This window comes from Pseudobacteriovorax antillogorgiicola, assembly GCF_900177345.1.
GTDB lineage: Bacteria > Bdellovibrionota_B > Oligoflexia > Oligoflexales > Oligoflexaceae > Pseudobacteriovorax > Pseudobacteriovorax antillogorgiicola.
The window spans coordinates 173,015-230,685 of sequence record NZ_FWZT01000002.1 but is presented as its reverse complement, the minus strand read 5'-3'; the positions used below and the strand labels follow the sequence as shown (position 1 = coordinate 230,685).

Annotated in this window: 56 protein-coding genes, 1 tRNA gene and 1 pseudogene (2 of these 58 running past the window's edge); 36 read left to right on the top strand and 22 right to left on the bottom strand. The window is 42.8% G+C overall.

What is annotated here, in order from left to right; all coding sequences use genetic code 11:
• Positions 1 to 238, bottom strand: the beginning of a protein-coding gene (ychF, locus tag B9N89_RS03400) for a redox-regulated ATPase YchF (protein WP_132315354.1). The gene continues 881 nt to the left of window position 1, outside the view; 238 of the gene's 1,119 nt are visible here — the first part of the coding sequence; the start codon lies at positions 236 to 238; its stop codon lies off the left edge, out of view.
• A 3-nt stretch (positions 239 to 241) separates the two neighbouring features.
• Positions 242 to 733 carry a YajQ family cyclic di-GMP-binding protein gene (locus tag B9N89_RS03395; RefSeq protein WP_132315356.1) on the bottom strand — a complete coding sequence of 164 codons (492 nt, stop codon included), beginning with the start codon at positions 731 to 733 and terminating at the stop codon, positions 242 to 244.
• A 95-nt stretch (positions 734 to 828) separates the two neighbouring features.
• Between B9N89_RS03395 and B9N89_RS03390 the strand changes: the two genes are divergently transcribed.
• The 12 genes and pseudogenes from B9N89_RS03390 (at position 829) to B9N89_RS31220 (ending at position 11,301) form a co-directional block, all read left to right on the top strand.
• Complete coding sequence (locus tag B9N89_RS03390; protein WP_132315358.1) at positions 829 to 1,968, top strand: hypothetical protein; 1,140 nt, start codon at positions 829 to 831, stop codon at positions 1,966 to 1,968.
• A 42-nt stretch (positions 1,969 to 2,010) separates the two neighbouring features.
• Positions 2,011 to 2,208: a 30S ribosomal protein S21 gene (gene rpsU, locus B9N89_RS03385; RefSeq protein ID WP_132315360.1), complete on the top strand. Its 198-nt coding sequence runs from the start codon at positions 2,011 to 2,013 to the stop codon at positions 2,206 to 2,208.
• 58 nt (positions 2,209 to 2,266) lie between these two features.
• Positions 2,267 to 4,066 (top strand): DNA primase, encoded by a 1,800-nt coding sequence (gene dnaG / locus B9N89_RS03380; protein WP_132315362.1) that lies wholly within the window; start codon positions 2,267 to 2,269, stop codon positions 4,064 to 4,066.
• A 162-nt stretch (positions 4,067 to 4,228) separates the two neighbouring features.
• Positions 4,229 to 4,948 (top strand): annotated as a pseudogene (locus tag B9N89_RS32370) (hypothetical protein); the annotation flags it as partial.
• On the top strand, positions 4,925 to 6,310 hold the full coding sequence (gene rpoD / locus B9N89_RS32255) for an RNA polymerase sigma factor RpoD (RefSeq protein WP_412535397.1): 1,386 nt from the start codon (positions 4,925 to 4,927) through the stop codon (positions 6,308 to 6,310). The pseudogene B9N89_RS32370 and the gene rpoD, both read left to right, overlap by 24 nt.
• Positions 6,311 to 6,368: 58 nt before the next feature.
• Positions 6,369 to 6,445, top strand: a tRNA-Ile gene (locus B9N89_RS03370).
• A gap of 238 nt (positions 6,446 to 6,683) precedes the next feature.
• Entirely contained in the window at positions 6,684 to 7,793 is a 1,110-nt protein-coding gene (locus tag B9N89_RS03365) for a tyrosine-type recombinase/integrase (protein ID WP_132315366.1), read from the top strand.
• Positions 7,794 to 7,979: 186 nt separating this feature from the next.
• Positions 7,980 to 8,237, top strand: coding sequence for a hypothetical protein (locus tag B9N89_RS03360; protein ID WP_132315368.1), 258 nt, complete (start codon positions 7,980 to 7,982; stop codon positions 8,235 to 8,237).
• Positions 8,238 to 8,349: 112 nt separating this feature from the next.
• Complete coding sequence (locus tag B9N89_RS03355) at positions 8,350 to 8,622, top strand: helix-turn-helix domain-containing protein (protein WP_132315370.1); 273 nt, start codon at positions 8,350 to 8,352, stop codon at positions 8,620 to 8,622.
• Positions 8,623 to 8,828: 206 nt separating this feature from the next.
• Positions 8,829 to 9,335 (top strand): hypothetical protein, encoded by a 507-nt coding sequence (locus tag B9N89_RS03350; RefSeq protein WP_132315372.1) that lies wholly within the window; start codon positions 8,829 to 8,831, stop codon positions 9,333 to 9,335.
• Positions 9,319 to 10,548 carry a hypothetical protein gene (locus tag B9N89_RS03345; protein WP_132315374.1) on the top strand — a complete coding sequence of 410 codons (1,230 nt, stop codon included), beginning with the start codon at positions 9,319 to 9,321 and terminating at the stop codon, positions 10,546 to 10,548. The genes B9N89_RS03350 and B9N89_RS03345 overlap by 17 nt, the downstream gene beginning before the upstream one ends.
• 579 nt (positions 10,549 to 11,127) lie before the next feature.
• Positions 11,128 to 11,301, top strand: a complete 174-nt coding sequence (locus tag B9N89_RS31220) for a hypothetical protein (protein ID WP_159455113.1) — start codon at positions 11,128 to 11,130, stop codon at positions 11,299 to 11,301.
• A gap of 372 nt (positions 11,302 to 11,673) precedes the next feature.
• Here the strand turns inward: B9N89_RS31220 and B9N89_RS03340 are convergent, their stop codons facing one another.
• From B9N89_RS03340 to B9N89_RS03305, 8 genes are all read right to left on the bottom strand, one after another.
• A complete protein-coding gene (locus tag B9N89_RS03340) occupies positions 11,674 to 12,420 on the bottom strand; it encodes a DUF4262 domain-containing protein (RefSeq protein WP_132315376.1) in 747 nt (248 codons plus the stop codon).
• A 17-nt stretch (positions 12,421 to 12,437) separates the two neighbouring features.
• Positions 12,438 to 13,829: a sigma-54-dependent transcriptional regulator gene (locus tag B9N89_RS03335; protein WP_132315378.1), complete on the bottom strand. Its 1,392-nt coding sequence runs from the start codon at positions 13,827 to 13,829 to the stop codon at positions 12,438 to 12,440.
• Between the two features lie 14 nt (positions 13,830 to 13,843).
• Complete coding sequence (locus B9N89_RS03330) at positions 13,844 to 14,041, bottom strand: hypothetical protein (protein ID WP_132315380.1); 198 nt, start codon at positions 14,039 to 14,041, stop codon at positions 13,844 to 13,846.
• Positions 14,034 to 14,432 carry a response regulator gene (locus tag B9N89_RS03325; protein ID WP_132315382.1) on the bottom strand — a complete coding sequence of 133 codons (399 nt, stop codon included), beginning with the start codon at positions 14,430 to 14,432 and terminating at the stop codon, positions 14,034 to 14,036. The genes B9N89_RS03330 and B9N89_RS03325 overlap by 8 nt, the downstream gene beginning before the upstream one ends.
• Positions 14,422 to 16,281: an ATP-binding response regulator gene (locus B9N89_RS03320; protein ID WP_159455112.1), complete on the bottom strand. Its 1,860-nt coding sequence runs from the start codon at positions 16,279 to 16,281 to the stop codon at positions 14,422 to 14,424. The genes B9N89_RS03325 and B9N89_RS03320 overlap by 11 nt, the downstream gene beginning before the upstream one ends.
• Before the next feature lie 523 nt (positions 16,282 to 16,804).
• Entirely contained in the window at positions 16,805 to 18,154 is a 1,350-nt protein-coding gene (locus B9N89_RS03315) for an ABC transporter substrate-binding protein (RefSeq protein WP_159455111.1), read from the bottom strand.
• 185 nt (positions 18,155 to 18,339) lie between these two features.
• The gene (locus B9N89_RS03310; RefSeq protein WP_132315388.1) at positions 18,340 to 18,648 is read right to left on the bottom strand and encodes a hypothetical protein; all 309 of its coding nucleotides are present in this window, start codon (positions 18,646 to 18,648) and stop codon (positions 18,340 to 18,342) included.
• 13 nt (positions 18,649 to 18,661) lie between these two features.
• A complete protein-coding gene (locus B9N89_RS03305; RefSeq protein WP_159455110.1) occupies positions 18,662 to 19,708 on the bottom strand; it encodes a radical SAM protein in 1,047 nt (348 codons plus the stop codon).
• A 681-nt stretch (positions 19,709 to 20,389) separates the two neighbouring features.
• Here B9N89_RS03305 and B9N89_RS03300 point away from each other — a divergent pair.
• From B9N89_RS03300 to B9N89_RS03270, 7 genes are all read left to right on the top strand, one after another.
• Entirely contained in the window at positions 20,390 to 20,854 is a 465-nt protein-coding gene (locus tag B9N89_RS03300) for a hypothetical protein (RefSeq protein WP_132315392.1), read from the top strand.
• 27 nt (positions 20,855 to 20,881) lie between these two features.
• Positions 20,882 to 21,742 carry a hypothetical protein gene (locus B9N89_RS03295; RefSeq protein WP_132315394.1) on the top strand — a complete coding sequence of 287 codons (861 nt, stop codon included), beginning with the start codon at positions 20,882 to 20,884 and terminating at the stop codon, positions 21,740 to 21,742.
• A gap of 54 nt (positions 21,743 to 21,796) precedes the next feature.
• Complete coding sequence (locus B9N89_RS03290) at positions 21,797 to 23,458, top strand: hypothetical protein (RefSeq protein WP_132315396.1); 1,662 nt, start codon at positions 21,797 to 21,799, stop codon at positions 23,456 to 23,458.
• Positions 23,459 to 23,467: 9 nt separating this feature from the next.
• A complete protein-coding gene (locus tag B9N89_RS03285) occupies positions 23,468 to 24,343 on the top strand; it encodes a Hint domain-containing protein (RefSeq protein WP_132315398.1) in 876 nt (291 codons plus the stop codon).
• 52 nt (positions 24,344 to 24,395) lie between these two features.
• Positions 24,396 to 25,175 (top strand): hypothetical protein, encoded by a 780-nt coding sequence (locus tag B9N89_RS03280; RefSeq protein WP_132315400.1) that lies wholly within the window; start codon positions 24,396 to 24,398, stop codon positions 25,173 to 25,175.
• A 28-nt stretch (positions 25,176 to 25,203) separates the two neighbouring features.
• Entirely contained in the window at positions 25,204 to 26,202 is a 999-nt protein-coding gene (locus tag B9N89_RS03275) for a hypothetical protein (protein ID WP_132315402.1), read from the top strand.
• A gap of 311 nt (positions 26,203 to 26,513) precedes the next feature.
• Positions 26,514 to 26,954 carry a hypothetical protein gene (locus B9N89_RS03270; RefSeq protein ID WP_132315404.1) on the top strand — a complete coding sequence of 147 codons (441 nt, stop codon included), beginning with the start codon at positions 26,514 to 26,516 and terminating at the stop codon, positions 26,952 to 26,954.
• 106 nt (positions 26,955 to 27,060) lie between these two features.
• Here B9N89_RS03270 and B9N89_RS03265 read toward each other — a convergent pair whose 3' ends face one another.
• Positions 27,061 to 27,831, bottom strand: a complete 771-nt coding sequence (locus B9N89_RS03265) for a trypsin-like serine protease (protein WP_132315406.1) — start codon at positions 27,829 to 27,831, stop codon at positions 27,061 to 27,063.
• A 585-nt stretch (positions 27,832 to 28,416) separates the two neighbouring features.
• Entirely contained in the window at positions 28,417 to 28,617 is a 201-nt protein-coding gene (locus tag B9N89_RS31215) for a hypothetical protein (RefSeq protein WP_132315408.1), read from the bottom strand.
• Positions 28,618 to 28,756: 139 nt separating this feature from the next.
• Between B9N89_RS31215 and B9N89_RS03260 the strand changes: the two genes are divergently transcribed.
• From B9N89_RS03260 to B9N89_RS03235, 5 genes are all read left to right on the top strand, one after another.
• The gene (locus B9N89_RS03260) at positions 28,757 to 29,122 is read left to right on the top strand and encodes a hypothetical protein (protein ID WP_132315410.1); all 366 of its coding nucleotides are present in this window, start codon (positions 28,757 to 28,759) and stop codon (positions 29,120 to 29,122) included.
• A 793-nt stretch (positions 29,123 to 29,915) separates the two neighbouring features.
• Positions 29,916 to 31,031: a TraM recognition domain-containing protein gene (locus B9N89_RS31210; RefSeq protein ID WP_159455109.1), complete on the top strand. Its 1,116-nt coding sequence runs from the start codon at positions 29,916 to 29,918 to the stop codon at positions 31,029 to 31,031.
• Positions 31,028 to 31,780 (top strand): MobC family replication-relaxation protein, encoded by a 753-nt coding sequence (mobC, locus tag B9N89_RS03250; RefSeq protein ID WP_132315414.1) that lies wholly within the window; start codon positions 31,028 to 31,030, stop codon positions 31,778 to 31,780. The genes B9N89_RS31210 and mobC overlap by 4 nt, the downstream gene beginning before the upstream one ends.
• 648 nt (positions 31,781 to 32,428) lie before the next feature.
• Positions 32,429 to 33,193, top strand: coding sequence for a type IV toxin-antitoxin system AbiEi family antitoxin domain-containing protein (locus B9N89_RS03240; protein ID WP_159455108.1), 765 nt, complete (start codon positions 32,429 to 32,431; stop codon positions 33,191 to 33,193).
• Positions 33,183 to 34,097 (top strand): nucleotidyl transferase AbiEii/AbiGii toxin family protein, encoded by a 915-nt coding sequence (locus B9N89_RS03235; RefSeq protein ID WP_132315418.1) that lies wholly within the window; start codon positions 33,183 to 33,185, stop codon positions 34,095 to 34,097. Before B9N89_RS03240 ends, B9N89_RS03235 begins: the two co-directional genes overlap by 11 nt.
• A 235-nt stretch (positions 34,098 to 34,332) precedes the next feature.
• Here B9N89_RS03235 and B9N89_RS03230 read toward each other — a convergent pair whose 3' ends face one another.
• Both B9N89_RS03230 and B9N89_RS32110 read right to left on the bottom strand, forming a co-directional pair.
• Positions 34,333 to 34,980, bottom strand: coding sequence for a transposase (locus tag B9N89_RS03230; RefSeq protein ID WP_132315420.1), 648 nt, complete (start codon positions 34,978 to 34,980; stop codon positions 34,333 to 34,335).
• 200 nt (positions 34,981 to 35,180) lie between these two features.
• On the bottom strand, positions 35,181 to 35,306 hold the full coding sequence (locus tag B9N89_RS32110; protein WP_268808659.1) for a hypothetical protein: 126 nt from the start codon (positions 35,304 to 35,306) through the stop codon (positions 35,181 to 35,183).
• Positions 35,307 to 35,376: 70 nt separating this feature from the next.
• Here B9N89_RS32110 and B9N89_RS03225 point away from each other — a divergent pair, with 70 nt between their 5' ends.
• Entirely contained in the window at positions 35,377 to 35,679 is a 303-nt protein-coding gene (locus B9N89_RS03225) for a DUF1330 domain-containing protein (RefSeq protein WP_132315422.1), read from the top strand.
• Between the two features lie 36 nt (positions 35,680 to 35,715).
• Here B9N89_RS03225 and B9N89_RS03220 read toward each other — a convergent pair whose 3' ends face one another.
• The gene (locus B9N89_RS03220; RefSeq protein ID WP_132315424.1) at positions 35,716 to 36,987 is read right to left on the bottom strand and encodes a vWA domain-containing protein; all 1,272 of its coding nucleotides are present in this window, start codon (positions 36,985 to 36,987) and stop codon (positions 35,716 to 35,718) included.
• 264 nt (positions 36,988 to 37,251) lie between these two features.
• On the opposite strand from B9N89_RS03220, the gene B9N89_RS03215 reads away from it, so the two are divergent.
• The 4 genes from B9N89_RS03215 to B9N89_RS03200 all read left to right on the top strand — a co-directional run bounded on the left by B9N89_RS03215 (position 37,252) and on the right by B9N89_RS03200 (position 40,714).
• Positions 37,252 to 37,902, top strand: a complete 651-nt coding sequence (locus tag B9N89_RS03215; protein ID WP_132315426.1) for a histidine phosphatase family protein — start codon at positions 37,252 to 37,254, stop codon at positions 37,900 to 37,902.
• A gap of 12 nt (positions 37,903 to 37,914) precedes the next feature.
• Positions 37,915 to 39,027: a winged helix-turn-helix domain-containing protein gene (locus B9N89_RS03210; RefSeq protein WP_143478103.1), complete on the top strand. Its 1,113-nt coding sequence runs from the start codon at positions 37,915 to 37,917 to the stop codon at positions 39,025 to 39,027.
• Positions 39,028 to 39,230: 203 nt separating this feature from the next.
• On the top strand, positions 39,231 to 40,208 hold the full coding sequence (locus tag B9N89_RS03205; protein ID WP_132315430.1) for an Rpn family recombination-promoting nuclease/putative transposase: 978 nt from the start codon (positions 39,231 to 39,233) through the stop codon (positions 40,206 to 40,208).
• 98 nt (positions 40,209 to 40,306) lie between these two features.
• The gene (locus B9N89_RS03200; RefSeq protein ID WP_132315432.1) at positions 40,307 to 40,714 is read left to right on the top strand and encodes a hypothetical protein; all 408 of its coding nucleotides are present in this window, start codon (positions 40,307 to 40,309) and stop codon (positions 40,712 to 40,714) included.
• An 86-nt stretch (positions 40,715 to 40,800) separates the two neighbouring features.
• Here B9N89_RS03200 and B9N89_RS03195 read toward each other — a convergent pair whose 3' ends face one another.
• On the bottom strand, positions 40,801 to 44,175 hold the full coding sequence (locus B9N89_RS03195) for a WD40/YVTN/BNR-like repeat-containing protein (RefSeq protein WP_132315434.1): 3,375 nt from the start codon (positions 44,173 to 44,175) through the stop codon (positions 40,801 to 40,803).
• Positions 44,176 to 44,309: 134 nt separating this feature from the next.
• Between B9N89_RS03195 and B9N89_RS03190 the strand changes: the two genes are divergently transcribed.
• Complete coding sequence (locus tag B9N89_RS03190; RefSeq protein ID WP_132315436.1) at positions 44,310 to 44,855, top strand: PepSY domain-containing protein; 546 nt, start codon at positions 44,310 to 44,312, stop codon at positions 44,853 to 44,855.
• A gap of 74 nt (positions 44,856 to 44,929) precedes the next feature.
• Here B9N89_RS03190 and B9N89_RS03185 read toward each other — a convergent pair whose 3' ends face one another.
• A complete protein-coding gene (locus B9N89_RS03185) occupies positions 44,930 to 45,679 on the bottom strand; it encodes a TVP38/TMEM64 family protein (protein WP_159455107.1) in 750 nt (249 codons plus the stop codon).
• Between the two features lie 109 nt (positions 45,680 to 45,788).
• On the opposite strand from B9N89_RS03185, the gene B9N89_RS03180 reads away from it, so the two are divergent.
• Both B9N89_RS03180 and B9N89_RS03175 read left to right on the top strand, forming a co-directional pair.
• The gene (locus tag B9N89_RS03180; protein ID WP_132315444.1) at positions 45,789 to 46,385 is read left to right on the top strand and encodes a glutathione S-transferase family protein; all 597 of its coding nucleotides are present in this window, start codon (positions 45,789 to 45,791) and stop codon (positions 46,383 to 46,385) included.
• A gap of 151 nt (positions 46,386 to 46,536) precedes the next feature.
• The gene (locus tag B9N89_RS03175; protein WP_159455106.1) at positions 46,537 to 46,971 is read left to right on the top strand and encodes a DUF1801 domain-containing protein; all 435 of its coding nucleotides are present in this window, start codon (positions 46,537 to 46,539) and stop codon (positions 46,969 to 46,971) included.
• A gap of 427 nt (positions 46,972 to 47,398) precedes the next feature.
• On the opposite strand, the gene B9N89_RS03170 is transcribed toward B9N89_RS03175, so the two are convergent.
• Together B9N89_RS03170 and B9N89_RS03165 are read right to left on the bottom strand one after the other, a co-directional pair.
• Positions 47,399 to 48,808 carry a sulfatase-like hydrolase/transferase gene (locus B9N89_RS03170; protein WP_132315448.1) on the bottom strand — a complete coding sequence of 470 codons (1,410 nt, stop codon included), beginning with the start codon at positions 48,806 to 48,808 and terminating at the stop codon, positions 47,399 to 47,401.
• A 159-nt stretch (positions 48,809 to 48,967) separates the two neighbouring features.
• Positions 48,968 to 49,516, bottom strand: coding sequence for a helix-turn-helix domain-containing protein (locus tag B9N89_RS03165; protein ID WP_132315450.1), 549 nt, complete (start codon positions 49,514 to 49,516; stop codon positions 48,968 to 48,970).
• Positions 49,517 to 49,646: 130 nt separating this feature from the next.
• On the opposite strand from B9N89_RS03165, the gene B9N89_RS03160 reads away from it, so the two are divergent.
• Positions 49,647 to 50,051, top strand: coding sequence for a VOC family protein (locus B9N89_RS03160; protein ID WP_132315452.1), 405 nt, complete (start codon positions 49,647 to 49,649; stop codon positions 50,049 to 50,051).
• Positions 50,052 to 50,195: 144 nt separating this feature from the next.
• Here B9N89_RS03160 and B9N89_RS03155 read toward each other — a convergent pair whose 3' ends face one another.
• Entirely contained in the window at positions 50,196 to 50,894 is a 699-nt protein-coding gene (locus B9N89_RS03155) for a TetR/AcrR family transcriptional regulator C-terminal domain-containing protein (RefSeq protein ID WP_132315454.1), read from the bottom strand.
• A gap of 126 nt (positions 50,895 to 51,020) precedes the next feature.
• Here B9N89_RS03155 and B9N89_RS03150 point away from each other — a divergent pair, with 126 nt between their 5' ends.
• The 3 genes from B9N89_RS03150 to B9N89_RS03140 all read left to right on the top strand — a co-directional run bounded on the left by B9N89_RS03150 (position 51,021) and on the right by B9N89_RS03140 (position 55,669).
• Positions 51,021 to 52,025, top strand: coding sequence for an NAD(P)-dependent alcohol dehydrogenase (locus tag B9N89_RS03150; protein ID WP_132315456.1), 1,005 nt, complete (start codon positions 51,021 to 51,023; stop codon positions 52,023 to 52,025).
• A 294-nt stretch (positions 52,026 to 52,319) separates the two neighbouring features.
• Positions 52,320 to 52,775, top strand: a complete 456-nt coding sequence (locus B9N89_RS03145) for an FKBP-type peptidyl-prolyl cis-trans isomerase (protein WP_132315458.1) — start codon at positions 52,320 to 52,322, stop codon at positions 52,773 to 52,775.
• Positions 52,776 to 53,011: 236 nt separating this feature from the next.
• The gene (locus B9N89_RS03140) at positions 53,012 to 55,669 is read left to right on the top strand and encodes a Calx-beta domain-containing protein (RefSeq protein WP_132315460.1); all 2,658 of its coding nucleotides are present in this window, start codon (positions 53,012 to 53,014) and stop codon (positions 55,667 to 55,669) included.
• Between the two features lie 173 nt (positions 55,670 to 55,842).
• Here the strand turns inward: B9N89_RS03140 and B9N89_RS03135 are convergent, their stop codons facing one another.
• Entirely contained in the window at positions 55,843 to 56,841 is a 999-nt protein-coding gene (locus tag B9N89_RS03135; protein ID WP_159455104.1) for an endonuclease/exonuclease/phosphatase family protein, read from the bottom strand.
• Positions 56,842 to 57,118: 277 nt separating this feature from the next.
• Positions 57,119 to 57,671, bottom strand: partial view of a bile acid:sodium symporter family protein gene (locus tag B9N89_RS03130; protein WP_132315464.1) — the 3' portion only. It continues 317 nt past the right edge of the window; only the last 553 of its 870 coding nucleotides appear in the window; its start codon lies beyond the right edge, outside the window — the gene reads right to left on this strand; the stop codon is at positions 57,119 to 57,121.

Genomic DNA, 57,671 nt, shown 5'->3' with positions numbered 1-57,671 from the left:
CACCGCGCACGAGGCCTGCGATGTCCACAAACTCCATGCTCGCTGGCACGATCTTTTGAGACTTCACATACTTGTCGAGCGTCTGCAAGCGCGGATCAGGAACATCAACGCGCCCTACATTGGGATCGATGGTACAAAAAGGATAGTTTGCTGAAGCCGCACCAGCTGCCGTCAGCGCATTGAAAATCGTAGATTTACCGACGTTGGGAAGCCCAACGATACCACACTTAAAACCCATGCATTAACTCCGCATATTCACGAATTGAAGGGGTAGGCCCACTTCTTGTTCTTTTAACGTTTTGATGACACTTTGAAGGTCATCAATTTTCTTACTGGTGACACGCACTTGATCATCCTGGATCTGAGCCTGAACTTTCAGCTTAGAATCTTTGATAATCTTGATGATTTTTTTCGCGACGTCCTTTTCAAGTCCTGAAATCAGACTCACCTCTTGGCGAATCTGCTGGCCAGAAGCTTGCTGCTCATCACCATAGTTCAGGGCTCGGATGTCGATCGCACGCTTCACCATCTTCTGTTCGACGATTTGGTGAATGCTACGCAACTTCATATCGTCATCTGCGACAATTTTAATCTTTTTTGCCTCACGATCGAAGGCCACGCTCGAACTTCCGCCTTTGAAATCGAAACGGTTGCCAAGTTCTCTTGCAGCTTGGTTGATAGCATTGTCAACTTCTTGCAGGTCAACTTCGCTTACAATATCAAAAGAAGGCATGATAGAATTCTCCTTACCGAGGCTCGGTGACAGTGTCGGTTAATATCAGAATTTGGCATTTCCATAAACTAATGTTTTAGATGAAGATGATGAGAATGCAAATTACTATGATAACGCTCGCTATTCTATGGCTTTTCTGCTCATTAGCGACGCCCAGCCTGGCACAAAAGTCTAAAATTCGCCAGGAGAAGCCGACTCGCACCTCATCCAATAAGTCATACAGGTCATGCAGGAAGGCCGCTGTCGCTGAAGCGAAGAAACTCAAGAGCAAGCGCCATCAAGTTCGGTTTCTCAAACAAGCCGCCAGCCGCTGTCGCGAGCGCCACCCTGCCGTATCTATCCTTACAGACTGCAAGCGGAACGCCATTCGTGCTTACAAGGACGATCGCGACTATCTGCCTGTCGCATTGAAAGAGTGTAAGGAGAAATATCAGTCATTTCTCTTTCAGCCAGACGAGAGCCTACCTTTTAGGGTCGACGAAGGTAGAATATTTTTTGCCGGGGTTGGCCTCAACAGTAATCGCGAAGTCAAACCGTCGAGCAGCAAGGAAGACAAGTCTGACAACAACGACATTGGTAACTTCGACTGCGAGTCTCTAGGGCAAACCTTTGGTCGTCATCTCGACCCCCAATTCCTACTGTTTGGTAACGATCCACGTTCGTATATTCCTCTGAAGCAGACCTCAAAACGCTCATTGCTTCGCGGACTCAAAGTTCAAACTAAAAAGAAGATGGAAGTGCAGGTAAACCCCTACCTTGGTCAGGTCTACTGGCACCGGCAGTCTAAATCTGTAACCAACTATTTTCCCTCAGCCTCATGTAGCTATGGGGGCGAGAACCAAGGCCTTTATGACGGCATAAAAATCTATTACCTGATCGATCTTGAGAAAAACATGGCGACCCCCTATTTTGGCATTGCCTTCTATCGAAAAGGAACTAATATACCGGTCTCCCAACTCATCGAGGAGGTGAAGACAAAGTTGGGTGAGGGGTATGTCACATCGAAGTCCAAAAGCGGACTCGACTTGGTCGCGAAAGCGGAAATCAAACGATTCGATCATGAAGGTGATCCCCGCAACCTTTGTCAGTTTCCCCGTAAACACAGGGTTATCGGTGCTGTAGCTGCCGATGATTCAGGGCAGTTTGCAGCTTATACGCTCCTGTCCAATATCGGGAATCTGTGCAAGTACGGAGACCGCTTTGCCAGCCGTCTCCTGAAAAAAGGTTTCAACTAAATAAAACTAATCAGGCCATCAGGCCTTTTGGAGAGTAAAAACATGCCAGGAATCTTCCTTCGAGGCGAGGAGCCCATCGAATTGATGTTGCGTAAGTTTAAGAAACAAATCGAGAATGCCGGTGTTATGGCTGATGTCCGTAAGGGTGAGTCATACGAGAAGCCGTCTGTTCGACGTAAGCGTAAGGCTGCTGCCGCTCGCAAACGCGCCGCCAAACGCATTAGGCGAATGGGTGCCTAGCCCTCTCGCCGTTTCCAAGTTCTTTCGATGTTAAACAACCCGCTCCCGTGAGGCACCCATGTCAGTCGATGTTGCCAAACGCAGAATTCTGGACAAAGTTCCCTTAGCTAGCTTGATCGGCGAGTCGATCCAACTTAGCACGCGGAGCGGGCGTCAGGTGGGGCTCTGCCCCTTCCATCAGGAAAAATCCCCGAGCTTCACAATTTTCGATGACCACTATTTCTGCTTTGGCTGCCAAGCCCGCGGTGACGCCATCGAATATGTCCGCCATACTCAAGGCCTGTCATTTATCGAAGCCTTGAAATACCTCGCTGAAAAATACGGCATCGAAGCACCCGAGCTTGAAGACTCTCGTAAGGCCCAAGAAAGCCGACAGCAGGCCACCAACTTGTATCGCATTCTAAAAACGGCACAAGCTTATTTTCAGCACCATTTGGAGCACCAGGGCTCCCAGGTGAGAACTTACCTTCACAAAAGAGGCTTCTCTGATGAGGCTATCGAGAAATTTGGCTTTGGCTACGCTCCTGACCAGGCCATGGGCTTGGTTTCGGCTCTGCTTAAGAAAGGTTTTAGCCTCAAAGACGCTACTACGGCTTCGGTTGCGACCCAGTCTCAACGAGACCTTAAAACATACGACTTTTTCCGCCATCGCTTAATGATCCCCATTAAGGATCACCACGGTCGCCTCATCGCCTACGGCGGACGAACCATGGGCGATGACCCAGCGAAATACAAGAACAGCCGGGAGACACCCTTATTTGATAAATCCCATGTCCTATACGGGCTGGATCGCGCCAAAGAGCATATTCGCAAGAACAAGCGAGCCGTGGTTGTCGAAGGCTACATGGATGCCTTGCAGCTTTGGAATCATGGTTTCGGCGAGACGGTAGCATGTTTAGGCACGTCTCTAACCCCCCATCATATGCAGCGTCTGTCAAATCTAACAGAAACGGTTTATCTTATTTTCGATGGGGACCAAGCTGGCAAAAATGCTAGTTTAAGAACGGTAAGCAATGCCATAGAACTTCCTAAAACCCAATTCAAAGTCGTGCGCTTAGCTGCAAAGGACGACCCTGACTCATTTGTTCGTCGGCAAGGCCCTGATGCATTTGAAGCTTGTCTAGGCGAAGCTCGGGACCTGCTAGATTTTGCTATCGTTAGCAAGGTCGGCGATGCTCATGACTTAGCCATACCCGACTTGATCCAAGCAGATATCATCCCCTGGCTCAAAAGCGTGCGCGATCCGGTGCGACGATCATTTCTCATAAACAAGGTGTCTCATCTCACCGGCGTCGACCGTGAGTCCATCCAACAGATTATGATTGCCCGACCGAAAGGTGCCTCAGCGCAGCCCAAACCTAAGCCTGTGGAAGCTCCTAAACCTAAGCAGGAAGCTATCAGAGCTGCCTACACTCGCAAGCTAACAAACATTGAATATGACTTTCTGGGCCATGTTTACTACTCCCAGCCAGAGCAGGTTGTCTTAAGCGAGATTGAAAGCTTGCTCGCGGTTGAATTGGAACTTGAACCCTTGTGGGTAGATCTTTGTCATGAGTTCCTGAAATGCCTGAAAAAAGGCATCTCTCCCGCAAAGCAAGACATATCATCATGGCATACATCATCCGAGTTGGCAGCCATCAATCTGATGAAAAACTTCCATGAAAAGGAGTCTGCCTTTCAGGCAGAAAATCGCCAGAGCCTCATTCAACGACTAGGCAAGTCACTTAGGCAAAAGCAGCTACAGGAAACCGTTTCAATCCTCAAAAAACGCCTAGACGACGCAGATATTCAGCAGCAAACTGAAATTTTATCAGCGATCTCGAAATTAAATGGTGAAATTCGTTCTCTTGAGAGGTAGGATGCTAGCTTATTTAAATGACAAAATCTTGCTTTTTTCTAACCGACCCGATATACATATTAGGGTGCGTTCACTGAATGTATACTTGCTTGGTTAGATCCCGAGCATTTTTTTTCTTCCAAAGAGACCACCAAAATTCATTTTCGGAGAGACTATCTGCCTATGGCTACTAAGAAAAAATCTGCCAGCAAGGCCAAAGAATCGTCTAAAGCCAAAACTGCCAAAAAGGCAGCCAAGAAGAAGTCTGCAAGCAAAACTACCAAAAAAGCAGCGGCAACAACGACTGCAAAAAAGAAATCTGCAAAAAAGGCTTCAGTGAAGAAGGCAACGGCGAAGAAGGCCAGCGCAACGGCAGCCGAAGGCGAGGACAGCGCAGCGCAGCAGGTGATCGGAAAAGCGAAGGCTCTCACAGGCAAGGCAGGGCAAACTAAGAATTCCGTGGTGCAGCAACTCGAAAATGAGCTTGATAAAAAAGGCACACTCACATTCAAAGACGTGAGCGAGGCCATCCCAGAAGAATATCAAAGCCCTGAGATGATTCAGGCAATATTGATCGATTTAAAGTCCAAGGGCGTCGCCCTTCAAGACACGGTGAAAGATGAGATCGACGACTCAAAATCCGATCCTGACAGCGCCATACTTTTAGAAGATGATTCACTCAAAACGTTCGACGATCTGGATGATGATGACGATGATCCCACAAAGCCGGACAGTAGCGACTCAGATCAACCGGCCGCAAAGCGGACCAAGAGTAGCGATTCTGACGAGGAGGTCACCATTCGAGAGCCAGTGAAAAAAGAAGCTAAGGCAGAAGATTTTGGCAAGTCGAACGATCCTGTTCGGATTTATCTTCGAAAAATGGGAAGCGTCGCCCTTTTGTCTCGTGAAGGCGAAGTGGTCATTGCGAAAAAGATTGAAGCTGAAGAAAACCGCATCTTGAGCCACCTTCTTCAGTTGCAGATGGGTCGCGAAGCCATTGTCGACGCCGCGCGCAAGTTTGTGGCTGGTGAAATCCGGATGAAGGGTTTTATCAAAGGTTTTGACGATGACGAAGCGTCTTCCAATGAAGAGGCTCACGCGGATAAGCTCAAGAAGACGACCGAAGAGTTTCTTGGCGAGTATGATAAGTACGAAGAATTCATGAACTCCAACGCCCCCACAGCCCAAGAGCAAGGCGAGCGGGTATTTGAGATTTTAAAAGACCTCAACATCAACCGCAAGTTGATGATCGGCGTGATCGAAACTCTTGCAGAATACTCCAACTCCTTGCGAGAAGCCGAGCAAGATATCGCCTACTACGCGAAGCGTATGGGTTGTAGCCGCGATGATCTGATCAATCACATCAACGCAAACCCCGGCGTTCCTTATGGAACAGCTACCGATCGGGAGTGGCAGCGAGTGCTTCGCAACGTTTCCGCAGCCCTTGAAACCCTCGACAGGGTGAAGAAGGAAACCGAGATGGAGCCGGCTAACCTTCTTTCCCACTATTCTGGTTTAGCGGCGATGCAACGATCTGCAGAAGCAGCTAAGAAAGAATTGGTGGAAGCCAACCTAAGGCTCGTGGTTTCCATTGCTAAAAAATACACCAACCGCGGCTTGCAGTTCCTCGATCTGATTCAGGAAGGCAACATCGGTTTGATGAAAGCTGTAGAAAAGTTTGAGTACCGCCGTGGTTACAAGTTCTCGACTTATGCTACATGGTGGATTCGTCAGGCCATCACCCGCGCTATTGCCGACCAGGCACGGACGATCCGTATCCCTGTTCATATGATTGAGACCATCAACAAGCTGATCCGTACTAGCCGTTACCTCGTTCAAGAGATGGGCCGCGAGCCGACTCCTGAAGAGATTGCAGCACGAATGGATATGTCAGTAGACAAGGTCCGCAAGGTCCTCAAAATCGCCATCGAGCCGATTTCCTTAGAAACCCCGATCGGTGAGGAAGAGGACAACCACATTGGTGACTTCCTAGAAGACAAGACGCAGCACTCCCCATCAGAATCTGTGATTTCGGGAAGCCTCGAGGAGCAGACGACCAAGGCGCTTGCCACATTAACCCCAAGGGAAGAAAAGGTCTTACGGATGCGCTTTGGAATCGGCGAACGCAGCGACCATACCTTGGAAGAAGTCGGCCAAAACTTCGATGTAACACGGGAGCGTATCCGGCAGATTGAAGCCAAAGCTCTCCGCAAGCTACGTCACCCGTCAAGAAGTAAGAAATTACGGGCCTTTATTGAGAGTTAAGCCTCACTTTTTCATTGTCTCAGCCCAAATCTTTTGCTAGTTTTGGGCTTCCAATTGGGGGATGATAGCTCAGTTGGTTAGAGCAGCCGGCTCATAACCGGCTGGTCCGGGGTTCGAGTCCCTGTCATCCCACCATCTTTTACTCGAATTTCAGGTACTTACAAGTGAATAGCAGAAAGTTGCCGGTTAGACGCTTTTTAATTTGCCGGTTAGAAAAATAACCGCTGAGAATGCCTATGGATCAGCTGGAAAGCCTCGAAATCTACAAATCAGCCCGCAATATTGCCTCTCTGTCGAAAAAAATCGATGGAAAGGATATTAATCCCAAGACTATATATGCCGATCTCAAGACTATTCACGCTGAGAGGGCATTGTGTCAAAAGAGTATCATCTCAAAACCGAATTCCGAATCGAATCCCCACATGGAACAACCGGCTTCCGAATAAGGTATAAAAGCCCAGATACCGACAACAGGTGGAAGACTCTTTCCCTCCCCGAGATCAAACTAGCCAACCAACTGTACCGAGACGGTACTGTCGATCACGAGCATACCAAAGAAAAACTCAAAGAGATTCTCAAACAGCAGTATGCCATTAGGGATAAGAAAAAGAAAAAAGCTCCGTTCATGACGAAGAACATTCAGCTTGTTGAAAAGCTGTGGGAGGACAAGTATACCCGCCGCCGAAAGAGAAACATGAAGAGACCAGACGAGTCCTATAGGGATCTTATCTTAGCCGCTGAAGCCGCAGGAATGCACCCATTAGACACCTGCGACCTAGAAGATCTTGAGGACTATCTAGAAGAATCTCTGTCGGACGATCCGAAAAAGCTAAGACGACGCATTACCTGGCTCAATTCAATTTTAATGTGGCTTGGCCGCCCCAAAATTTCTCAAAACCATCTCAGGATAAGAGAGAAAGTTCGCTACCTCAATGAGGACGAGTTTAAAACTATGCTCGTCAACATACCGAAAGAAGATGACAGGCTCCTCGCCAGAATTGCCTTTTATACCGGACTTCGATTAGGGGAGATTTTCTATCTAGAGCGACACCATATTCATCGTAATAACGTTCTGGAAGTGGACGGACAAATGTCGGATGAGCAGCATGGTGATGGTTCATTCAAAATGACATCCACCAAGACCGGAACAAGCAGGGATATCTTTTATCCCGATATCATCGAAGACGATCTACGGAAGTGGGCTGCTATCCCTTTTGAAGATAGATACAAGATTCGGCTTCGCACTTTTGCGAGAGTCATTCGAAAGGCTTGCGAGACGACTTTCGGAGATGGAGATAAGATCAAGCTTCTTAACTTTCATTGCTTAAGGCATTGCCATGCGATTTGGTTACTTCATAAAGGTGCATCTATTCATGAAGTGGCCCAGCAGTTAGGGAATCATTATGAGGTGACCTATCGCTATTATTCTGGCTTTGAGTTGAAGAAGGAATCCGTTGAGCGGCTTAAACGACTGGTAGATTAAATATTCTGGAAGCAAACCTAACGAAGAAAGAGATCACTACATGAATGCAAAAGAAGAAACCCTCATTCCACTGACAGAACTTTCGGCTACTTAAATTACATCGCAATAGTACATGCATTACGTTCTGAGTCAGACGAATGCAAGGCTCTAAGAAACACTTAATAAACATATACAGGAAGGGAAAAAATGAGAAGTATTCAATTCTATCGTGATAAATTAGATAAATCTGAGACCCTCGCTGAAGTCGAAAAATTTTTATCCGGCGGGCTTAAACAACTATCTCAGGATAAACAGAACATGCTGGATAAGAAGACTCGATTGAATGATCAGATTAAGCAACTTGAGTCTGAACTTAATGGGTTTAAAACTTACGAGAAGGCATTGACTCAACTTGGGCAGAAAAAAATGGGCGAGATCTTTGCTAGGTTGAGCAACAAGGCCTAGCTTAGGCTCCAATGGTCTGGTTTTATAACAAGGTTGATCTGTGTTGGCGCATGGGTGGTATGATGTAAGAAGGTCTTTGCCAATAGGCGAGATTCATTGATACCACTGTGAGATGAGTTCTCGTATGGGTAAACCACAGTCATCCATTGCTCGCCTTGAATCCGGTAATGTTAGAGATCCGCGTATATCTATGTTTTACCAAGCAGCTAAGGCACTCGGGATTAATCCTGCTGAGATATTAGGTTGGGCTTTTGATCAAGTTGAGAGTTCTTCTGAAGGATCAAAGGAGGATAAGGATGGCGTCTACAGAAAACTAAGAATCACCTTGATTTGCTTGAGCCTGAGCAACGTGAGCAGGTTGCTAAAGTTATTGAAGCGATTTTAGAGCTTATTTGATGAGCAGACAAAACTGACAAATCTAAAATTGTCAGTTTTGTCTGTTCGGGTAATGAAGTTTACTTATACAAAAATCATTGATTCAAACCTATAATTTTAGATGCTTAAACATGATTAGCTGATAAAAGCTAAACATTTATAACCTCTCCCCGAAAGTTATTCCTACCTGGCTTTAGTTGATAGGAACCGTCAATAATGTATCTTGTAGCGCTAATCTACATCATAATTTATGCTTTATCAGCATTGTATCTGCTATTCGACCTGATCACTGTCAGAAATTTCTGGTTAAGCAATGTATCAGCCGAACACCTTGATAATATGAAACCTTTCTTAACCCTCTTGTTAAGCTCTCTCCTTGGCTCAGCTTCGCTAGGAATACAAGCCATTTTTCATTTTCAAGTAACGTCTAAATTAGACAACAAGCACCTTCTCGGTTATTTTCTTTGCCCGTTGTTGGGGAGCATACTTTCATTCTTTATATTTTCTTTGATACATACGGGCCTAATTGCTTTAAGTGGTGAATCAACTAGTAGCAGTGCTTCCCAATACTCTTTGATAGTGATCGGGTTTATTTCAGGGTACGGATGGGACCCAGTACTTACAAAACTTCAAAAACTTGTATTCGAAGTTTTAGGCGTAGAGTTTTCAACCTTCGACAAATACGCTAGCAATGAGGAAGCTGCTGATGGAAAAAGTAATTAAAAAAATCGATCTGGTTTCAAAGGCCGTAAGAAAATACCTGCAAGATGGTAACTCACCTCAAATAATAAAAAATGGTATATTTCAACGTGCAATGCTTAAGTGCAAGACCACACAAAATGAACTTCATCTAGTTGTTTCAAAATCTGGATTTGATATTGTGAAGTTAAGCGAGAAAAATCGAATACAAAGTCTTTCTAGGCCATTAGAGGAAGTAAAAACAGGAGAGCTAGCCAGTTCTCTGAGTAATGGACTAACTGAGGTAATCGATGATCAAATTAGAGCCCTAGGAGACATGCCTTTTATTCTAGTAGGAAAGCCATACTTTCGACAAACTCCAAAAGCAAAATTAAACGGAATAAAAAAGTTTTCAGAAATTGCTTTCGAAGAAGGAGTAGAAAAAATAACTATAAAAGGGAAAAGGATACTAACAAATACCCTAACTCCAAACACAGAAACAATCATGAAGTTGATAGAAAACCACATAAAGGAAAAGCCTGACAACCTCAAAAAGAATGTAGTCAAAGCTGTAAAAGACTTACAACGAAGTTCCAGAAGGGAAATCAATCTTGATCAAATTGATAGAAAAGGATCTATATTAGGACAACTAAATAGCTGGATGGAACAAGAAATTCAGACTTACTCTAGTTTCTTGAAAGATACTACCATTAGCCCCGAGGATTATAATAGACTATTAAAAATTAGTTATAACTTCACTTCAGATAGCATCTATTTTTTAAAACTAATCTACGCAATTTGTGACCTAAAGCCGATAGTTTACTGGCTTACAGTAGATAAGCATTTGGATCTCGAAAAGAACTTTAAGGCGATGAATATACCTTCGTACAAAACGAGCTTTGTGGACCTTGAAGACTATAGGAAGAGAATCGGCTCGGCGAGGGATAAACAATTCCATACACTATTTAATTTTGACTCATCTTTCCGGGTAGAACTGAAATCTCTAAAAAATTTTGAAATGGTCTTTTGTGAAGAGTTTAATACCAAGGGTAACAAAATGGAATTTCAAGATAAGCAGATCGCAGAAAACTTCCTAGATCTCACAAGAACTAGAGAAGATATGCTCGAAGATGACTTCTTACGAAAGAATCTTCAAACGATTAAATCACTACACTCAATCTTTTTAGAAACTCAAAAGGCATTAGAAATTCTGCACCCATATACGAGAGAACCAACATCAAACAAACAAGCAGCTTAGAAGTAAAAATTGTTTCTCAATTGAAGGATCACTCTCGAAGGTAGAAAGGTCAAAAATCGGACAAAGAAATCGTACATTCCCATGTAAATCGTTCGGTACTAAAACTACACCTATAGCTCGATTTCGAAGAAACAATTAGTCTAATAAATATAAATAAATACATACTCGACCAAAAGACAAACTACACCATCCAAGAAAGGCGGCATTGGCGGTTGATGTAAGATGTAAAAATTTAGACCCGACCTGATCAAACTGACAGACACATAGCTAAAATTCATTATCAAAACAGGGTGACTGTGATTCAGCTCATTTACCTTTACCTCCCATTTTGTTCGTCCGTCAAGAAAGTTTCCATATTATATTACATTACCCGACTCATAGCATGTACCCCACTGACTCCGAACCAAATTTCAGTACCAGACTGGCATTCGAACCGCTATCAGGAAATTCTTGGATACTATGCTTCTCTTGGCAATCAGCTAAATTCCACAGCATCCCTTTCAACATAAATCGATTTCCTTGCTCCAGCAACGGTGAGAGCAAGCCTCTCTCATCTAAATTTTTACCAGGAGTATTTCTATGAAAAAGAACTTTCTTAGCATCTACAAATTCTCTATCAAACGAATCGATTCGGAGAAGTCTTTCTCGATCTACATCGACATCGATGAAGACACGGTTGGAGTCATTAAGCTCCATGACAATTTCTTACGTGCAGTAAAAATGCCTGCGAAGCGTCCTCGCAAAAAAGGATAACTTCATACGCAAGGTAGCATTGCTACCTTGTTCTATTTTTGTGCCCCTAATAGTTAGATCACCAAACTCCAATTTTGCTCGATAGAAATCTGGGAAATCAAATTCTTCGAGAATACTTCCTAGAGTATTCATAGCCTAGTGCTAAAAAGCAATATTTTAAGCAAATTAAACCTAAGCTGGAAAACATCCCCCCCGCTCGCTCCGCTCGACAAACTCTGTTTTTAAGGGTGAAGCCCTATTCGAAGCGATATTCATCATTATATTTCAAAACTGGGAAACAGAGTTTGTCGAGCGGAGCGAGCGGGGGGGGAGAATCACTAACACGATACATTGTGGCTCATGATCAGAAGCAAATCAAATTAGTGCCAAAAGCTAAGTGTGAATTGACCAACTATGCTCCACCCCTTCTCTAGTCGCATAAGATCTATACCCTAAGTAATGAATCTCGTTAAGAGTAGGGTCCATCGCTACAAGTTCCTCTAGGCAAACAAGTTTGGCCTCATCACCCTCACCAACATCATACTTGCTATGAAACTCCCATGAGCCATCTTCATTATGGTAGACCATCACAACAGGCTCACCATCGATAACTTGTTGAGTTGTGTAAACACCTAGATTTCGAGGTTCGTAAAACTTGAAATCGATATTTCTATCTAATAGCGGTTGAAGAAACTTCCAATCTTTGTTGAAGCTCTCCTCCCATGGCCATACTGACATTTTATCGGGCCAGACGACTTGTAGCAGTGGGAAATCAAAAGCCTTATAATACCATCCCCCAAAACCCACATAATCCCTGTAATGTTCTTTCGCAACCTCGATAAGCTTAACCGTGTAGCCTTCCAAGAATTCATCATATTGATTCTGGGCTACAAAGCTATTTCCTTGCTTTACCGCTTCATGAACATGATTCAAAATATAGCATAGAAGTTCTTTGGAAAGGCCAAATACAATCACTTCTGGATGACCATAAGTCTTATGTAAACCGATCGTGTAAGCAAAGCTCGGCAGGTATCCATCCGATGGTATGTAGCATAAGTGACATCCATATTCCTCAACGTCCGAAACAATTGCTTTTTCAGACTCGATTCCCTTCGAGCAATGATAGCTTTCACTGTCCATGTTCGACCTATGATAAACTAGTTAAGATTGTACCTCGACATTCGAGACTCAAATGTCGATCTGTTCATCTCTAGTATGTTAACGATTTTAGTTTTGTTTCGGTATTTATCAAGCGCACGACGTAAAATCTCGCACTCTATTTCTCCGAGACTTTCCTTAATTGGTCGTTCCCAATTAAATCCCTCAAGGAAGTCTCGATCACTTGGTCTATAGCCAGGCTCAAACATTGTTTTGTACTCTGGCATCAAAGATGCCTCTAGAGGAACTTCATTCAAAGAGCAAATTGTTAGAAACGACTTTAATACATTAAAGAGTTGCCTAATGTTTCCTTGCCAGTAGTACTTTTTGCACTTTTCAACTACTTTCGCCATCCGTACTTTGTCGATCTCTATCCGCTCCTTTGCAAAAAAAAGCGGAACCAACAAATCGATATCATCTTTTCTTTCCCGCAACGGTTTCAAATGGATATCTATACCTGTTATTCTAGACCGCAAATCCATCAAAAACTGGCCCTCTTCGACTGCCTCATCTAGATCTTTTCCAGAAGCAACGATCACTTGGAACTCTGACTTCAAAGTTTTAGAGTCCCCAAGCCTTTGATATGTCCCATCGTTCAAAACTCGGAGAAGCTTCGACTGGCACTCCTCTGATAATCGATGAATCTCGTCGAGAAATAGAATTCCTCCATTGGCTTCCCCGATCATACCATTTGTGGTTTTGTCTGCTCCGGTGAAAGCACCCTTCTTGTGACCAAACAGAATGGACTCTGACATCGTGCTGTTGAGCTGGGCACAGTTTACAGCCATAAATGGCAGAGCACCTTCTAAATCACACCTTCTCTTGTGAATTAGCTTCGCAACTTCTTCTTTGCCTGTACCCGTTTCGCCATAAATCACACACGCTATGTCCTTTGATTTAGCAATGCCTTCTGCATACTTACGAGTTCTTACATCCAATACCAATCCATCGCCAAATCTATTACTCCTGCTTGAAAAGTGATAATTCACTTTTTCACTCGAAGAGATCATAGTCCTTGATTGCCTAGCCGCATCAATAGCAATGTGAAGTTCCTCAATCTCAACAACAGGCTTTTTTACCCAGTAGTCCGCTCCTTGTCGCATTGCCTTTCGATAAGTACTAATGTCCGGATCTGCAGACATAGCCAAAACCAGTATCTCAGGATGGTTGAGTTTGGAGTATTTAATAAGTTCGAGGCCTTCAAAGGTCTGCAAACTCGCTCCTGGTGTCAGATGAATATCTGTCAGGAGTACATCAATACACTCCCTATCTAATAGGATCTTTGCTTGATCCAAGTTTCCAGCCACAAAATATTCGTAAGTTCCGTCAACAAGTTTCTGATACCAAGCTAGCTGATCTTTCGAATCTTCAACTATAAGAATAGTACTCATACAAACCCTAATAATTAACTTTTTTCCATCTTGGCCTGATCTCTAAGAAGATCAGTAGCGTTCAAGAGTTTTGCATTGATAGAATCGACTTTGCCAAGGAAATCATCCATAGGCATGTCTTCCTTTTTACTTTCTGCTAGGAGAATCTGGTATTCGATTAGAAAGTTCTTCAGACTATGTCGATAGTTTAAATAGAATTGCTGATTAGACATGCTTTCCCCTATATCCCGAATAAAGTGCCCGCTCAAAGTCTTTGCTCGTCATAAGCGGTTTTGGTACAAAATGATGCATTGAACTTGAATCAATGCTCTCATCGGTAGACATTCCGATGACAACCGTCGTATCGCTGAAACTTCTCACTAGGCTAATCAGTTGAAGTCCCTCCGCATTGTCATTGGGAAGCGAAGTTAAATGTATATCAGTAATCAGGAAATCAAAGACCTCGCCTTTTACTTTTGCTACAGCTTCCTCATAGCATGAAGCACTCTCGCAACTCAGCAGTGATTGTGCAGTTTTAGAATAATGACTCAATTGGATCTCATCATCTTCAACGATAAGGAGTCTTTTGCCTTTAAGTTGCTCTAGAAATGCTTCAAATTCCATGTTCTACCCTGTTGTTCATTTTACGTCTTAGTTCATCTATAGCCTTCTTGGGATTCTTTGGGAGAATATCGCTAAAATATGATACTTCATCCTCCCTCAAGTCCTCTTTGCTTGTACTTAGAAATACTGGTATGTTAAGCCCAAGCCTCTTGATCGTTAAAGCAACATCTATTCCTGTTTTATTCTCATTGAGATAATAGTCAGTTACAAGAAAATGAATATCTTCTGAGAAGCTAGACTTACCAATTTCCGCTAAAAAACTATCGAAATTCGTGAATGCTTCAAATTTTTCATCCTCACTGAAACTCTTTCTCCAAGTATTCACTAAAATCTCGCTGTCCTCGACCAAAATCACTTTACCCGGAAACTTAGATCCATTATTCTTAGAAATGGTTTGCTGTCTAATATGCTCTCTTGCATATGCTACTAAAACGCTTAAAAAATGGTGACGAGATATAGGCTTTGGCAAGAACAAGTCTGCCCCCGCTTCAATTGCCTTAGATTGAAACTCCAAACCTCTGTTCGAATGCACACAGACTTTCGCGCTAGGTGCTGACTCTTTAATAATTGGAATAGAGTCAAGTCCACTAATGTGACTTTCACCAAGATCAATATCTAAAATGATTACATCGACGTCATTATCGAATAAATGGAGAAGGAGGCCTTCTGAACTATCAAACTCACTTAAGTTCCAAGTAAACCAAGGCTGAATGTCAGCACCTAAATGACTTTTGACATGATTTCTATAGACTGGCTCGTCGTCCACGATAGCAATATTTAAACTACGGCCTAGTTTTGAGAGCAATGACAGAGATTCTTCAATCTTTGATTTTTCCGAACTTTCGGCAGGTTTAGAATGACTCTCGTTAGAAACAGACTTTTCATTGCTATGATGATAGCTTCGGCTGTTTTCGATTCGCTTCTCTGCTTGTAAACAATCCTCTACATCTGCGCTAGGCAAGGTAAGAATAAACTCGGTGCCATCTTCGCGAGACGATCGACAGTTAATGCTACCTCCATGAGCCTCAACTATCTTACGTACAATCGCCAACCCAAGACCTGTTCCACCCTTTTTTCCTTTGGTAAAAAACGCGTCAAAAAGCTGTTCAATATCTGAAGGCTCAATAAATGTCCCTGAGTTCCCAATAACAATTTCGCACTGTTGGTTATCTTGTCTCGATTTGAACCAAATAGTTCCCTTTCCACTCATCATCTCAGCAGCGTTGCCGATAATATTTGTGAAAACTCGTCTTATTTTAGACTTATCTGCAATTACTGCATTGCGATGGTTTAATTCGTAGACAATATCGATCTCGGATTTATCATCGAATCTAAACTGATTCTTAAGAACTTCAGAGATCAATTGAGAAACCGGAAAGGGTTCCGTAACCAAATTGTTTTCTTCAGACCCTACTTCCATGATGTCTTGAATCATTCCATTTACACTCTCCAGAGATGAAGCCATCTCTGGAATACTTTCTGCTAGAATCCTGGAAGCCTCCGAAGGAGATTGGGAATTTGAAATCATATCAATTACAGCTGAAAACAATGTAAATGGCTTTCTCACATCATGAGCTAGCATCTGCGTAGTTTGCGCTATTGCCTGGTTTTTCGCATTTTCTCTGGTGATCCTTGCTTCTTTCTTGGAAAGTTCTTTAATCAATTCAATTTTTTCTGCGAAAGCTCTTAGAAGATTTTTTAGCTCTTCTATCTTGATGCTTCCTAGCAAATGCTCCACATCCTGAGTTTCTCGGGCACTAATTGAGTTTGCAACTTCGGACAACGGCTTTAGAACGTCTTTCTCAATTTTTGACTTTACTCGTAGAACTAAAAATACAATTACCGCCATCGACGTACTAGTAAGGAATAAGAAAATTATCGTGCTGATTGATGAATCAAATTTTGAAAAATAAAACACCAGGCTATATTGGGGAGCACTTTGAAGCTGAATGTTGTGTTTTGACTCAAATAGATCGCGAGCTCCACTAAGACAGCTTTGTTTTCGATCGGAAGGTAGCGAGTATACGACCCTATCTCCATCAAATATGCAGATTAGCCTAAAATTTCTCGAATTGATCGCTAAACTCGATAATGATTCTACCAACATCCGATTGTTTTGAATGATTGCAAGGTTATAGCTAGATGCTAGATCTTCCGAAAAGGCTGTTTGTTCTTTAAGGTGTTGAGTACTCTGAAAGTAGGCAATGCTTAAAAAACATGTGAGAGATAAGACTAATACGATACGAGAAGGAAGAGATAATCTAAACTTGAGCCATTTTGAGAGGCTTTCCTCACTAGGTGTCTCAACTAATTTTTGATTAACTTTTCGAATCGTTTGTCTTTCTCCTCAAGCTCCCGTAGTGGAATAAAATCTACTGATTTAAGCTAAATAGGCGCCAGAGTGTATCAAAATGTCGATCCACAATCGCTCTAGTTATAGTTAACTTATCCTTTCGGAACAGGTAATTGCTATATCGAAAGCCTATATGCACACCAGGGACTTCAGTTAATATTGCCCGAGAGACGTTCTCATAATGATTCTTTACTCGACTTTGATCTGTCAATGTTCTGCCTATCTCCAGTAATGACGTAACCTTCTCTCGTTGGATCATAGGGGAGGTTATAGCACCATTCTTACCCAGCAAATGATAGATTCCGTCTGGATCTGAAAGATGTACACTCGCTACCGCAACTAAAATATCTGCTGTATTATGTTTGTATAAATCGGCCATTACACCTGAAATAGGTATATTTAGGTCTACCAGTGATAAACCTTCTTGGGATAGTAACTCAAAAAGAACCCCCTTTAATGACCCCGCAAAACAAACTTTAATTGGGTTGCTCTTAGAGTCGGCTATAAGGCTATCGACGTATCTTCTTCCTCTGCTGATTATCTCCTCTGTTTCATCATTCGATATACGACCGGGGCTAAACGGCAGAAATGGCTGAAAGTCCACACGGAATTGACCAATAGTCTTTTCCAATCGTTCCCTGTGTTCAGTGAAAACCTTCCAAGATAGGTATTGGAAGGCCAATCTCCTCTTTTCATCCTCAAAAAACCGCCCTGGTTTTCCATTTAAATGCAACCACGCTCCGACATTCTCTTCCCCATAGGACTGGCCAATATTTCTGTCTTCAGGTGCTTCTTTTGCATTCAATGCTATTATATCGATCTCCCCGGAGATCAACTTATCCATTGGTGAAGAGTCATGGATCGCTTCAATCACTTCAAAATCTGTTTCCTCGGTAGAGAATGGATTTAACACCATCTTTACATGGTCACTCTCTTGGCTTTCAAACATATATCGGCCAGTACCGATAAACTCCCCATCTACTTTTTTGAAAGCAGAGAACCGAGCTCCTGTCAAATGCATCAACGCCATTCGAAAAGGGGTTTTAAACTTGATGATCAGCTTATCTGGGCTCGGGGTTATAACTCCAGAAAGCTCTTTTGATTTAGCAAAATCATCTACCCCTTCTATAACAGATAGAATATCTGCCAAACTACTGACAGCAGAATTAGGCGTTATTAGAAAGGCTTCTTGCCAGGATCTCTTAAAATCGTATGAGGTTAGTTTTGATGCATCGGAAAACTTTCTATCGGTATCAATCACAAACTCTAGTGTTCGAAAGTCGTTGCTAAAGTGGTATGATTTAGCAGCAAGTGGCACGACCAGTCCATTCCCTCCACGGTGCACTAAAGATTCGAAAACATTAAGCATGATCGTATCTTCTACGAGCGTGTGCTGGGAGGCGGGATGAAGTGGCACGAGCCATTCATGGGGATAAGCTACCTTTAAACTACTCTCTGTCATCCTAGAAAATTTCCTTTGAGTTTCGTATGATCCAAAAAGAATTAACCCTAATACAACCAGTAAAACCCCGGCTAAATAGAAGCCTATTCTCTTCATCTTTCTTCTTTCAGCTCAAATAGCTCGTACTTCTGCTCTACTTTGATCAAAGCTTCATCTATCTTAATCCGGTCGACTTCGCTCACGTCTGGAGACTTCAACTTCTCTACCAGAAGTGATTCAATTAACATAAGCTGTTCCTGGCTCAATTGCGATTCCTTGTGCAAAACACCGCTACTAGGCGAGTTACCAGCAAATACTCGACAAGCTGATAACAAGCTTGTCGCGATAAGTGCTGATTTAGCACCAAACCTTAGACTATTTGAACCACTGACAGAAATAAATCTTCTCAAAAACATCTTCATTCAAAAACCTTTCCTATTGTAACTTCCAACATCCTGGATCTTTCGCAAGAAAACTTCCATACTCAGCATAGGCTGCATTTCTATCTCCACCGCAGAGATTGAATAGTTCACAGTCTCCACAGACCTCTACCTCCCCATTTCTTAGTCTATTCAAGGTCAAGTTATCGATATATAGCGTCTCTAAATCATGTTCGAGAATATTCCCCAGCACAAAATCAGCCCTACTTGTTAGTTTCAACTGCCCTCTATAGTCGATTATCAATGCATCAAAACCAAATAGCCCACTGGACCCAAAGCTTTTGTCAAGTAGCGCATAAAGCGGCTGACTAGTGTTAGTAGGTACTTCTGTCAGAAAAGATTGAAGAATGATCTCTTTGTAGGCATTTTTCAATTCAAGTGGCGATAAGACTCTATCAAGGTTTTGAGAGGTCATTTCCTTCCCGCTACCTTGCTCAATCAGCCTAGTGAAGTTCTGAGCGTGAACGTTTAGGGACCTTGCGTTTTCAAAGAACTGTTTGATCCAAGGTCTAGTCCTACTAGATAGTATCGAAAGGATAGAAACGTCGCAAAAATCATTGAACTGCCTAATCCCCTCTACAGTCTTTTCAAAGCTTCCATCCCCTCTGACTTGGTCATGAGTTTCTTGATTCGGTCCATCCAACGAGATTTGAACGCTTATAGGATATTTGTATAAAAACGCTAAAAGGGAACTCCGATAGATTGTCCCATTAGTCAGCACTACGATTCTAGCACCCTTAAACTGCTCACCAATTCTAGTGACTATAGGCTTGAACAAAGGGCTTAATAGAGGCTCACCTCCACAGATAATAAACTCAGGATCGAATGAGTATTTTAATAGAAATCTCTCAACTTCATCCAAAACACCTTTCCAGCTTTCAATTCCAATAGCTCCCTTATTGGAATGGTGGGGATGATAGCAATGAGTGCATGAAAGATTGCAAGCGTTAGTGATGTCGAGCTGGATAGCCATTGGCCTCCGTAGCGAGATTGCTTTTAATGCTTTGTATTCAATTTTTTCAATCAGCTTAGCAAAAAGCATTTTCATTCCCCGCCGGTATGTTATCCTTGAGCTTCATCCTCTCTAGGGTTTTCAGACGATTTATAGACAATATGAAACCAGTTGTAAAAGCTAAAATACACCGTTTGACCCTGCGTTAACACTGAGATCGACTGATCCTAAACAAGAATAATGCCAGTCCATCCTTTCTATTTAAGTGACTGAAATAATTTAACCAAGCCATTCTAGCTATTGATAGAAATCATAAAAATCTTCTGAAAATCAGTAAGTCAAAGAAAGCAGATAAGTTCAGAGTTCAATCAGGTTTTCATAACTTATAGCTACCAGCTTACCCTTCTAAATCCATTAAGTCGTTTCGACCCACCCCAATACACAAGCAAACTTTTCGAATATATCTGAAAGCAGTCAGAGTGTTGCAATACACAAACTTTTCATGCCCTATTAGTCGAAATGAAGAATTTCCTCGTAGTTCCTAATTCCAACTCCTTTCAAACTCAACTTGCCAAAAACTAGCAGTTCTTGATGAAAATCGATCATGTGATTTGATTGAAATTTAAAGTGTAAGACTCTGATCGACTATCTGCCAAAAAGTTTTTTCCCTATAGTTCAAATACTTAGATAGGCCTTCAACAGAAAGAAGTCCCTTGGCATATAGATTGCTCTAGTGCTCTCACAAGAAACTTAAACGTTTGGAGCACTACTATGAATAAGAAGTTTAATAGAATTGGAGCATCAGTTTTTTCACTCCTGCTATCAGTAGATGCAAGTGCGCTGGTAACGCGAGTGTACTGTGATAAAGCCTCGTCAGCCTACCCATATAACCACACATGCAGAACACCAACAAAAAATGATTTTATCCATAGTCTAGAAGCATGCCGACAAAAAGAAAAACATTGTCGAAGAGGAGCTGGAGGCACTGGTAGTGGCAATATTGTTTTGGGCGAATGGTTCCGCATTGACGGAGAGGAACTGATATATCCCAGGTCATTAGCTCGAAATGTTGAAAGAGACTGTAAGCGCGATATCTATACACAATCTGATTGGGAGTTGGAGTATGAACTTGAAGCCTGTGAGAAGGAGGGTGACAGATCTATAGGGCGCTTTAAACTACGACTTCAATGCACATTTAACGCTAGTAATCCCGAGGCTGGAGCGTGTGAATACTAAAGACTGAATTATCTAGAGATAGAAATCATGACTAAAAACTTATTCTACGCCATGATGCTTTCTACAAGCGCATTCGGTACCGATATTCTTAGCCCAAACGAGAACCAAAGATGGCTTGGTCATGGCTACAACGTTCAAGAGCAACGCATAGTTTCGGAGTGCATAACAGGAAAAGTCATATCAATAGATTTGGAGAAAACGAACCTTAAAGTTGGATATGGCGAAAGTCTTAGTGACTTCATTGAACGATACAATGGCCGATTGAGAGGAAGCATTGATCTTGGGATTATAAGTGGAAAGGCTTCTCGGGAGTTTCTCATTCGCAATACCGAAACTAACAAGAGTGCTTCTGCTATATGGCTAATTGACTATCAAAGCCATGTAGAGTCGTTAATTAACCCCCGTCTAAACGAGATTGGTAATGAAGCAAGACTCTTAGATCCCGATGAAAAATCAAAGATATGCGGCAACAGAGTTGTTCACTCCCAGGAAATTGGAGCTAAAACTTTACTTTCCCTGAATCTAAGGTTTAATTCTTCCGAAAAATATCGTTGGTTCAAGACGAAAGTAAAGGCATCTGCGTTCGGCGGATTGGTGAAAAAGAGCAAGACTACAATCGAAGAATTCCAAGAGTTCGCTGAGGAAGGTCTCTTAGAAGTTTCGGCACTTCAAATAGGGGGTGACACCAAGGAACTAGATCGACTGAAGTCGGCTGGACAGATAAGTTGCAAAACCAACGACATGGAACCGTGTATTGATACATTTAATAGGCTATTTGAGTACGTCCGTTCACGACAATACCGAATGAGCTTAAGCGATAAATCTAATCTTGCAAGTTTCGTCTTAGCAACTGATAGCTATGAGCAACTTGCAATCTTCGACTACTAGTTTTCTTTCCGAATGGTTCGGAATATAGTTTTTCTTAATTTTAAGGATAAATTTATGAAATTGAGACCACTTTTGATGGCACTCGGTAGTGCATCCTTCTTGGTAAATTGTGGAGATCCCTCTGCAACAAGCGTGCTGGATACCTATGAAATCCCACAAGAAGCTGTCAATTCTGTTGTACTAGGTCAAGCTTTTGATACCGATAGATACAAAATGCTGAATGTTACTTGTATCACGGGTGACTCGGTAAAAAGCGAGATTGGTGAGGTTGCAGAGATTGATCTAAGCATTGGATTGGGATTTGAAGAGACACTGAAAAAGATCGGAGGTAAGATTTCTGTCAATCTAGAGTATCCAGCGGTACGAGCTGGGGCGGGTGCTGAATATGCTATGGAAAACTCCTCAACGAACGTCTCTAATAGTTTTCTATTTACTTGGTCAAATATAAAACGAAGACAGATTTTGCGCACGAATTCTTATGAACTTACGCCAACAGGAAAAAATATTCGCGACAATAGAAATTCTCAACTACAGACCTATTGCGGTAACGAGTTCGTCAAAGAGATTGAGTATGGCGCAAAGCTATTTATCAATATGAAAGTCGACTATGCAAACGAATTCGATAAAGAAGAGATTGGAGGTAAGTTAGATTTAGCTGTCGGTGAGGGTGGCATCGACATATTCAAGCTGGAAGGCGAGTTAGAAATGTTGGACCAAGCTCGTAAGTCATCTGTTAACATTAGTATTCAAGCAAGACAGGTGGGCGGTGACTCACTTCAGTTGCTAACTATCATTCCTGACTCCTTAGTTACGTGTTCGTTAGAAAACCCTAAACCTTGTTTTAAACTATTCAATGATGCAATCAGATATGCTAAAACAAACGTCGTGCAACAGCTATCTGACCCCAACCGTTACAAGCCAATCAAGTATATAACGGAGCGTTATGATGAATCAGGAGCGTTCGATTTAGTTCCAAATCAAGGGTATCAACAGCTCGACCTACTCGTTCGCGAGAAGAGACGTGATATTGAACGAAAGTATACAAAAGAGCTGCTCAATAAGCAAAGAGCAACTGACTTACTCGTCAATTACAGCCGTCAATTAAGTTCTTCTCAGAAATCTAGAGTTCAATCCATTGAAGATCTCGCCTTCAAGAACGCAGAAATTCTAAGTGGTGTTTCAATTTCTTGTTACGATACACCCAAAACTTGCATTGCTGTAGCGGATCGTGAACTACGAAGAATTCGAAGTTACAATGAGAAGGATCTAAAGTTGGAGTCATTTGGTAATCTAAATCCGGTTTCATTCCAGGGCTGGCAAATAAAACACCCTTCGACCAAAGCTGCCTTTTCTACCTCGCAAGCAGATTCGGGGTCAATCTTGGAAGACTATGATGGGTTCTCTAGTCTATCCGAAACAGGTGAGACTGTTCATCTTAGCACTATAATTCGCGAAGCAAGTTGCTCTGATGTCGCGGAGGTAGAGAACAACCCCTCTTCTCAACAATACCAAGGCGAAGTTCCGTTTAAATTTCTCGTGGAGCACTTTGAGCGTCGTGGAAAATATACTTTGAGAGCGATTGGGGCATTCCGTTCACAAGACCGATGTATGCTTGTTACTTTCTACTCTCAGAATCGACTATCTAAAAAAGTAGATTTCAACGAGATATCGCCTGTATCAACAACAATTAAAAAAGTCTTTAGTACCGTAAAATAGGAAAATATTATGAAAACAATACTATCTTTGCTCACTACACTATTATTCAGTTCGATTAGTTATGGTTCATTGGCAGATGATGAATGGGGCTACTGCAAGTCAGGTCTTGCGTACCATGATGCAAAGTTTAGCCAACGGAAAACTGAAACAGACTGGCTTTGCAAACTTCCAGACGCCTATGCTCTCGGTGAATCTGATAGTGAAGCAATTCGTTGTAACAACTTGCAAAAGAGAAATTGTGAAATCGGAGCTGGAGGTGATGAAAAAATTAGGGGTCCTCACAATATCCCTAGGAACGCATTCTTCTATCAAGTTACCGATAATTCTGAATTCGCTGAAATGAGATGTATGTGCGGATGTTTCCCAGCAGGTGTAAAGCTACTAAGCACTCGTGGCTCCATAGACATTCTTGATCTATTCGAATCATCAAAAGACGAACCTTTTCGCCTAGCCATACCAGTATCTGAGCATTCCCCGGAGTTGCGTGCTACAGATTTTTTGAATCGCGGAAGTTTCACAGTTGGTCCTGAGGAAAACGAAATTTTCTCTCTACTAACTGAATCCGGCTTGGAGATCGAGTTAACAGAAAAACACCCTGTTGTGCTCAGCAGCGATGGAAACTACTTACTGAAGATGGCCAAGGAGCTTGTTGTTGGAGATAGTCTAGTTACGCAAGACGGTCAGCTAGATAAGTTGGTTGCACTTACTACTTATATGCTACCATCAGAAGATAATACAGTTTACAACCTCGACACCAAGGGTCAGACGGTCATGGATCATGTAGTTGTAGCAAATGGTCTCCTAATGGGCGATGTTATCCTTCAAAACTTACTATCAGAGTACGATCAACGGGTGCAGAATATTCAAGATGCTGTTCAGCCTTAGTTTCTAGCCAAAGAGAGGTGGTATCTTGCCACCTCTTCCTGTAGGAGATTGCATGAAACCCAAAATAGTAGTTGCCAGTTTATTAGCAATAATCACTGCTTTGTGCTTTCTGTTTACAGAAAGTAAATCGAAGAAGTCGAATCTTAAAGAGAAGAATATATCAATATCATTAACTAAACGAGAACCCGAATCTAAAGCTCCTACTTCACAGACGCGTCAAAGCCGTATCGATTCTGTTGTCGATCTGAAATATCGCGCTATTGAACAGGAAGAGCCCACTCCAGCATGGCTAGAAAGTTTCGTAGGTCTATCTGACGAGGAAAGAAAACTTGAAGAGGACTGTGTTATAGCTGTGCGTCAATTCTATTCTATGGGTTCAATTCGGCAAGACAATATGAGAACCTTTCGGACCAACATATGGAAGTTAAAGAGAAAATTATCTTACTCACTTGGCCAGAAACTATGGCAGCTAGAAAATAATTCGGTCCAATCAAAGTCTGATGCTGAAAAAGTTATTGGCTACCTTGATACGCTTAGGTATTTTGCGAAGGCTAACGCTATTGATTCTCGAACAGTAATAGAAGATCTTGCAAAACGAAAGCTAGAATGGGATGCAGAGGGCAAAATGGTGAATCCACTTAAGGTAAATATCACCTTGGAAGCATTCCAAGTATTAGCTCAGAACTCTCCAGAGAAAGCTAGTATCTTTATGAGAGACAGCATTCCATTGAGGAAAGCTAGACCATACTTCTATCACTTCAAACTAGGGAGAACGATGGCCGGTTTGGACGATGAAACTATCGAACTAGAGATGAAACGAATCTATAATTAAGATTCATAATAATTTTAAAGGACTTCATATGAAACTAGATAAGAGACTCGTGATCGCAGGTTGCTTTCTTTTTACCATGGCTTGTGGCAAATCAAACTCCAATGACGAGATAACAGTATCAGATCCAATTCAACTTGATGTCGTATCGAATAGAATCGGTCACTGGACTATTCCAACACCTATCGGAACAGAACAAAAGACTTTTCGAAATGTTTCTGATGATGGTTACCTTATTCAAACTTTAAACGCTCTATCGATCAAAGATAGATCTGGAAATGATATATCTTTCGAAATGATAGCTAAAGAAATTGATTGTGAAGACTATGATAGACAGTTGTCTGACCCAAGCTTGTTAGACTATCAATTCAAAAGTTCGATCGGTTTTCAAGAACTCAATTCCAACAATAGATCTAGATATGTATTGCGCACTGCCTATAAAGACAGTAATGAATGTCTATCAATCAACTTTATTTCTCAAGATTCTTCTGAAACAGGTATAGAAGCGAAATTTGATAACTTGAAGAAAATCCTCGCACTTAGATCAACTGTTACGTACACCAAGGATCGATTTGGATTTAACGATTGGTCCCTATCAGAAACCTCGAAGATAAGTGAATTTTTTATAGACGGGCTTGAAAATGATCGACTTATGATCGAGAAGATGGAAGATAACGGCTTCTACTTTCTGAACCCTAAATCGAAAATCAAACCAGGGTTTCTGCTACGAGAAAGAGATTGTAGCGATGCGGACCTTAACGTCTATACTGACACTAATTTAGAAATCCTAAGTAAAGCTGTTTCTGTGAGGACGTATATAGACGACTTAACAGATGACAGCAGTCGAGCTTATCGTATTAACTATCTATTTTCTTGGAATGATAGTTGTGTCACTTTGATGATTTCTACTAGCAAGAGTCAAGTAAATGCGCTTACAGAAGCTGAGAGGATTGAATATCTCGAAGCTAGTGAAAAATTAGCTGGTTCTTTTAGTGTCGTCTCTGAAAGTAGTTCACTTTCTGTTCGATAAGTCTACTTTATGAATACTCGCCCTTCCCTCAATCTCTAGAAAGGTTCGATTCTTTCCAGTATTGATGAGGGCGTTCAAACATTATATGCATTGCCAAAAAGGAACTTTACTAATACCAACTCCACATTCATAATTTTAGAGGCTGAGAAAGTCTATAAGCAAGATAAACTTGACTCAGTGTCGCGATAGATTCTCTCTAAAATGATCAGGACCTTTATTAGGTGTTAAAAGGCACGAACATCTTTTCCTGTCAGGAAATTCCTATTGCTAGTCGTATTGCAACCTAGACCAAACTGTAGAAGGACAATGCAATGAGTAAACGTCTCATTCAGATAGTCGTAGCACTAGCTTTGGCGAACGTACAATGTACCAACAAAACTAAGAGCTATTCCGACTTAGCTCTTCGCACCAAGGAAGAGCATAAAGAACAAGGTTTCTCTAGAAAGGGAATGGCTGTTACCACTAGTAGAGAATTTCTCAGAAGCCTTTTAAACGAGACAGATGGGGCTATTGTTGAAGAGTTTATCTACAAAGGTCACAAATCACATAGATTGATTAGAATCAAGCAAGATTCAATATATTATAAACTGGGCCTAACGAATCTTGATAGAATAATTGCTATTGGAGATGATCAATATCATAAAATGAATAGCAAGCAATTTATCTCAAAAATTCTCTCTAGACCTTCAACAGCTATCCTGTTTGAACGAAGTGGCAAGCAGTTTACTTTGAAGATCGACTTATTGGACTAAGAAATTATCCCTAGGCTTTTGCTTAGGGATAGTTTCTCAATTCTCAATAACTACTAAAATATTCTTCTACCTCTTGGTACTGAAGTCTCGTTTGTATGATCTGATTCTACAAAGATGGCAAGGCAATTCCTTGAGACCGCAAAAAAGATCTTGAGTATGATGAATTTAAATCTACGTAGGCGTTCTTTAACCGATTGCCTTGATATGGCTCAGCTCCAGATGCTACCCCAACAATACCAGAATACTTGTTAAACGGGGTTCTTTGTATAAATAATGGGCCTCCGGAATCACCTTTTGCAGCTCCTGCATCCGCTCCGCTACTATCCGGAGAGCTATTTTTGCCGTTCAGAAAAATGACTCCATCTGATACATGTGTGATTCGGTTCTCTCCAACACGAAAAACGCCGCCTCCGCTACTGGGGGAATTTGAATTTCCATCCCACTTGTTTGATCCAAACCCAGCGATTGTTACATAATCTCCAGTCTTGAGCTTCTGAGCGATTAATGCCTTAGCAGGTCCCGTATTATTAGGGAAAGTAACAACTGCCAAGTCATACTTCACCATATCAACAGGAATAGTTGAACTTCCATTGTCTCGCCACTTTGGATGTTTAGCTATTCTTGTCGAAAAAACTGTACCTGACTTGCCAAAATAGGCTATTTTTGTAGATTGAATGCAATGAGCAGCAGTTAACATCTTACTATCAGTTAAAAACGTTCCTGTACAGTTCACACCGTCGCTATCTATCCAGCCTACGGTAGAAGCAAGATCTTCAGAGACTTCTCGCCCATTGGTTATTTTTAGATCGTGAGAGTTTACATCGTCCTGCCCACATGAAGCTAGTAAAAGAAATGACACCCATAAACACTTTTTCATAATTTTAGTCCTGATTTTGTAAAAAAGTACCGAGCATAGACAATTTTGAAAATGGGTTATTGCAGTGCTTCAAATCTAGATGATGATTTTTATCTTTGAGTTCTATGTTACAGTCTGCATCAATGTGCGATGAGGTACTCGGGCAGCATGGAAAATATGACTTTTTCATTTAGGATAGGGGGGTGTCTAGAAGAGAGCTAAAGTTCTCAAGCATGCTTTTGAAGCTCATCCCGATAGGTTTCCGAAATCAGGACCTACACTATCAGAGCCCTCTGACTCTGTGGGTATAAACGTACCGCTGGTAAGGTAATCTGTATCCACTTTGAGGTAAGTATATGCTATACCCAATTGTCTCAAACTCCCTGACATATTACGCATCGCGACCAAAAATCACCGTAGGTATCGCAACTTTCGAAGAGTGCTGATACCTACTAAGATCATGCATTTACAACCTAGATTACACTTCTACCTCCAAGACACATTAGAAGATGTATCGACCAATCCTTTATTACATCGTGAGACTCTCACGTAAGAATTTGAATTCTTACCGTAAAAATTATTAATATCTAAGTAGAAAAAATTGCACTAAATTTCAATTAATTTATTTTCCATCTCTGCCGACTCCGTAAAGAAGTTAGCACCACAAAAGTGCTGAAAGGCAAAGCTACCCAAACGAAGCCGTGGCAGCGGCGGATACCCAAACACAGCCTTGAGCGTTGTTTGGAGTATCGACTGTTCACGCTTATCAATTCGAACACTTCCGAGAAATCCAAACACTTCATTCACAGCAAAAATGAAAAGCCATGTCGGCTCTATTTTTTAACACGTCATATAGGAGTTCTATTATTACGAAAATTTAGAAAAAGCTAGAGCTTCAACAAATTACAAATTTTTAAGATTCATTTAACAAAAAGGAAAAGAAAAAATGCAACAAAAACTCAATAAAATTCATGGTCCGTCCAAGTACGACAAATTCAAAAAAGCCATTCAAAAATTCAACGACCCCAAAGGTGTTCACGAAATTTCAGTTCATTTTCCATGCTTAATTACAGGTGTTGTTGACGTAGAAAACGAAAGTAATTCGATAAAAATTAAGACTAATACAACGTCTTTCGATGGCCCTTTCTATCACAGTGGTTTGGATTACATTTTTCACAACAAAGAACGAGGTTCAATTGGACGCAGACTTCAGTATGCTTGGCGACTTTGCGATGGCTCTGAGATAGCTGATTTTGGAACGAGACAAGATTTTGGTTTCTTAAAAAATGAAGACCTAATCTGGATAAGATAATATAGAACAGAGCGGACACCTCGGAATTTTTTCCGATTAAACGAAGCTCTTACGATTACTAAATACCCGATTAGAGATAAAGGAGGGTGAAACCCCAGAATGGTTCTGGAAAAAAACGAATCCCCCAGTTAACAGTTTAACATCGGATTCGAAAATGAACCAATTTGACAAAGTATGGATTGCTACCACTCAATGGCTAATAACTTATGATGAGATTTCTTTCTTTCTCGCTTCATCACTTCTTATTTCTACAATTATCTTTTTTATCAGAGTCATGTTTCTTCTCTCGAACGAACACCTTTTCCTCGTCCACTGCATTCGAGCTTTGGGAAAAGTCGGCCTATTCCTATCTATAATCTTCCCGCTATTCATGCTGATGTCCTGGGTACTATATCTAGAAGATCTTAATAGCTTCTTCTATCCAATCACCTTTCTCGAATACCTTCACTCGAAGCAAAATCAAGTCTTCTACGGATCTATCTTCGGAGTATTTTTAGGCTTGTTTCTAGTAGGTGTAATCCATTTTAAATGGGAAAAGAAATTTATGGATTGGTATGGATACACTTTCAAGAACAGAGATGGTCTACCTGATATTGTCAATGATCAGAAATTTTTCAGCAGGTTGAAACCTTATAATCCTTTAGCCTATTTCGATTTTTCAAAAGCTAGGGACAATATCTTCCTAGGATTAGACGAGAGAATGAAGCCAATTTGGTGCTCATTTCAATCATTCACACAGACTCATTCCCTTGTAATTGGCCCATCTAGAGTTGGGAAAGGGATATGGAGCGGCATGATTTTGCACCAACTGATCTTAAGAGGGGTTGTAACCGTAGTTATGGCGCCAAAGCACGACTCGTTTTTATCAGGAGTCCTAGCAATTGCCGCACGTATCAGAGGGATTCATCTTCATCACGTTCGAATCAGGCACACTATGCTTCCTAATCCGTTTGCAAGTTGTTCAGGAGAGGATATTTATGAAATACTTGTCGATGGACTAAAACAGTCCGACACAGGAAGAGAATCGGATTTTTACAGGATTGCTGGCCGGAAGGTAGCTAGAATCCTATCCAACTACTGGGCTGATAAAAACCCTAGTTTTCGCGATCTAGAATCAAGTATTGAAAATTTGATAGATAGTGACCTAGCGAAAAAGGCTCAAGGCTTTATAGAGCGTATTTCTGAATTGGCTCATTACTTTCCACCTCATCACATAAGCAATATTGATATCAAGGATGTCATCAGCAAAGGTGACAGTATAATTATTACTGGCGATACGATGAACACCACCATTCAAACTCTCCATAAGATCTACGCCATTAGAACGGTTCAGATAATCTCACAGAGAGAATTTGACAATGACCATAAGCAAGTAACAATGTTTTGTGACGAGTTGAAATTTCTAATTTGCCCGACTCTTGTGCGTAGTTTTGGGGTAGTGCTAGATAGAAGGCTGAGCTACATCGCAGCTTTTCAAACTATCGGCGATTTGTCAGATTCCACCGATCTAGATCCAATAACAATTGAAAGAAGTATTCTTGATAACTCGACCATTAAGCTTGTATATCAACAGTCCGATTTTTCTACAGCTCAGTGGGCTTCCAATCTTTCAGGCAAGTCAATTGTCAATGCCAGAAGCATGCACACTCAAGCAACGACTCAGGGACACTTCTTACCGACAAGTAGCACCAGCTACTCCGAAGTAGGGTCAAATTTATTTTCAACAAATATTTTTCAATCGCTTCCCAAGGGATGTGCCGTTCTTTTCAACGGCAATAAAGTGGCTCAGCTCGCTTATGTTTGTCCTATCCCAATCGACAAAGAGAAAGACAAGGCATTAACGGTGATGCTACCTGACAACAAACTCGATGACGAGATGGATTTGGACATTGGGAGGGCATTACTATGAGTAACCTACTTTCGGGCCGAAAGGGGTCTCAACGAGCAAGGGAAAAGCAGCAACAGATACTTTCATTCTTGCTAAGTGAAAGGTGGACACACCCAGATATCCTTGCGTACCACTTGGGTTTAAAGTCCAAATATTCAGTAGTCAAAACCCTTTGTCAGCTGAAGCAAATGGGCGCTGTTAAGGAAGTCAAAATAGATATACCTTATGGTGGCAGCATTGATATTTGGGGGATCACAAATCATGGAATAGGTATATCTCGTTCTGAGTTCCAAGAAAATGTCCGTGCACTTGAGCCTTCGAAGCTTTCGCTGGTCTCTATGTTCCATCACCTGGATTTACAAAAAGCCAGAGTTCTACTTACTAAACACCAAAAGTGCGATTGGGTGAGAATATCTGACATGCCTACAAAGTCGAAAAAACAGCCTGATGCAATTATGGTTACCGAGGGTGGGCAGCGTATCGCTATCGAGATGGAGAGGACTCTAAAAAGCAGGAAAAGGTATTCTGAAATTTTGGTATCTCATCTGATTGCTCGCAAGCAGGGCCTGTGGGATGAGATACTTTATATTGCTCCCGATCAAAATCTAGCTCATAGACTCAAGAGGTATTTCCTTAACATCGGTTCAGCGACTCACCAGGGAAGAAGGTTTCAAGTAACCGCGGATCACCTGTCCTATTTTGGATTCACAGACCTCGCTTCCTTGGAGCAAGACGAACATGAACTACAGGGGTGGACCAAGCATTCATAAACCCAAGGCAGATGGAATTGGAACCTAAACAAGCTGGGTCTAACTTTCCTCACAACCCAGTGGCTACCTAAACGCATTTCACTACTTTGACCAGCTCAACTTCTTAAATCTATCTAGGAAGTGGATCAGATGAAATATTTTTCACGATGATTCAAATACCTACAACTATGTAAGATTGTAATTATCGCTGGTTAGAGCAGCCGGCTCATAACCGGCTGGTCCGGGGTTCGAGTCCCTGTCATCCCACCATCTTTTACCCGAACTTCAAGTACTTACAATTAAATAGCAAATAGTGTTGGTTATATAAAATTCTATTTGTTGGTTAGAAAAATAACCGCAGAGAATGCTTATGACTCAGTTGGAAAGCCACGAAATCTACAAGCCATACCGCAATATTGACTCCCTATCAAAAAGATCAATGGGGATGACCTCACATTCCCCTTCCCCTGCAAGCATGTAACAACAGGTCTGTTCACTTGGTGGTGGGATTATTTACTACCCCTCATCACTAGCTATTTGGATATCATTAGCTACAACTAGTTCAATTTTCCTAAAAAAGTCGGAACCTATAGTACCGATATTAAAGTTGAATTAAACCACTACCTGGTTTAGAATAGAGTGAAAATCAGAACTATAAGGTCGGAATTTTTGTCTAGATTAAACCAAGCATTGAGCAACTGGAATAAAGGGGAACTCCACTCCCTCCAATGGCTATCAAAATTTGGAGTCAGCCCCAGGTCAGCCAACAAGTATTTTGCTAGTGGCTCGCTAAAAAAAATTGCACCAGGAATTTTTGCTCGTCCAAATGACCAAATATCTTGGCAAGGCATCGTCAACGTCTTACAAAGTGATTTATCGATGCCCGTTCACGTCGCAGGAAAGTCAGCATTAGAACTACACGGTGAAGGTCACTACATTCCATTAGGGCACCCTATCATCAATATTGTAAGTCGCAACAAAGCTCAGGTCCCATCATGGGCTATATCGGGAGAATTTAATGGTGAGCTTAAAGTTAAGCAATCCAGTATGATCACTTCTGAACCAGAACTAGTTTTATATAACCGAGATGGAATCGACTTCTATATCTCTTCACGTGAACAGGCGATATTAGAATTGATTGATTCTCTAGATCTTTCAGAAACTTTTGAAACAGCTGAGAACTATATGCAAGGCCTTCTAACCCTAAGGTCAGATAAGGTTCAATTCTTACTCGAAAACTGTAAATCCATCAAAGTAAAAAGAGTATTTCTCTTCTTGGCAAAAAAACTCGAACTTCCATTCCTCAAAAAGATTAATTTAGCGACAATCCACTTAGGGTCTGGAAAACGAGTTGTAACCAAGAACGGAAGGCTAGATAACGACTTCAATATTACTGTTCCTACCACTTATTTTGAGGAACCCAATGATTTCTGAAGACTATAAAAAACAGGTCAGTCTTGTACTCGATGCTTTACCAATTGTTGCACAACACGATTATTTTGCTCTAAAAGGTGGTACCGCCCTTAATCTATTTTATGCAGAATTACCTAGGTTATCTGTCGATATCGACCTATGTTATATTCCTGTGAAGGATCGAAAAGGGAGTTTTGCTGAGATGCATACTGGTCTAGAACAAATTTCTGAAGGTTTGTCGAAAAGACTAGGTTGTCGTGTGACTCCTACAAAGCCACTCCATACTCTAAGCGAAACTAGACTTATCGTAGAACGGGAACACATCAAGATTAAAATAGAACCCAACTATATTATTCGGGGAACAGTATATCCGACGGAATACAGAACGACCTCTAGTAAAGTTGAAGATACTTTCAAAAAGTCAGCAGAAATAAGCTGCCTCTCCATCGAAGATCTTTGGGGAGGAAAGTTTTGTGCAGCCTTAGATCGCCAGCATCCACGTGACTTGTTTGATGTCCATCAGTTCTTCGAACATCACGACTTTAACAATCAAGTGAAAACAGCATTCATCTTTTACTTGCTGTCGCATAATCGACCAATAGAGGAGGTCTTAGCACCAACATCAAAAGATATCTCAGGTATTTTCCAATCCGAATTCAAAGGTATGAGCAGTATCGAGCTAGACCCGAAAGAACTTTGTCAAAAGTTATGGGATCTGAAAGCATTGATTCTAGACTCATTGAACAAAAATGATAAAGAGTTTTTAATCTCGATTTATACCAAAGAGCCTAAATGGTCTCTATACGAATATAAAGATGCGAAAGAGCATCCATCAATCAAGTGGAAGCTCCAAAATATATCTAAGATGACTATTAAGAAAACTGCAGGCTGCCAAAAGAAATTAGAAGCGTTACTAACGACCTAAACAGAGGACAAAATCGGGCAAAGAAATCACATAAAGTCATGTAAATCGAAATCAAAACTAGAGCGACACCTCAGTGTTGATCCCAATATTTGATGTAAAGGCAGACGTTTCTGTTCGTATCTCCTGGGTTGGCAAACCAGTTGAATATGATTCCGTCAACGTCGTTTACGATGCAGTCGTTTATATTATAACCTTCCGGACAAGGCTTGGTTAAAAATACGAGGAGATAGTACAATCAGGTGATGCACACATTTTTTCCAGTTGCAAGCTCCCAGCCGACAGTTATCTGCCTCAGTCGATTCAGTCCTCTTTTTATATCTTTGGGGCCAGCGGGGCTCCCATGCTTACTTTTTCCTTTCCATCCTCCTAGTCTCGCTACTACCCAGTGGCACCATGCAATGGTGTTTCGGCGATGAGGATTCTGAAGGTTTTTTGTCGAACCTTCCAGTCGCGATAATTGAGCTTGCAAGACCTCTAATTCTGATTCTAAAAATAACTCTGATGCATCTCTATCGATCTTTCCATCCCTACATAGCGTTAGCTGTAGGGTTTCTACCGAAGCAAGAAGCCCCAAAAAAGCTAACTTATCTATAGGTTCTTGCGAAGAGGCTTGAATCTCGTCCAGCTTCAAGCCTGATCTCATAGCACTGCGGAAAAGCTGTTCTATGTGCCATCGTTTTCGATACCATTCAATCACTTGCAAGGCATCTGAGTAACTATTGATTTCATGGGTAGTCAATAACATCCAATGTATCGGATCTGCCTTTTCAGGCGAATCAATTTCCCGGACATCTATAAGCTGGAGTATTACTTTTTCAGGTTCCGATTTGGCAACACCATCATTCCTAAGGAGTTCAACTTTGCCAAAGCGGACCGAACCCAATATTCCATCTGATACAATTTCAGGGAGCGCGGGCAAATAGCTTACGGCTAGGTCCTTCTGCCTCTAAGTCTTGCTTCAATAGCTGGGAAGCTCTTGACTATGCTGCGGTCAAACCTCCAGACAAGGCCTTGACCGATAATTTTTATGCTACCCAAGGCAGGTGTCCGTTATGAGGGAAGGTGCCCCTACTCCCCCTACGGCTAAAGAGACGCTGTAGCGTAATAGCGATCAATTACAGCTTCATAGTCCACTTGAGTTGATACCAGTCCTTCAATTTTCTGGACTACTATCCTGTCAATCACTTGAACTGGCTGCAAATCGACCATAAAGAAATTCCATACTACCCAAGGCCAGCAAAGATGGTATGCTCGGTAGGCTAATGCGTAGGAGATACCAATGAACTATGAAATGATGGTTGGGTTGCAAGTCAAGGACGAAAAAGTTTACTCAGATTACAGAAATGCAATGAAGCCACTCCTTGAGAACGCCGGCGGCGGATTCAGGTACGACTTTAAAGTTTCCGAGGTCTTGAAGAATGAAGAAGGAAGGCCTATCAATAGAGTGTTTGCTATATACTTCCCGAGTAAGGAGAAAAGCGACACATTTTTCTCCCATCCCGAGTACTTAGAAATAAAACGCAAGTTTTTCGAATCATCAGTAGAGGCCACAACAATTATCTCTAGCTATGAGCGTGACTAAACCACTAGTAAAGCTATAGCTAGCGAAGGCCTGTATCTAGAGGGCATTCACTCCACTTCTAGCCAGCTCAATTTCGACCCGATGCTCGAAGCTTGTACCTTCGAAGCCTAAAACTCGAACTGAAATCGATTGGATGTCAGTGCCCGCCTCAATATCGAGAGTCGTAGTTTTTACTTGGTATTGCCACTGCCCTCCACCTAGATCTTCAAAGAAAGTAAAATCAAGATCCTGCCAATCTCCACGACCTGATGCATAGCTGGCTAGGGCCGTCTCAGGATCTATTTCGGGAGGAGGAAACACAACGATTTCGTCTGCCAGTTGAGATGCCGAGGCCACAGCTCGGACTCTCTCCTTAGAACCTGCGACGTACTCAAGTAGTTCCTGAGCCTTCTGAGTTCCTGCGCCTAATAATATTGCATTTAATGTCATGTTTGAAACTTTGTCGCGAAGCCTTTCGCCTGCATCGATGCTGATCTCAATAGGATCTCTACCCCCGGAGGTTGGATAGCCATCAGATATCATATAGACCACTTTACGACCCTCTACAGCTTTTAAGATCTCTTCAGCACCTTCAAACGCGGCTCGATAGTTAGTGCTTGCATCGATTTTACCCTGGGGTCTTTCCCTGGAAAGTGCCCCGGGATTGGTAGGGTCTAGCCCGAAGCTATGGTCTTGAACGATATATCGGCAAATATTGTTGGCGGAAAGATTTTGATAAAACTCCTCCATATCAACGAATTCTATGACAAAGTCCTCCACCACTTGCCCCGCGAAGGGGACCATGGCGATCTTTACTTTATCTTCAATGCTTTTCTGAGCTGAGATGGTCTCTAACAAAGCAATTGTCGATTCTAGGCGACCACAGTTCTCAGCTGCTTGTGGATCATTCCCTGGAGCAAGGGGGCCGTCTCTAGATGTTCTGTGTAGCCCCATGGAGCCAGAGAAATCCATCAGTAGCAATACGTGCAAGTTATCCACCTGCTTAGGGCAGAAGAAGCCTTCGATATCAAGCTCAACAGAACTCACTGAGGGTTCCGATAGATCAATTCTCTCTTTATGAACGCTGTCATCGCCGCAATTAAACTGAATCGAGTTCTTATAGGCACCTGATGGGATTGGATTTGGCCCAACCTCAACTATGACATCCGAATCACCAGTATCAGGCTTAATTCCAGTGTCATCGACTCCACCAGCTGCCGATGGTGGATCACCAACACTTCTCATCCCTGCAAACTGCGCAACGTCACTGCAGTTCTGAAAGATAGCTGGTAAAATGAGAATGACTAAAACAAATAGATGCTTCATCATTAGGGACCTCTCTAATAGTTCTACACGACAATTTGCACTATCAGAGCCACTTTGGAGAGTTTTCAGGACCATGGCGTCATGATAGGTTCCCAATGACACTAGGGGCTAAAAATGATTCGGAAAAAATATTTCCGCTAAAGTTTTATTATTGATATCTGATATTATGGGCTTTTTTGCTGGCTTCTCCATATCACGCAATAGGTGGGAAAGCTCTCAAAATGGCTGCTCAAAAATGCGTTTCATGAATCAAACATTGGGGGTCCTATGAGTTTAACAATTTATCTCCTGCGACATTCGCAGTCAAATCCACGGAGCAACCTACCTAGTGAGGAATGGCCACTTACTGAGAAGGGCCAGCAGCAATCCAGGCGATTGGTTTCCGTATTGAATAGCTTGGGAATCGATAAAGTATTCTCCAGTCCGTACAAAAGATGTATTGATACTATCAAGCCATTTATTGAAAGCATTGGACGACCATTCACAATCGAACAGGATCTTCATGAATGTCATGTAACCCATCAATTTTTACCTGATCCCAATGATTTCTGGGATATTTTTGAGAGATCCTGGAATGACTTCACTTTCTCATATCCAGATGGAGAGTCATGCCGCAAAGGTCAGGACAGAATCATTCGATTGATAGATAGGCTGAAATCAGAAGAGAGTGGAACTCTGCTTTTATCTAGCCATGGAAACCTCATTAGCCTTCTATTGAACTCATTGGATTCAGGTTTTGGCTTTCAGGAGAGTCGCCAATTGAAGAATCCAGACCTTATCAAGATAACTGTCTCCGATGCTATCTCTTGGGATAAAACATTCGATAGTGCTAAACTTCTCGGGGAAATATTTACGGATCAAGACCAAACTCCCATAACAATCGAGGCTTCTGGTCACGCCGAAACTAGGCTTCAATAAAGGAATCATGAGTTGCCAAAAAATAGAGTTCTGACACTTAGCTCAGCGAAAAAAATGATCTTCAGTTGTCAGAAATTAGACTCTGATTCCAAGGACACGAAGGCCATCATAGAGCACCTTGGCTACGTTCAACTTGATACTATTTCAGTCTTGGAAAAAGCCCACCATCATGTTCTCTGGGCAAGAAACTCTAATTATCGTCCTGTAGAGCTTGATCAGTTAGTCGAGCAAAGGGTCGTTTTTGAATATTGGTCCCACGCTGCTTCTATTCTTCCGATGCGTGACTATCGCTATAGTTTGTATCTAAAGAGGCAATTTAGAGAAACAAGCAATTGGAACCGTGACAAAAAGATGATGAAACTGGTTCTTAAGAGAATCAGAGATGAAGGTCCGCTACAATCCTCTGATTTTAAGAGAGAACTCAAGAAAACATCGTCTGGATGGTGGGATTGGAAGCCAGCAAAGAAAGCATTGGAAAGGCTCTTCCTTGATGGTGATCTAGAAGTGACGCGCCGAGAGGCTTTTCGCAAAGTCTATGATTTGCCTGAAAACGTCATTCCCGGGGAGATTGATCAATCGTTCCCCACCGAGGAGGAATACTACCAATACCTTATTAATCGTACGATCCGTCACCAAGGATTTGCTACTGCTAAGGGAATTGCCTACCTTAACAAGAGCAAAGTTCGCGATGGAGTCAAGAAAGTCGCTGAAGATCTTACCATGGATGGTCAACTAACTAGAATAAATATCAAGGGTCTATCGGAAGACTACTTTACTTTCCCTGAACATCTTGAGTTGAAAACAAGTACAAAATCTAAGGTTCATATTCTCTCACCTTTTGACAACATGGTGATTCAACGGAGTAGATTGCAAGAGATTTTTAACTACAGCTATCAATTGGAGTGCTACGTTCCAGAGGCCAAAAGAAAATTTGGCTATTTCTGCCTGCCAATTTTCAAGGGGACAAAAGCCATCGGGAGAATCGATTGCAAGGCTGATAGAAGCTCTCAGACTTTGATCGTCAATTCTCTTCATTCTGAAAGTTCGGCTGATATTTCGAAGCAGATTTCACCAAGACTAAAAGAGTTTGCAAGATTCAACGGTTGTAAGGACACACTATGGTAGGTCTCTATTCTGGAAATCCAGTCCTACATACGATATTTGCTTTTGCGAACAAGTTAGCCGCGGTAGTGCCGAGAAACTTTAGCCTTCTCTCTGGACAAAATCATGGCAGCTCTCATTTCGACGAGATCCTGACCCACATTATTCTAGCATTTACTCCTTGATAACATTAACTTAAGTCTTTTCCTAAGAGTCCTGGAGGAGCTATGTCAAAACACAATGATAGCGATTCACAGCCAACCCCTTTTGATCCAGCCTACACCCAGCTATTCTCCTATCCAAAAATGGTGAGAGACTTGCTGGTGAACTTTGTCAAGCAGCCATGGGTCAATGATATAGACTGGGATAGCCTCCATACCCTAAGCCCCAAGTTTGTCACGAAAAAGCTCAGAAAGCGTGAATCGGACATCATTTGGAAGGCGAAGTGGCATGATAGAGACCTCTACATTATCCTATTTCTTGAGTTCCAGAGTTCTGTAGATCGATTCATGCCGGTTAGAATTCTCGCCTACGTCAACTTGTTGTTTCTACAGCTTGTGAAAGAAGGAAAAATAACTGATAAGCTTCCGCCTGTGCTGCCTTTAGTGTTATATAATGGAGAAAAGGAGTGGAAGGCAGGCGTCTCAATGGCTGATTTGCTGCATCCTGATTGTCCTGATGCTTTGAAGCCGTACCAGCCCGAGATCCAGTTTTTTCTGCTTGATGAAAAACGTGTGCCAGTGAGCGATGACGACATCAGCTCCGATAATCTTGTGGCACCGATATTTGCCTTAGAGCAGGCGGATCAGAAGAATCTCTACACTACGTTTTTGCTGCTAAAACGGGTTTTGGAAAGTTCTCCTGAGTTTGCTGATATAGCTCAAGCTTTCATAGCGTATGTTACTGCTGTAACACGCGCGGAGGAAAGAGATCCTTCCATTAAAGTGAAAAGTTTAGACGAGGTTGAAATCATGCTTTCGAAAAAGATCGATAATTGGATTGCTGAAGGCGAAGCCAGGGGTGAAGCCAGGGGTGAAGCCAGGGGTGAAGCCAGGGGTGAAGCCAAAGGAAAAGAAAAAGGCAGAAAAGAGGCCCAGCAAGCCATAGCCCTTGCTCTAATTCAAAAAGGTCTCGACAAGATGCTTATTGCTGAAGCTACTGAGCTGCCCATCGAGGAAATCGAGGCACTCACCAAAGACATTTGATCCCGTGCGATGCACTTAGCTCGTGAGTGCTCGTTCTTCTAAATTTCGACCATAAGACGAGCTAGACGTGATCGAAAGATATAAGCTCCGATAATCTTGTGGCACCGATATTTGCCCTAGAGCAGGCGGATCAGAAGAATCTCTACACTACGTTTTTGCTGCTAAAACGGGTTTTGGAAAGTTCTCCTGAGTTTGCTGATATAGCTCAAGCTTTCATAGCCTATGTTACTGCTGTAACACGCGCGGAGGAAAGAGATCCTTCCATTAAAGTGAAAAGTTTAGACGAGGTTGAAATCATGCTTTCGAAAAAGATCGACAATTGGATCGCTGAGGGTGAAGCAAGAGGCGAAGCCAGGGGTGAAGCCAAAGGAAAAGAAAAAGGCAGAAAAGAAGCCCAACAAGCCATAGCCCTTGCTCTAATTCAAAAAGGTCTCGACAAGATGCTTATTGCTGAAGCTACTGAGCTGCCCATCGAGGAAATCGAGGCACTCACCAAAGACATTTGATCCCGTGCAATGCACTTATCTCGTGAGTGCTCGTCCTTCTAAATTTCGACCATGGCATAGGCAGACGTGTCCTCTTCCTTGCTCGATTAGGGCTGGGCAGATCGAGAGATCCGCGTTCCCATAATAGGGAGAGGGCGCCCCGGTGTCCAGGGCACACCGACTTCATCCAACTGACGTTCGAAAGAAGGGATATCGCTCTCAACTAACTTAGTCAGCTGCGTACCAATCTCCTTAAGCTGCTCTTCCGCCAATATCAAACCACTTCGATGATTGGGAGTCAGACCATAGCTAGAGTTTGCCAATGCGAAAATAGCGGGAGACATTCTATCATTGATAGTCGGCATCTTCTTCTCTTGAAGATTCCTCTTCGCTGCTGACCCTCTCAATTGCTGTTCCATGTTGCGGATACTCGTGGCCATGATGTGAAGCTTCTGGGCAAGAGTCTTAGGGTGAACAGCCGACCCTTGGATGGCTGCTTTCCAGAGTTCGATTTTTTGTTTTTGCTCGTCAATAATTGCACCAGCTGCCATCACTGATTCTTGCATCAACCTCACTTTTCGAACATCTGCTTCCTGTTCTACAAAGCTTTGGCCCTTTAAATACGGCTCATGCAATCGTTTCACTTCAAATGTTTGTGTCTTGCCTAGGGTTTTGATCTGACCTTCCTCTTCCAAAATTAAGGTAGCTCTATAACTCCCTGGAGCAGCCATCTGCTCAACGAAAGGCTTGTCCCAATCTGCTTTTGCATTCTTCATCTGATCTAGCATAGCTTGGCTGGTAACCGCAGCAGACCAGGACTGTTTTAGATTCCAGGAGACTTTTTGGAAGCCCTTTTTAGCAGGAACTGGGATTCTCTTGAGCATCTTGCCTTGCTCATCTTCAATCAGAAGCCAGATTTTCTCAGCTTCGGCACTTAGCTCTTGATCCAAGATTTGCCAACTTGGGAATTTATTGAGATCCTTGCTCTTGGCCTCGTTCTCTTTGCGAAGCTCAGAGGCGCTCTTAAGATCTTCTGAGACAAAAACTTGGAATACCGCTCCATAAGGTGGATTATCAGCAAAAAACTTGCTTGCTCCTTGAAAACCATACTTACCGAAACCATAAGGCTGTTTCTCGATATACCACCATGCATCACGAACTGGGAAAAGATGAGCGACTGTTTTATTGATCTCAGGCGAGAACTCTTGGAGAGGACTAAGATCATCAAGCACCCAAATTCCACGACCGAAAGTTGCCACTATCAAGTCATTTTCTCTTTCATGAATAGCTATGTCTCGAACTGAAATCGTTGGAAGATTGCCAAGTTTGGTCCAAGCTTTTCCACTATTAAGGCTTACAAACAAGCCAAACTCAGTTCCTAGATATAGGATATTAGCCTTCTTTGGATCCTGTACGATTCGCCAAGCAAGATGATTATCTGGAAGATTTCCACGCAGACTGCGCCAGCTGCGGCCTCGATTATCACTGACATAGACATAAGGCTTGAAATCTCCTTCCTTGTGATGATCCAAGGCTACGTAGACACGATTGGTATTGAAACGGTCTGCTTTGATATCGTTGACAAAGGCACGGGCTGGAACATCGGGTAGTGACTCCACATCGACTTTCCGCCAGCTTTTACCCCCATCCTCCGTGATTTGAATGATTCCGTCGTCGGTTCCTACATAGACAAGATTGGGGTCCTTTGGTGAAGGTGATATATTTGTAATGGTATTGAAATCACTCATGGCGTAAACATCCCAGTGGGCATTCCAGCCCCACTTTCTGCCCATGATCGGGAGGTCTAGGCGAGTTTCATTTCGTGTCAAATCTGGTGATATTGCTGTCCATGAGTCACCTCTGTCATCGGAACGCCAGAGTCTCTGAGAACCAAAGTAGATTCGTTGCGGAGTGCTGGGATCTACCACGATAGGTGCATCCCAATTCACCCGTTCAATGGGATCATTTTTTCCAGGCTGTGGGCGAATACTTACCTTCTCACCTGTTAACGAATCAATCCGATGAATCTGCCCCTGTTGCCACTGAGCATAGAAAAACTTATCGGTCCCTGGTTCCGTAGCAGGTTGGTGACCATCCCCACTGAGCACAACCGACCAATCAGCGTTTTGAATACCGTAATTATTGAGTGTTCGAGATGGTCCACGCTGACTCGCATTGTCCTGGGTTCCGCCATAGATATTGTAGAATGGTTTGGCATCATCAACGGCCACCTTATAGAATTGCAGCGTGGGAAGATTTTCCACATATCGCCAGCTATCTCCCTTGTCATAGGACTCATACAAACCGCCATCAGATCCGAGTAGCATGAAATTAGGATCGTCGTCCTTGAATGCCAGAGCATGATGATCGGAGTGTTTCTGTTGATTTTCAAGTTTTCTAAAGGTCTTGCCACCATCTTCAGACACTTGGAGCCAAACATCAGCTAGGTAAATCAAGTCTAGTTTATGGGGGCTCACATAAAGCTCTTGATAGTAGTGAGGACCCGTACCACCAGAGACAGTGTCTGACATCTTTTGCCAATTATTACCGCCGTCGTCACTACGGTAAATGGCTCCTTGTCGGCGATGCAGTTCGATAGCCGCATAAACGATATCGGGGTTGATTGGAGAGATGCCTAAACCGATTTTCCCCATGGATTCTTTCGGGAGTCCGGCACTTAGCTTACGCCAGCTTTCGCCCCCATCATCCGATCGATAAAGTGCTGTTTTGGGACCTCCACCCATGTAGGAAGCCACAGTACGATGACGCTGCCAAGTAGCAGCGAATAAAATATCAGGGTTCTTAGGGTGGATCACAAGGTCAGTCACACCGGTCCACTCTTTATCGCCGAGCGTCTTCTTCCAGCTTTTCCCACCGTCTCTAGAAAGGTAGAGGCCGCGCTCGCCGCCGGAACTCCATAATGGTCCTTGGGCAGCAACCCAAAGAGTTTTTGAGTCTTTAGGGTGAACGATGATTTTAGAGATATGCTCGGAGTTCTTAAGACCCATGTTTTGCCAGTCTTTGCCACCATTAAGGCTGCGGTAGACACCATCTCCAAAGCTCACGTGACGTCCGCCTACGTTCTCGCCTGTGCCAACCCAAATTGTTTCTGGTGCATTGGGATCAATGGCGAGTGCGCCAATCGAATAGACACTTTGCTCATCAAAAATTGGCTGCCACTGGACTCCAGCGTTGTTCGTTTTCCAGACACCCCCCGATCCCACACCGATATACCAAGTATGGGGCTGCTTTGGATGAATGGCGATATCGGAAATTCTGCCAGACATAAAGGCCGGCCCTAACTCTCGAAGTTCAAGGGACTTCGCAATGTCCTTACCCAGGATTGGTGGTGGATTTTGTGCATGACAATTACTCTGTAAAGCCATGCTCGTGGTTACCGTTAACATGTAAGCGAATTGCTTTAAACTCATGTGAACCTCGCTTATTTGGTAGAGATGCGATAGATCTAAGACTTTGCTCATGTTCTTAGCACGAAATAGATGAAAAACTAGAAATAATTTACATAAAGTTTAACTGGGACTTGCAAGTTTAGAAATAATTGGCAAGTTTAGCAGAGATCATGGCTCTGTATGCATCACTTCAAAGAGGTTTAACTATGTCTCCACGAATTCGAATGTCTCGTTGGGCTCGCCGTTGGCACTATAAAGTCGCAATCACAGCAACGCTTCCCATATTGACTATAATTATCAGCGGACTCCTACTACAGATCAAAAAGGAATGGAGCTGGATTCAACCACCTACTCAAAGAGCCCAGGCCTATGTCCTGGACATTAGCTTTGAAGATGTTCTCAGTCAGGCGCGAAGCCAAGCAGAACATGGCCGAATAGAAAGTTGGTCTGACGTATCGAGACTTGATGTGAGGCCAGATCGCGGCATAATCAAAGTAAGGCTAAAAGATGGCTGGGAACTACAGTTAGACGCTGCCAGCGGACTTCTGCTTCAGGAAGCTTATCGACGATCGGATATCATAGAAGCAATTCATGACGGTAGTTTCTTTCATGATCATGCTCGCCTTTGGATTTTCTTACCTGCGGCTCTCTTACTTTTGTTCCTATCGATTTCAGGAGTGATGATGTTCTTAGTTCAAGAATATAATAGACGGGCGAGTAAACAGGTGCGCAAGCAGCGTTTGGCAGCGTAATGTTTTTAGGATTAAAGGGAAAAATGCCTCTTCATAGGATTAGAAATATAGTTTAGTCGATTCATGAATTGCTATCAATAACGTTCACCTCTAATCTTTTTCAAGATATAAGACCCAAATATAGTCATCCCAGCGATGCCTAACAATCCCACATAGAAAGCCCAGTCAGGGAGAAGATCCAAGCCTGCACCAGTAAAACTTAAAGCCAGCATCCCTGGTAAACGCCCCAAAACCGATAGCAAGACCAATTTCCAAATTGCAATTGAGCCCAACCCCATTACCATGCAGATGATATCATCAGGAAAAGCAGGTAATAGCATGAGCAAGAAGAAGATCAACAGGCTGTGCTGGTCTCCAATTTCTTTACCTTTCTGAAATCTATCAAACCATCTTTCAGAGTAGCCTTTTATTAATATTTCGACTTCTGCTAGAGCCTCTTGAGAATTTAGCTTTTCTAGAAATGGCCGACCAAACTTTCTGCTTAAGATCAGTACGATCATTGTGCCAATGCCTAGCCCTATGCTGGAAAGCAAGGTTCCTAAATAAGGGCCGTATACATAGCCCCCTACTAAACCAGTAACTTGGCCAGGAATTGGCGCTATTATAACTTGAAGGCTGACTATGAATATGAATACAAAATAGCCTACTGATCCAAACGACAGTAGGTAATTTCTTGCTTCGTCGAACCGATCACGATTCATGAACAAATCAAATACGTCACTCTGATAGATAGCAATACTTAGCAAAGCTAGTATCAGAAAAATAGCAGCGATCCTCAGGAGAATTCGCTCATGTTTTCGCAACCATTGTACAAGACTTGACATCCTTCTAAGCTCCGATCGGATCTGATCCACTTCTAGACAGCGAAAAGAATAACTGGCAACATTCGAACAACAGTATAACCCTAGGCTACTATTCATGAGGATTTCAACCATGGCAGATAAAAACGTAATACTCTATACAAATCCCCAGTCAAGAGGCCTCATCGTTCAGTGGATGTTGGAGGAGATCGCATGTCCATACGAGATTAAGGAAGTCGCCTACGGTTCAGATATGAAGTCTAGTCCCTATCGAGACATCAATCCCATGGGTAAAGTTCCGAGCTTGGTCCATGGTGATCAAATCGTGACAGAATGCGCGGCAATATGCGCCTATTTAGCTGATGCATTTCCCGAAGCACAATTAGCCCCCGCACCAAGCCAGCGAGGAAACTACTATAGATGGTTGTTTTTTGCCGCTGGCCCACTTGAAGCCGCCGTAACCAATCAGTCTCTAGAACTTAAGATACCTGAAGGAAAGGAGCAAACTATTGGCTATGGTGACTACGACACAACAATCGCAACCTTGGTAAAAGCAGTCTGTGCGAATCCATATATTGCCGGAGATAAATTTTCTGCTGCTGACGTGTATGTAGGCTCACATATTGCCTGGGGCACTCGCTTTAATACGATACCTCTGCTAGAAGAGTTCAAAGTATATCTGAATAAGCTAAGCAGTCGGCCAGCCTTTCAGAAGATTTTGGGATCATAACCTATATGAGAATGTAGCTGAAAGTATTCACGTTATCATTTACTAGGTATTATCATCAAAGATCAAGATGACGTTCACTCGCCACAATCTGATAATTGAGATGAGTCGCCTTCGCGATCATCTCCCATCTTAAACTTTTATCGAGATGAATATGGCCAAGAAAATTAAGCTAAAAACATCAAAGACTAACGCAAGCCCAAATGCATTTCTAAACAGCATCTCAGATGAGCGACTTCGTAAAGATAGCAAGACTCTATTGAAACTATTCAAAGACGCCACTGACATGAAACCAAAAATGTGGGGCCATTCCATCATTGGCTTTGGTGAATACACCTACCACCGTTCTAATGGCGATGAGGGCCAATTTATGGCATGCGGATTTAGCCCAAGGAAAAGTGGGCCTACCCTGTATATCATGCCAGGCTATACAGATTACAGTTCCTTGCTAGAGAAACTAGGTCCTCATAGGCTTGGAAAATCTTGCCTCTATTTGAAATCTCTTGATGGTATAGATTTAAAGGTTGTCACCAAGTTGATCCAAGTTGGGCTCAAGGACTTGAAGAAAAAATACGAGACCAACTTCTAAAAATATTTTAGTTCCAAATCATCTTCACTGCTATTGCCTCAACGCCTCCGACAATGACATATTAAGATGAGTAAAACTTATGATACTTCGCTACGCCTAAAAAATACTCGTCAATATACGATTTGTACTATCTCCTCACATTTATTAACCAAGCCTTGTCTCATAGATTTTGCTCACCTTAACAAATATTTTACAAGGTCCAAGAAAGGAATCTTTTAATACTGACTCACTACAATTAAACAACTCCTATTCTCAAGACATCATCTGTAATAACCGTTCTTATGCAAGAACATATTGGCTTCCAAATTTTTGGCAAAGAACTGTCAAAAACAGGAAGCCGTCTTCGGCATCACTTGGCCCAATCATTAACCCAAGGCCAAGCTGGACAGGATCGAAGATTCATATAGTACTCTTGGGTGGTTGCTAGCTATTCACACCATTCTGACCAAGCACTTTTTGAGTCTGAACAAACCAAGTCCAGCATGGTAGCTCTAAGCTTGCTACACTTCAGCTTGGCCTCATGTGTTCCCGAGTTCAATAAATTGCTCGTTTCCAATGGATCTACGATAATGTCAAAACACTCTTCCCTCTCATCATCATAGCGGATAAAGCGGTGTTGAAGATCACCAATGGCTGCACCTGAGGGCAAGATTCCACCACTCGCCGAGCCATTAGAGTCGGCGTTGAACTGTTCTGTAAAAACCCATGGTCGTTGTGGTTTCGCTTCACTATTTTTCAAGTATGGTACGAGACTTACAGAATCAAATGCAAACTCACTATCTGGCCTAAAGCTTGTAGACTTGGTATATTCTAAAATCGTTTGATATAGATCGGTGATGTTGACAGGGCTTTCCACATCTCGCCCAGGAGATACAACTCCGTCACCAGCTATACAAAGGGGAACACGAACCCCGTGCTCATAAAGAGTCCCCTTGCCCGAAGCCCTCTCAAAAGGTGCAGGCATCAATGTTCTCACTGCAGAGTTCTGGGTTCCGTTATCGCCCATGACAATGACCAAGGTATTATCTGGCAAGCCATCTCTATTTTGATCTGGCAACGAGTCTAACAAGCGCCCAATTTCGGTATCGGTAGCCTCAACCATGGATTCATAGTAGGGAACAGGGTTGTTGCGAATGTCACGATTTGTTCCCGAGAGTAACTGGTAGCTGTGAAGGTTACCAGGGGGAAGGTGTAATGGAGTATGGGGGGCATTAAAAGCAATCCAAGCAAAGTATGGCTGATTACCTCCGTTCTTTCCGAGATACCCCAATACATCATCGATGTTCTTAGTCGTTGCATAGGTACTGGTATACACCGTTTCACCATTGATAGTGTTCGGCCAGCTATAGTAATTCGGTAAGCCTCCGCTCAAAACACCGGAAAAATAGTCCCATCCCATGAAGTTCGGGGCTAGCCTACCTCCTTTATCATTGGATTGCCCCAGATGCCATTTGCCCACGTTGGCAAGTTTATAAGATTGACCTGACTTTTCGATTAGACGAGGTAATGTAGGTTCATCAGCTCCAATTTCGTTTTGACCCAAACTACAAGGCCTACCCACTCCTGTTCGAAAGCTATAGCGGCCCGTCAAGAGATTTGCTCGCGTCGGTGAGCAAGTTGGGTTCGACCAGACTTTGGTGAACCGAATGCCTTTCTGGCAAATTCCCGTGATATGGGGAGTCGGAGCAGTTCGATTTGTTCTGAATATATCCTGATAGGATTCGGCTGAAACAGCCCCGTAGTCATCTAGGATAAAGAGTAGCACATTGGGTGGGCTAGCTTCAGCTTTACCCAAAGATCCCAGTAAAAGAAAAATCCCAGTTGCAACATGTTTCATCTGATGTCTCGCTCTAGAAGTTGATGTAGATGAGAACGAAGTGTAGCCTCAAGGCAGGGGGGCGAATATTAAATTTTGTAGAATTCTGACCCCTCAAATTTACGATCAGTACAACTGCACGAGCATCATATAGAACCTTCGTTTATGAATCAGGAGAACTTAATGGGGTAAGCTCACAATACTAATAAACTCAACAACTGAGTCGCCACTATTTTGATAAGAGTGATGATGATCTCCAGGGAAAATTAGTAGATCTCCAGCCTTTACAATATAAGCATCCCCTTCCAGGAAGAGCGTTACTGAACCTTTCAAAGGACAAAGATACTCCTTTGTACCAACTTTATGAGGAGCCCCCTTCATCCTGCCCCGGGCTTCGATTTTTACACGATCAATGGCAAAACCACTGCGCACTTCTGGAAGGATTTTGGTGATACAAACCTTTCCTCTTTCTTCCAACGGCAGATCTTGTTTCTTTATCAACTCAACTTCACGATGAGGGGGCGAAAGCAGTTCCTCCACCGACACCCGCAGCCCTTTTGCAAGCGACACTAGGGTTCTGAGACTTGGGTTTCCCGTACCCGACTCCAGATTGCTAAGAGTCGTGCGAGGGATGTCCGCTCGGCGCGCGAGCTGTTCCTGAGAGTATTTTCTTTGTAGTCTCATATACTTAATGTTTTTGGCAAGGTGGTAAGATTCCGTCATTTCCATTTGTTCGCTCCTTTCTCGTCTTTATGACAATATATTGTCGAATATGATGAAATAGCAACAGGTATCCCGATATAAAGATATCAACATGCAGCGCCTAACTCTGCTGCTCAGATGAAGAAAGGATAAGAGTATGATCAAGAAACTGGACCACTTTAATTTTTCAGTCACAAGCTTAAGTGATTCGATTCGTTGGTATCAAAGTGTCTTTGGATTCAAATTAGAAGAACAAGGTACAAGCAACACGGGCAGTCCGTTTGCTATCTTACGAGCAGGGGATGCATTGCTGGCAATGTATGAGCGACCCCATGCTAAGTTTCTAAGTAGCGAAGCTCAAAAACAAGAAGGCATCCATGGTTTTGCCCATATAGCCTTCACCATTGAGGATGAAAAGCAATGGCTATCCACCATCGAACGAGAAGACGTGGTGATAGACCATGAATGGAAATACCCTCATTCTAAGTCCTGGTATATAAATGACCCCACGGGACACGAGATCGAAGTCGTCCTATGGGATCATGGCATTGCCTTCGGCTAAGTGCAAACGAGAGGTCGTCTTCCTTAATAGAATGAGCAAATTTAGGTATTTGCAGACCTCTCAAACCTTCCTAACGGGAAGATTCGAATAAACATTTGGTGCTCTAGTTTCGGGAGAGTTTCGGCTTGAGCTGTCATTAACTGACTAAGGGACTAGGTCTTCTTCCTTTTTGCGCCTAGCTTCAAGTGTATCTAAAATTAAGCTCAGGCCGTATAAAAATTCCTTGTCGTATGAATATTCGGGTTTCAAGATATAGTCGAGTGTCAGTCGCTTCAGGTGCGGATAAGCTCCTTTTGGAAAACTTGCGAGGATACTAGCTGCAATGATCTCTAGATCTTCAGGGTTATCAAATGGCAAGGCCTGCTCCTGCATGATAAAACCATAGGTATAGGCATCGAGGGCTGAGAAGGTATGAGCAGCAAGAGCTAGGCTAAATCCATGGCGGAACAGAACCCCTAAAACCTTATCATGATAAGCGAGAGTTTCCGGACCTGGCTGAGGCCTGGACTCTAATATTCCTAGAGCCCAGGGGTTCTTGATCAGAACTTGACGAGTCGATTCCGCCCTTTGTCGCATGGAGTCCTGCCAAGGAGCTTCGCCATCAAAGCTAACCTGCCCTAGAATTTGATCCACCATACCATTTAGAATCTCATCCTTGCTCTGAATATGGTGATAGAGAGACATGGCTTCCACTCCAAAATAACTAGCGATTCGGCGCATAGAAACTTTAGGCAGGCCCTCCTCATTGGCGATTTCTATAGCATGCTGAAGAATTCCTTCTCGGCTGACAGAATGTCTTTCCTTCCTTTTCCCTCTCGCCTTTTTCTTTCTATTTTCAGCCATTTAAGGAGTCTCAAAAAAAATGCATTAAAGAATTATCAACCTTATACCGTAAGTATACACTGTAAGGTAGAGTCATTCTAGACATCGGTCGACCCTAAAAAAACCTAAAGACAAAAAGAGGACAGGATGAACAGTTACATAAAACCAAAGCAGACTTTAGCACTTGCCTCCAGACGATACGGAGATGCATCTCAGATAAATGTGGAAACCAGAAAGATCCCAGACCTAAAGGACGGTGAGATGCTGGTGGCTGTCCGATGCTCCGGGCTGACAACGGCGGACTCCATGATGCGCAAGGGGGAGCCTAAATTTGCGCGATTGTTTTTAGGTTTGCGTGGGCCACGAAATCCTTATTTGGGAACTGTATTTTCAGGAACCATAGTTGCGACTAAAGGCGACACGAAAGAATTAATGGTAGGGCAAGATATTTTTGGGGAAACAGGAGTCGCGTTCGGCTCCAATAGCGACTACATCATCATCCGTCACGATGCAGTCGTCATTCCCAAACCTGGAGATCTTTCGTTTGAAGCAGCAGCAGTCTTTTGTGATGGCCCTCTCACATCCTATAACTTTATCGACCAAATTGCTTCCGCCGAGCCAGGACAAAGAGTTTATATAAACGGAGGTGCAGGCTCCCTCGGTGTTGCAGCTATTCAGATTGCAAAGGCCAAATCCTGCTATGTTGTTGCCAGTGGAAGTGAGCCCAGTCACGCAGAACTCCTAAAACTCGGGGCCGACGAGTTCTGGGACTATAAAGCAGGAGCTCCAACCGATCTTGAAGCTTTTGATATTGTCTTTGATACAGTTGGCAAGCTAAGTGTTAATGAGGGGCGATCTCTTCTTAAGAAGCGAGGTCTCTATATGAGCCCTGTCCTTACTCTTCCAGTCTTAAGGGCCATGCTAGTTGGAAAGATTATGAAACCAAAAAAGCGAGTTTTATTTGCTGCTACGGGATTAAAAGCCAAGGAAGATCTCGTTCCTATGATGAAAAAGTTACTGGATATGTACCAGAAAGAAAATCTAATTGTGCCTATCGCAAGAACCTTTGATTTGCAAGCCGCAAGCCAAGCTCACGCACTTATAGATCAAGGCAAAAAGAAAAAGAACTTTGTCATTCTTCACAAACATTAGCAGTTTTTATGAAACTGATATATTCTTAATTGCCGATACTATCTGTCTTTTCATTGCCCTTGATCATGGCATCGGATCTTTCCAATAATTACGATTTTCACAAGTATAAATACTTTATCGGAATAGAGCTCAGTGCTTGGATCACCTTTAGTTTTAGTCATTAGATCGAGTTGGCGATGACTATTTAGGAAGAAAATACCCATTTGAATCTTTCCTAACTATCCGAAGACATCTAAAAAATCGTTTACAACAAGATCCTGAAAGGGCTCCAACTATCATGTTGCCACAGTGAATATGCACCTTCTATATCACCAAGTTCAAAGATTCCACATGCTCTTGAGCCAGCCAATCAAGGTAATGTGGCTCCAAACAATTTCATCGATTGTCTTGCTCTTATACCTTCCGTCATGTACCGATCCTGAAATTCATCCCGGCTTTAAAATTCAGGAGATTGAAGTAGGGCAAGGTAAAGACGAAGTCGGTAAATTTGATTCCGTTGTTCTACGCTACACGGGCAAGTTTCAAGACGGCACCGTATTCGACTCAAGTGGGAATGAGTCCAGGAAGTACTCAATGCGCAGCGCGACCTTGATTGATGGCTGGAAAGTAGGATTACTAGGAATGCGGGTTGGAGGAAAGCGGCGGCTTGTCATTCCACCAGAAATGGCATTCGGCAAGAAGGGCAAGGCTCGCCGCATTCCACCTGATGCCACCCTAATCTTTGACATCGAATTACTTGAGATCCGGTAGACCTAATTCCTTAGCCCTGGCTTCGCGTCTCCTTGGGTGTGATATCCGAAATAAAGTTAGAATCTTACCACCAGCCAGAATATGTAACATTCGGGCTCTAATCCTGTAGATATTACCTGCGTCCACCTAGGCATAAGACACTAAAATAACTTTAGTAATTAAGGCTTCGTGAGAGGAGTCAACTTTCCAACCGCAATGACCGAACCTGAAGATAAGGAAAGATCTAAGGAGAGCACTTGGTTCGATGTTTAGCCATTGCGGTTATCATTCAATTACTTTCTTACGCATGTGCGGAGAAGGAGCGGCAAACAACTGCGTCCATCGACGCGGGTGGACATTGGCTGGATCTTGAGAAACGCTTTGAACTAAAAGTAAATATGAAATACCGCTCCGGATTTCAACTCAGCCAGACCATAACCGATGCCAGCCTTGAGCTTCAGTCTTGTCGCAGTGGCTACCAGCAGGTGTTTCAATTGAAAGCCGATCCCATCAGCCTTTACAAGTACGATATTGATTGTGCGATAGTTGTTCAAAGCTTTGATATGAACGGGCAAACGTACAACCTCCAGGGAATGTTTAATCCTGCTACCGGATCACAGAACTTCTTTACCAATGGGTCCGGAGATTTAGCAATCGTCACTGTTCGAGAACAGCTTTCAAATCCTACAGTGGATACGGATACTATCTCATTTGAAATCAGTCAGAGCATCGAAGGGCTAGAAGAAATCTACGATGTCAACGAAAATATCGTGATTATCGAAACCACAACAAGTGGAGTCAACGAAAATGATGGCCAGATTAAATTTTTACTCAGAAAGGTTACTGAGGCTGATTCATCAGCCTTAGATGTTGATATCCTACTCAGTGGTTCTGCAGAGCTCGGGAGTGACTATCAAACACCGCCGACAACTGTTACGATTCCAGAAGGAGAGGTAGGCGTAGAGTTCTTTGTGACTTTAGTGGATGATAACTACGCAGAGAACACAGAAACACTCACAGTCGCCATCTTGGACGGCCCTGAATACTATCACTATGGAGCTGCGACGACACTTATTTTTGACACTGATACAGACATCGATCCCACCAGTCAAATACTCTGGTTGACACCTGAAAGCATTGTGACATCTGCTTCAGATATCACTTCTTGGACTGATCAGTCAGGGCAAAACAATCACGCTTCTCAGAGCAATAGCGGGCGTCAACCAAGCTTTGCGACAGCAAGCGTGCAGGGGCAAGATGCAGCGTTATTTGACGGTATCGACGATGTCCTTTTGATTTCAGACACTGCAGATATTAACTTGGCCAGTTCTGCCTCAGAGAAGACGCTGTTCGCTGTTTTCCAAACTAGCGGGGACATTTCAAGACGACAAATCATTTATGAGCAAGGGGGTAGCACGAGAGGGCTGTCTCTTTATCTCGATCAAGGGCAACTCTATTTTAATGGCTGGAACAATGCCAACGATGATAGTGGTGCCACCACTCCATGGGTTTCTAAATATGTCGCCGTCAACGTTGATCCAAATACTGTTTACGTTGCTGCGCTATTTTTCAACCACAATAATGAATCTATCAGTGCCTACCTCAATGGATCTCAAATAGGATCGATCTCAGGGGTTGGTAAGTTGTTCGCCCATAGCGATGACATCGGTCTTGGTGGTCCAGCTGGTAGTACATTGTTTCACGACATGGGTACCAATGTTAGCAATACTAATTTCGCAGGACACATTGCAGAGTTTGTTGCTTACAACAGTGGACAGAATGAAAGTGACTTATTGGGAGTCCTTTCATTCTTCAACGATAAGTATGGATTTAATCAGCCTTCTGTGACTTTAAGTGCTAACTACGAGGCGGTACGAGAGGGTGAAAACATCCACCCCCAAATAACTGTTTTTCGGACTGAAGTTAGCGATAGCGATCTGAGTGTGACTTATTCGGTTAGTGGCTCAGCAACAGAAACCGTCGATTTCGAATTGACACAAGGCATATTAGTGATACCAGCTTTCGAGTCTACAGCCAGTGAAACCATTGTAATAATCGATGATAACTTAGGGGAAAATACCGAAACTATAGCCGTGAGCGTCAATGATGACCCTTCCTATGCTATCTATCAAGGGGACGTGACTATTTCAATCATCGATGATGAGCAATTCTCCCCCAATGGAGAGGTGGCCTTACAGCTAGATACCAGCCAGGGTTTAAGTTTGGTCTCAGGAAATTTGGTATCGGCTTGGATAGATCAAAGCTCTGAAAACCAGCAAGTCTATCAATCCAGCAATGGAGCGAGACCAACCTTGCAAGCAGGCATCGTGAACGGCTATGATGGAGTAAGCTTTGATGGAACAGACGATCTGTTTGTGATTGATAATGATGCTGCTTTGAATACCAACGGTCCCTATTCAGGAAAAACTTATGCATTCGCCATCCGCACGGGCAGTGATGTGACTAGTCACCAAGTTATTTATGAGCAGGGCGGTAGTGCTCGTGGGGTGAATTTCTATATTCTGAACGGCGAGCTTTATATGAACGCCTACAACTTCAATAACGATGACGGGGGCGCAACCACACCTTGGGGCTCTAGCTTTGCCAAGATTCCAGTATCAGCCAACCAAAACTATGTGGTTCTGGGACGTTTCGGCCAAAGCCAAGACTTTCTAGAACTAAAAGTTAACGACCAGGAGTTTCAAACCACGGGAATTGGCTTTTTATTCAATCACGGAGGAGCCATTGGCCTTGGTGGAATCAACAATCAGACTGTTTTTCATGATGGGTCATCAGCCTCAAATGGTCTTTACTTCCAAGGTGCTTTGGCAGAGACCATTTTCTACAACGAAGCTGTGTCTAATGTGGAGTGGTCTTCGTTGTACTCCTATCTTGCAGAGAAATATTTGAACTAATCTTGGTCATTGAGATTTAATTTCAACACCACATGAATACTACCTCAGATATATCCCCACTCAATCGATAGCGGCAGTGAAATTGACTCATGCTCTCGACTAAGGGTTGTTGACGTTTCATCCAGTCGGGCTGCTAAAGTGCGTTTTCCAAACTTTGACAGCCCTTAAGCCTGCTAAAAACGTGATGAAGCCCTCTCACTGGGCTCAATAATACCAATCACCGGAAGGTGATCAGACACTTCATCACGAAAAAACGGCGCGACCTTGTAGAACTTCGGTACAATGAGAGTTTCAATGCGCACCGCAGGACTTGCCACAATGTGGTCAAGCATTGAGTACCTAAATTTATCCGTGGTGCTGATATAGCTGTATTCTCCTTGCTGAACATGTCCCTGACTAGGGAAATGATAGCCCTTGGATGCTGTAAGCCATGGTTGATACACGTGGCGAGCCTGTTTGTTAGTAAAGCTTTCATTGAAATCGCCCAGGACATAGATTTCCGCCTTAGGCTCGTTTTGCTGGATCTTCTCGACAAATTTTTCTAACAGTCTGTTCGCGCTGACTCGTCTCATACGGCTCTTATCATCTCCCATAGCCTTTAGGTGGAGGACAATCGCGATGAATTCCTCAGATAGTCCAGGTTTGGGCTCTATACGCCTGAATCTGGCCATTACGGGAGGCCTAGGAAAGGCAAATCGATTGTTTTTAAAGATCTGGCGGCTCTCCAGCACCTCAAGCTCAGATCTCTTATAAATAAAACCGACTTTTTGTGCCCTATCATCGCTATAGCGATGGGTTGAAATCATGCCGTCATAGCCATCAACCTTCTTGACAAGAACCTCGAAATCCTGAATCGACGTGATCTCTTGCACGCCGATCAGATCCACATCCATACGATCGATAATCTCTGCAGCTTGGTCATGAGACAGGGTGTCTGCCTTAGGAAAATTCTCGATGTTCCAAGTAGCGATTTCGAAGCGATCTGTTTGGCCATAAGCTTGAACAAAGCGGAAAGGGCTCTTGTCATCATGATGCTCTAGGTCGGCAACACCTTCGATCCGTTGCACTCCCGATCGATCGGCAGACATATCATTCTGTTTAGAGTTGTGGATACACCCTGACAGGATCAACACTGCGGATACTATACCGTAAATAACTATACTAGCTCTCATATAAGACTCCATTGTTGGGATCACGATGGAGTCCGTCCTAGCATAATTTCAATCAAAACCTAATCAAATTTCGAAGGAGATTCCGATGAGCCGAAATTCTATCGACTCACACCAATAGCGCCTATATGGCTTATCAAGAGTCCCCGTGATCGGTAGGATTTTACTCTGGAGTCATAACTTCGGCGGGCAGGCTTTGCTTTAACCATTTGTCCCTTCGTCTATACGACTCTGAGTGAGAGATTGGTGAGAGCAGTACTTTGACTGTGTGCTATATTTTTTAAGTACTACTGGCACTCTGACGCTGGAATATATAGGAGTATGCGGCACCTGTAACAAACATCACCAAGCTATAGGTTGCCGCAGGAATAGACAAAATAGGATCGGCAAGCAAGGTACTGGTAATGAATAAAGCCGTTGTTCCGTTCTGAATGCCGACCTCAACTCCAATCGCAATACTATCTTTACGATCAAGAGCTACGATTCTGCCGACAAAGTATCCTATTACCATGGTTCCAATGTTGAGCAGCACAACAGCAATTCCAGTCTGGGCAAAAAAATCAGGAAGTTTGTCCCAGTTTTGGCGAACGATCCCCGCAATAATCACAAAAAGTAGCACCATAGATAAAACCTTCACGGGAGTCTCAGCTCGCTTTGCAAGTGGGCCTCGTTTTTGCTTGATCAACATCCCTAGCCCAACTGGTAGTACCGTTATTGCGATCAGTGTTATAATTGTTCTCATCAGTGGCAACTGTATTGTTCGTCCTTCGCCCAAAAAGTAAGCCATTCCCCAGTCTGCTAGCACTGGGATTGAAAATGGGGTAATCAGACTC

Coding starts and splice junctions, on each gene's coding strand:
- B9N89_RS03395 (WP_132315356.1), bottom strand. CDS start 733: ATGCCTTCTTTTGATATTGTAAGCGAAGTTGACCTGCAAGAAGTTGAC.
- B9N89_RS03390 (WP_132315358.1), top strand. CDS start 829: ATGCAAATTACTATGATAACGCTCGCTATTCTATGGCTTTTCTGCTCA.
- rpsU (WP_132315360.1), top strand. CDS start 2,011: ATGCCAGGAATCTTCCTTCGAGGCGAGGAGCCCATCGAATTGATGTTG.
- dnaG (WP_132315362.1), top strand. CDS start 2,267: ATGTCAGTCGATGTTGCCAAACGCAGAATTCTGGACAAAGTTCCCTTA.
- rpoD (WP_412535397.1), top strand. CDS start 4,925: ATGGGAAGCGTCGCCCTTTTGTCTCGTGAAGGCGAAGTGGTCATTGCG.
- B9N89_RS03360 (WP_132315368.1), top strand. CDS start 7,980: ATGAGAAGTATTCAATTCTATCGTGATAAATTAGATAAATCTGAGACC.
- B9N89_RS03355 (WP_132315370.1), top strand. CDS start 8,350: ATGAGTTCTCGTATGGGTAAACCACAGTCATCCATTGCTCGCCTTGAA.
- B9N89_RS03350 (WP_132315372.1), top strand. CDS start 8,829: ATGTATCTTGTAGCGCTAATCTACATCATAATTTATGCTTTATCAGCA.
- B9N89_RS03345 (WP_132315374.1), top strand. CDS start 9,319: ATGGAAAAAGTAATTAAAAAAATCGATCTGGTTTCAAAGGCCGTAAGA.
- B9N89_RS31220 (WP_159455113.1), top strand. CDS start 11,128: ATGAAAAAGAACTTTCTTAGCATCTACAAATTCTCTATCAAACGAATC.
- B9N89_RS03340 (WP_132315376.1), bottom strand. CDS start 12,420: ATGGACAGTGAAAGCTATCATTGCTCGAAGGGAATCGAGTCTGAAAAA.
- B9N89_RS03335 (WP_132315378.1), bottom strand. CDS start 13,829: ATGAGTACTATTCTTATAGTTGAAGATTCGAAAGATCAGCTAGCTTGG.
- B9N89_RS03330 (WP_132315380.1), bottom strand. CDS start 14,041: ATGTCTAATCAGCAATTCTATTTAAACTATCGACATAGTCTGAAGAAC.
- B9N89_RS03325 (WP_132315382.1), bottom strand. CDS start 14,432: ATGGAATTTGAAGCATTTCTAGAGCAACTTAAAGGCAAAAGACTCCTT.
- B9N89_RS03320 (WP_159455112.1), bottom strand. CDS start 16,281: ATGGCGGTAATTGTATTTTTAGTTCTACGAGTAAAGTCAAAAATTGAG.
- B9N89_RS03315 (WP_159455111.1), bottom strand. CDS start 18,154: ATGCTTAATGTTTTCGAATCTTTAGTGCACCGTGGAGGGAATGGACTG.
- B9N89_RS03310 (WP_132315388.1), bottom strand. CDS start 18,648: ATGAAGATGTTTTTGAGAAGATTTATTTCTGTCAGTGGTTCAAATAGT.
- B9N89_RS03305 (WP_159455110.1), bottom strand. CDS start 19,708: ATGCTTTTTGCTAAGCTGATTGAAAAAATTGAATACAAAGCATTAAAA.
- B9N89_RS03300 (WP_132315392.1), top strand. CDS start 20,390: ATGAATAAGAAGTTTAATAGAATTGGAGCATCAGTTTTTTCACTCCTG.
- B9N89_RS03295 (WP_132315394.1), top strand. CDS start 20,882: ATGACTAAAAACTTATTCTACGCCATGATGCTTTCTACAAGCGCATTC.
- B9N89_RS03290 (WP_132315396.1), top strand. CDS start 21,797: ATGAAATTGAGACCACTTTTGATGGCACTCGGTAGTGCATCCTTCTTG.
- B9N89_RS03285 (WP_132315398.1), top strand. CDS start 23,468: ATGAAAACAATACTATCTTTGCTCACTACACTATTATTCAGTTCGATT.
- B9N89_RS03280 (WP_132315400.1), top strand. CDS start 24,396: ATGAAACCCAAAATAGTAGTTGCCAGTTTATTAGCAATAATCACTGCT.
- B9N89_RS03275 (WP_132315402.1), top strand. CDS start 25,204: ATGAAACTAGATAAGAGACTCGTGATCGCAGGTTGCTTTCTTTTTACC.
- B9N89_RS03270 (WP_132315404.1), top strand. CDS start 26,514: ATGAGTAAACGTCTCATTCAGATAGTCGTAGCACTAGCTTTGGCGAAC.
- B9N89_RS03265 (WP_132315406.1), bottom strand. CDS start 27,831: ATGAAAAAGTGTTTATGGGTGTCATTTCTTTTACTAGCTTCATGTGGG.
- B9N89_RS03260 (WP_132315410.1), top strand. CDS start 28,757: ATGCAACAAAAACTCAATAAAATTCATGGTCCGTCCAAGTACGACAAA.
- B9N89_RS31210 (WP_159455109.1), top strand. CDS start 29,916: ATGATTTTGCACCAACTGATCTTAAGAGGGGTTGTAACCGTAGTTATG.
- mobC (WP_132315414.1), top strand. CDS start 31,028: ATGAGTAACCTACTTTCGGGCCGAAAGGGGTCTCAACGAGCAAGGGAA.
- B9N89_RS03235 (WP_132315418.1), top strand. CDS start 33,183: ATGATTTCTGAAGACTATAAAAAACAGGTCAGTCTTGTACTCGATGCT.
- B9N89_RS32110 (WP_268808659.1), bottom strand. CDS start 35,306: ATGGTCGATTTGCAGCCAGTTCAAGTGATTGACAGGATAGTAGTCCAG.
- B9N89_RS03225 (WP_132315422.1), top strand. CDS start 35,377: ATGAACTATGAAATGATGGTTGGGTTGCAAGTCAAGGACGAAAAAGTT.
- B9N89_RS03220 (WP_132315424.1), bottom strand. CDS start 36,987: ATGATGAAGCATCTATTTGTTTTAGTCATTCTCATTTTACCAGCTATC.
- B9N89_RS03215 (WP_132315426.1), top strand. CDS start 37,252: ATGAGTTTAACAATTTATCTCCTGCGACATTCGCAGTCAAATCCACGG.
- B9N89_RS03205 (WP_132315430.1), top strand. CDS start 39,231: ATGTCAAAACACAATGATAGCGATTCACAGCCAACCCCTTTTGATCCA.
- B9N89_RS03195 (WP_132315434.1), bottom strand. CDS start 44,175: ATGAGCAAAGTCTTAGATCTATCGCATCTCTACCAAATAAGCGAGGTT.
- B9N89_RS03190 (WP_132315436.1), top strand. CDS start 44,310: ATGTCTCCACGAATTCGAATGTCTCGTTGGGCTCGCCGTTGGCACTAT.
- B9N89_RS03185 (WP_159455107.1), bottom strand. CDS start 45,679: ATGTCAAGTCTTGTACAATGGTTGCGAAAACATGAGCGAATTCTCCTG.
- B9N89_RS03180 (WP_132315444.1), top strand. CDS start 45,789: ATGGCAGATAAAAACGTAATACTCTATACAAATCCCCAGTCAAGAGGC.
- B9N89_RS03175 (WP_159455106.1), top strand. CDS start 46,537: ATGGCCAAGAAAATTAAGCTAAAAACATCAAAGACTAACGCAAGCCCA.
- B9N89_RS03170 (WP_132315448.1), bottom strand. CDS start 48,808: ATGAAACATGTTGCAACTGGGATTTTTCTTTTACTGGGATCTTTGGGT.
- B9N89_RS03165 (WP_132315450.1), bottom strand. CDS start 49,516: ATGGAAATGACGGAATCTTACCACCTTGCCAAAAACATTAAGTATATG.
- B9N89_RS03160 (WP_132315452.1), top strand. CDS start 49,647: ATGATCAAGAAACTGGACCACTTTAATTTTTCAGTCACAAGCTTAAGT.
- B9N89_RS03155 (WP_132315454.1), bottom strand. CDS start 50,894: ATGGCTGAAAATAGAAAGAAAAAGGCGAGAGGGAAAAGGAAGGAAAGA.
- B9N89_RS03150 (WP_132315456.1), top strand. CDS start 51,021: ATGAACAGTTACATAAAACCAAAGCAGACTTTAGCACTTGCCTCCAGA.
- B9N89_RS03145 (WP_132315458.1), top strand. CDS start 52,320: ATGCACCTTCTATATCACCAAGTTCAAAGATTCCACATGCTCTTGAGC.
- B9N89_RS03135 (WP_159455104.1), bottom strand. CDS start 56,841: ATGAGAGCTAGTATAGTTATTTACGGTATAGTATCCGCAGTGTTGATC.